This window comes from Streptomyces sp. NPDC028928 (assembly GCF_055564915.1).
Genome location: NZ_JBVHVI010000014.1, coordinates 94,153 through 149,397 on the forward strand (window position 1 = coordinate 94,153; position 55,245 = coordinate 149,397).

Below are 55,245 nucleotides of genomic sequence, written 5' to 3' on the forward strand. Positions count from 1 at the left end.
CTCGTCAGAGGTCTCCGCCTCCGTACTCGCACCGTCCGCCGCCAGCAGACGCGCCAGCTGACGCCCGACGATCCGCTTGAACTTACGCTTCTGCGGACGCGTACGGTCCAGCACCGCCACCTCCAGGCGCTCCGCGGGAATCTCCCGCTCACTGCCGTTGGTGTCCCGCGACAGAGCCTGCACCGCCAGCTTCAGAGCCTCCGCCAACGACATACCGTCCCGGTGGCGCTGATCGAGGAAACCGCTGATCTGCTCGGCGTTACCACCCACCGCGACCGAACCGTGCTCGTCCACGATCGACCCGTCATGCGGCAGCCGATAGATCTGGTCACCCTCCGGGGTCTCCCCCACCTCCGCGACCACCAGCTCCACCTCGTACGGCTTCTCAGCCGCCGAGGAGAAGATCGTGCCCAGCGTCTGCGCGTACACATTGGCCAGGCCCCGGGCCGTCACATCGCCCCGGTCGTAGGTGTAACCCCGCAGGTCGGCGTAGCGCACACCACCGATCCGCAGATTCTCGTACTCGTTGTACTTACCGGCCGCCGCAAAGCCGATCCGGTCATAGATCTCGCTGAACTTGTGCAGCGCACGGGACGGGTTCTCACCGACGAACACAATGCCGTCGGCATACTGCAGCACGACCAGGCTGCGGCCACGGGCGATACCCTTCCGGGCATACTCCGCCCGGTCGGCCATCGCCTGCTGAGGTGAGACATAGAACGGCGTCGACACCGGTTATCCGTCCCTTTCTGTCATGGTCACTGGATCACCTTGAAAAGAACCGGGCCCGCGCTCAGAGCAGCGCGGCCTTCGGACCGTCGGGCTCCTCCAGACGCCTCTGGAGCACCGCACGCGACAGCTCCGACGCCTCCTCCTCCGTGAGCCGGCGGAAACCGTCCTCGGTGATCACCGTGATGATCGGGTAGATCCGGCGGGCGACATCGGGACCACCGGTCGCCGAGTCGTCGTCAGCCGCGTCATACAGAGCCTGCACCACCAACGTGGTCGCCTGCTCCTCGGTCAGGTCGTCACGGAACAGCTTCTTCATCGCACCCCGCGCGAAGATCGAGCCGGAACCCGTCGCCGCGAAGTTGTGCTCCTCCGAACGGCCACCCGTGACGTCGTACGAGAAGATGCGCCCCTTCTCGCGGTCCAGGTCGTACCCCGCGAACAGGGGCACCACGGCCAGGCCCTGCATGGCCATGCCGAGGTTGGAACGGATCATCGTCGACAGCCGGTTCGCCTTGCCCTCCAGCGACAGCTGCGCACCCTCGACCTTCTCGAAGTGCTCCAGCTCCAGCTGGAAGAGCTTCACCATCTCCACGGCGAGGCCGGCCGTACCGGCGATACCCACCGCCGAGTACTCGTCCGCCGGGAACACCTTCTCGATGTCCCGCTGGGCGATCACATTGCCCATGGTCGCCCTGCGGTCACCGGCGAGGACCACGCCCCCCGGGAACGTCACGGCGACGATCGTCGTCCCGTGCGGCGCCTCGATCACACCCTGCGTGGGCGGCAGCTGCCGGTTGCCGGGCAACAGCTCCGGCTGGTGCTCGGCGAGGAAGTCCATGAAGGAGGAGGACCCTGGCGTCAGGAAGGCAGCTGGTAGACGCCCGGTGCCACGAGAGTTGGCTTCCACAAGTTTCCTTCCACGTAAGCAGCAGCCCGCCTTATGACCTCGGGCTGATCCTTGAACTGCCCCAGTGCGGCGTTGCAGCTGAAGCACAGTACGCCACGGACCCTACCCGTCTCGTGGCAGTGATCCACATGTGCCGGCACAGCGCTCAGACATATACAGCAGACGCCCCCTTGGGAGGCGATCAACTCGTCACGCTCGGCCTCGGTGATTCCGTATTGACGCTTCAAGTGGCCCGCCCGCCCCTTGACCGCACGGCACGCCTTGCAACGCGTGAGCTCCGGCAAAGTTTGTGCCCCTCGGGCCGTCTCCACTCGCGGACGGTCGTTCTTGCCCTTGGCCAGTTGCCGGGCCTGGTGGTAAGCGGCCCAGCACTCCCGGCAGTAGGCCTGCAGTCCGTCACGGGCCGCTCTGTTACCGGCGAAGGCCGCTCGCGGCTTGACCTGCTTGCACCGCGAGCAGCGCTTCGCCCCCTCCTCGTTGCTCACTCACACCCCCGAGCCCTCGAACCTTAGATTCGAAGGCAAAAGCGGCCTACTGGCCACCCTTCTGAACGAAGGAGCGCACGAAATCCTCAGCATTCTCCTCGAGGACATCGTCGATCTCGTCCAGCACCGAGTCCACGTCGTCGCTCAGCTTCTCGTGCCGTTCCTTGAGGTCCTCCGAGGCCTGCGCGTCCTGCGCCTGCTCCTCGACCTCCTCGGTGGACCGGGTGGCCTTCTGCTGGCCGCCGCCGGTGTCCTTGGTTGCCATAACCCTCACCCCGCTCAGTTCGCCTGCCGATCGGTGATGATCAGACCCTATAGGCCGGGTCCGACATCGGCCCCGCAGTTTCCACAACGTGCGGGGGCCACCTCGATGATTCCCGGGCGGTGGGGTTTCCACCCTGTCCGCCCGGGGCGGTACGAGTACCCGCTGATCGCGCTCAGCCGCCGGAGAGGACCCTGACCAGGTCTTCTGCGGTGCGGCAGCGGTCCAGCAGTTCCTTGACGTGATTTCGCGTTCCGCGTAGCGGTTCCAGGGTTGGAACGCGCTGCAACGAATCCCGGCCCGGGAGGTCGAAAATCACCGAGTCCCAGCTCGCGGCCGCGACGTCGTCGGCGTACTGCTCGAGGCAGCGGCCGCGGAAGTAGGCACGGGTGTCCTCCGGGGGCTTCGTGCGGGCCTTGTCGACCTCGGACTCGTCCAGGAGGCGCTTCATGCGTCCGCGGGCCACCAGGCGGTTGTAGAGGCCTTTCTCGGCGCGTACGTCGGCGTACTGGAGGTCGACCAGGTGGAGCCGGGCGGCGTCCCAGTCGAGGTCGTCGCGGCGGCGGTAGCCCTCCATGAGTTCTCGTTTGGCGACCCAGTCGAGTTCGCCGGCGAGGCTCATGGGGTCGTTCTCCAGCCGGGTGAGGGTGTCCTCCCAGCGGCTGAGGATGTCCTTGGTCTGGTCGTCGGCGTCGGCGCCGAAGCGTTCCTCGACGTATTTGCGGGACAGCTCGTAGTACTCCATCTGGAGCTGGACCGCCGTCAGGGTCCGGCCGCTGCGGAGTGTGACCAGGCGCTTCAGTGAGGGGTCGTGGGAGACCTGGTGGAGTGTGCGTACGGGCTGGTCGACGGCGAGGTCCACGGCGATGAAGCCGTCTTCGATCATGGAGAGGACCAGGGCGGTCGTGCCGAGCTTGAGGTACGTCGAGATCTCGGAGAGGTTGGCGTCGCCGATGATCACGTGGAGGCGGCGGTATTTCTCCGCGTCGGCGTGGGGTTCGTCGCGGGTGTTGATGATGGGGCGCTTGAGGGTGGTTTCCAGGCCCACCTCGACTTCGAAGTAGTCGGCGCGCTGGCTGATCTGGAAGCCGTGTTCGTGTCCGTCCTGGCCGATGCCGACGCGGCCGGCGCCGGCGAAGACCTGGCGGGAGACGAAGAAGGGCGTGAGGTGGCGCACGATGTCGGAGAAGGGGGTTTCCCGCTTCATGAGGTAGTTCTCGTGCGTGCCGTAGCTGGCGCCCTTGTTGTCGGTGTTGTTCTTGTAGAGGTGGATGGGCTGGGCGCCGGGGAGCTGGGCGGCTCGTTCGGCGGCCTCGGCCATGATGCGTTCGCCGGCCTTGTCCCAGAGGACGGCGTCGCGGGGGTTGGTGACTTCGGGGGCGCTGTATTCGGGGTGGGCGTGGTCGACGTAGAGGCGTGCGCCGTTGGTGAGGATCACGTTGGCGAGGCCGATGTCCTCGTCGGTGAGCTGGCTGGAGTCGGCGGCTTCCCTGGCGAGGTCGAAGCCTCGTGCGTCCCGTAGCGGGTTTTCTTCCTCGAAGTCCCAGCGGGCCCGGCGGGCCCGGTGCATCGCCGCCGCGTAGGCGTTGACGATCTGGGATGAGGTGAGCATGGCATTGGCGTTGGGGTGGCCGGGGACGGAGATCCCGTACTCCGTCTCGATGCCCATTACTCGCCGTACGGTCATGCGGCCCTCCTTGCCCGGCGGCACCCTCGGTCGTGGGCGCCGCTCACGTACCGCTGGCGCTCCGGTGCGTGTGCGGTGCCCGTCCCCGCACTGCGCGACTCGGCGGTAGGAACGAGCCTAGAACGCCTTTGCGCTGGTGGGGAGATCATTTGCGTCATTGGCTGCTCCGGTCGTGCCTGGAAAGCAGTCGGCTGCGGGTACCCGTGGTGGGCACCCGCAGCCGCCCTGCTGTTACAGGTACTGACCGGTGTTCGCCACCGTGTCGATGGAGCGTCCGGTGTCTGCGCCCTGCTTTCCGGTGATGAGGGTGCGGATGTAGACGATCCGCTCGCCCTTCTTTCCGGAGATCCGGGCCCAGTCGTCCGGGTTGGTGGTGTTGGGGAGGTCTTCGTTCTCCTTGAACTCGTCCACGCAGGCCTGGAGGAGGTGGGAGACGCGGAGGCCCTTCTGGTTCTTTTCGAGGAAGTCCTTGATCGCCATTTTCTTGGCGCGGCCGACGATGTTCTCGATCATGGCGCCGGAGTTGAAGTCCTTGAAGTAGAGGACTTCCTTGTCGCCGTTGGCGTAGGTGACTTCCAGGAAGCGGTTCTCCTCGGATTCGGCGTACATGTGCTCGACCGCCGTCTGGATCATGCTCTGGACGGTGGTGGCCTTGTCGCCGCCGTGTTCACTGAGGTCGTCCGCGTGGAGCGGGAGGCGCTCGGTGAGGTACTTGCCGAAGATGTCCTTGGCGGCTTCGGCGTCGGGGCGCTCGATCTTGATCTTCACGTCGAGGCGGCCGGGACGCAGGATGGCCGGGTCGATCATGTCCTCGCGGTTGGAGGCGCCGATGACGACCACGTTCTGCAGGCCTTCGACGCCGTCGATCTCTGCGAGGAGCTGCGGGACGATGGTGTTCTCGACGTCGGAGCTGACGCCGGAGCCGCGGGTGCGGAAGAGGGATTCCATCTCGTCGAAGAAGACGATGACGGGGGTGCCCTCGCTGGCCTTCTCGCGGGCACGCTGGAAGACGAGGCGGATCTGCCGCTCGGTCTCGCCGACGTACTTGTTGAGCAGCTCGGGGCCCTTGATGTTGAGGAAGAAGCTCTTGCCGGCGGCCTGGCCGGTGACCTCGGCGACCTTCTTGGCGAGTGAGTTCGCGACGGCCTTGGCGATGAGGGTCTTGCCGCAGCCGGGGGGGCCGTAGAGCAGGACGCCCTTGGGCGGGCGCAGCTCGTGCTCCTTGAAGAGGTCGGGGTAGAGATAGGGCAGCTCGACGGCGTCGCGGATGGCTTCGATCTGGTTGCCGAGGCCGCCGATCTGGTCGTAGCCGATGTCGGGGACCTCTTCGAGGACCAGTTCCTCGACCTCGCTCTTGGGTACGACCTCGTAGACGTAGCCGGAGCGGGGTTCGAGCAGGAGGGCGTCGCCGGCGCGGATGGTGGTGCCGAGCAGGGGCTCGGCGAGTCGTACGACCCGTTCCTCGTCGGTGTGGCCCAGCACGAGGGCGCGCTCGCCGTCCTCGAGGATCTCCTTGAGGGTGACGATGTCGCCGACGCGCTCGAACTCCATGGCTTCGACCACGTTGAGCGCTTCGTTGAGCATGACTTCCTGGCCGCGCCGCATGTCGTCGAGGTCGACGCTGGGGCTGACGTTCACGCGGAGTTTGCGGCCTCCGGTGAAGATGTCGGCGGTGCCGTCCTCGTTGGCTTGCAGGAAGACACCGAAACCGGCCGGCGGCTGAGCGAGTCGGTCGACCTCCTCTTTGAGGGCCACGATCTGGTCGCGGGCCTCACGGAGGGTGTTGGCCAGTCGTTCGTTCTGGGCGGACACGCCGGCCAGGTTGGTCTGCAGCTCGACGATCCGCTCTTCGAGAATCCTCGTGTGGCGCGGAGAGTCGGCGAGCTTGCGGCGCAGGACGGCGATCTCCTGCTCAAGGTAGGCGATCTGCCCGGCCGGGTCGTCGGACCCTCGTCCCGGGCGGATGCCGCGGTTCATGTCGTCGTCGTGGGCTGCCACGGTCCTCACCTCCTCCAAGGGGAGCTGGACGCTTCCAGACCCTACCTGGGTGGGTGTCGATTGAAACCCCTAGATCACAAAGACTGTCAAGGTGTGTCGTCGGTCACCCGGTGCACACTCCCTCGCACGGAGGGGATACCCACTCAACGTGATGGGAAAGCAGGTTGTTCCATGCATGGCGTGGTCGAATCCCTTCGTGGCTGGCCGGAGTTGTCCGCTGGTGGCCGCCTGGCCGGCGTGCGGGCAGCACTCAGGTCGCTCGTACGATCATCACGCAGAGCGACGGCACCGGCGGGCGGGGTCACCGTCGGTGTGGCCTGAAGTGGTCGGCCCGGCCGCCGGGGGCATCTGTGTCCCGGTCCGGCGCTGGTACCCGAGGGGGCGGGGCCGGAAACCCCGGGTCGGTGCGGCGGGGCTGTTGCGCGGGCGGAGGTAGGGTCGGGGGTGTTCAACAGCCGCTGGAGCGGACCCGGCTGGCCCTCGGGGCGCCGGGAGGGTCCGGCGAACCGAGGGGCAGGAGAGATGACCGTGCAGCAGGAGGCCGCGGGCAGCGAGGCGCTGGAGGTCTGGATCGACCAGGATCTGTGTACCGGCGACGGGATCTGTGCCCAGTACGCCCCTGAGGTGTTCGAGCTGGACATCGACGGGCTGGCCTATGTGAAGGGTGCGGACGAGGAGCTGTTGCAGGCTCCCGGGGCGTCGGTGCCGGTGCCGCTGCCGCTGCTGGCGGACGTGGTGGACTCGGCGAAGGAGTGTCCTGGCGAGTGCATCCATGTACGCCGGGTTTCGGACAGGGTCGAGGTGTACGGGCCCGACGCCGGGTGAGTCCGGTTCAGACGCTGTGGGCCCCGGCCGGGGTGGAGCGGAGGAAGGCGTTGCCGTTCCATCGCCACTTGGCCGGGGTTTTCACGTCGGGGCAGCAACTGGGCACGGTGTCCGAGGAGTAACCGAGCAGGGTGGCGGAGACGGCCTGTGCGCGGAGGGTGAAGTCGGTGACCGTGAGCCGTTCCCCGGGTTCGACGAGGGTGGCGACGACGCGGGGGGTGCCGTCGTCCGTGGCGCGGGTGAGGACGTAGACGCCGTCGGGCGGCGTGCCCATGGGGGCGTCGCAGTGGACGACCGCGACGGTTTCCGGTCTGCCGTCGCCGTCCAGGTCTCCGGTGGCCTTCTTGGCGACGACGGCCTTGACGGGGCCGCAGTCCAGGGGGAACTTCACGCCGGTCGTGCTGGGTGGGGCGGCGGCCGCGGCGGCGGTGCCGCCCGTGGTGCCGGGGGCGGGCTGGGCGGCGGTGGCCGGTCCGGGCTGGACGACGGAGGAGAGGGCTACGACGCCTGCGACGGCTGTGGCGGTGGCGATCCAGTGGAGGGGCCGGGTCTGGGTGTGGGCGAGCTCCGGAACGGCGGATTGCTGCACGAGGAGTGTCTCCTGTGAGGGCTGTGCCGGTGGGATGGCCTGCATCGTGCCACACGTCACAGTGCGGGGGAACGGCGGGGTCCGGGATTCCCGCAGGCGAGGGGCCCGCGCGCGTGGGGGCGCCGATGCTGGTGCCGGCGTGCTGGTGCCGTGTCAACGGAGGGGCGCCGTGACCGAGTTCCCGTGGGTCGGTGGGAACTCGGGCACGGCGCCCTTGCGTTGTACGCGCGTGTGGCCGGTCAGCGGCCGGAGCCGCCGTCGGCGTTGGGGCCGGCGTAGTCCTCGCCGTAGGCGCCCTTGGCGGGGCGGCGGCGGCGCATGGGCGGCTCGACGCCGTCCGCGAGGCGACGGGCGGTGAGCAGGAAGCCGGTGTGGCCGATCATCCGGTGGTCCGGGCGGACGGCGAGGCCCTCGATGTGCCAGTTGCGGATCATGGTCTCCCAGGCGGTCGGCTCGTTGAAGCAGCCGATCTCCCGGATGGATTCCACGGTCCGGGCGAGCTGGGTGGTGGTGGCCACGTAGCAGCACAGGATGCCGCCGGGGACGAGTGCCTTGGAGACGGCCTCCAGGCATTCCCAGGGGGCGAGCATGTCGAGGATGACGCGGTCGACGTCGGTGTCGGACAGGTTGTCCTGGAGGTCGCCGACGGTGAGCTGCCAGGCGGGGTGCGGGCCGCCGAAGTAGCGCTCCACGTTCTGCTTGGCGATCTCGGCGAAGTCCTCGCGGCGCTCGTAGGAGTGCAGCATGCCCTGGTCGCCGATGGCCCGCAGCAGGAAGCTGCTGAGCGAGCCGGAGCCGACGCCGGCCTCCACGACGCGGGCGCCGGGGAAGATGTCGGCGAAGGCGAGGATCTGCCCCGCGTCCTTCGGGTAGACGACGGCTGCCCCGCGGGGCATGGACAGGACGTAGTCGGGGAGCAGGGGGCGCAGCGCGAGGTAGGCGACGTTGCCGGTGGTGCGGACAACGCTGCCCTCGGGAGCGCCGATCAGTTCGTCGTGCGGGAAGGAACCCTTGTGGGTGTGGAAGTTCTTCCCTGCTTCGAGCGTGAACGTGTAGTGGCGGCCCTTGGGGTCGGTCAGCTGTACCTGGTCCCCGACCTTGAAGGGCCCGCGGCGGCGGGCGGCACCGGTCGGTTCGGACATGTGACCAGCCTACCGGCACCTGAGGGGGCCGCCGACCACTAGGAGGGGCGGGCCATCGCCTTCACGAAGGCCCGTTCCACGTCTGCCGCCGACAGGACGCCGTAGATCTCGCCGTTCTCCTCGACCACGAGGTATTCGGTGGCCGGGGTGGCGCGCAGGACGTCCAGCAGTTCTTCTCCGGCCAGCTCGGCGGAGACGCGCATGCCCTCGGTCAGGTCCTGGGCGAGGCCGCTGACGGCCACCCAGGGGCGGCGGTGCTCGGGTACGCCGACGATGGCGGCCTCGCGGACGAGGGAGAGCGGGTTGCCGTCGGCGTCGACGACGACGAGGGCGCGGGCTCCGGCGGCGTTGGCGCGGCGCAGCGCCTCGGAGAGGGGGGTGTCGTTCTCGACCGGTACGGCGCGCCGGGTGAGGGTGCGGGCGCGCAGTTCGGGGAGGTGTTCGCGCAGTCGTGCCATGCGCAGGCTGTTGCCGGCGCCGGTCCAGATGATCGCGGCGAGGATGGCGGCGAGCAGGGCGTCGGTGACGGTGTCCATGCCGCCGACGTCCTCGCTGCTGCCGCCGAGGGCGCCGGACTGGTTGAGCAGGGGCAGGCCGACCAGGACGGCGACGGCGAGGGCGCGGCCGACCCAGGCGGCGGCGACCGTTCCGGTCATCGGTCTGCCGCTGATCTTCCAGACGACGGCGCGGAGCATGCGGCCGCCGTCGAGGGGGAGGCCGGGGAGGAGGTTGAAGATCGCCACGATCAGGTTGGAGACCATCAGGCCGGCCAGCAGGACGCCGGGTACGGTGCCGGGTTCCACGGGCTTCATGGCGAGGTAGAAGAGGCCGGCCAGGACGAGGGAGAGCAGTGGGCCGACGAAGGCCAGCACGAACTCCCGGCCGGGGGTCTCGGCCTCCTTCTCGATCTCGGAGACGCCGCCGAAGAACTGGAGCTGGATGCGGCGGACCGGGAGCTTGAAGCGGATGGCGGCCAGGGTGTGGGCCAGCTCGTGGACCAGGACGGAGGCGTAGAAGGCGACCGCGAAGAAGAGGGAGACCAGGTAGCGGGCGGCGCCCAGCTCGGGCAGTACGCGGTCCAGCTGGCCGCCGAAGACCCAGGTGATCAGGGCGGCGACGAGGAACCAGCTCGGCGCGACGTAGACGGGGACGCCGAAGGGGCGGCCCATGAGGATGCCGCCGCCGGGTTCCCTGGGCCGCGGCTCGGGCGGTTCGCCCTTGGCGATGCCGGAGTGCGCGAGGGTGCGGTGGTCGGGGTCGGGGGTGCGGTCCGTGCCGGTTCCGGTGGGTGTACCGGTGGTGTCGGGGGACGGTTCCGCTGCCGGCGGTCCGGGTTCTTCCCGGTCTTCGGGTGCGGGCTCGGGTTCGGGGCCGGGGTGGTCGGTGGGTCCGGTCGCCGGGGCCGTAGGGTCAGCGGACTGCTCGGCCGGCTCGTCGTTGCCGGACCGCGGCTGCCCGCTCCCGCCGCTCACGTCCACGGTGTCCCCTCGTTCGAAGCGTCTTCCGCACCTGCCGGGCGGAAGGGTCTCTGGTCGATGGTATGCGGCCTGGGTGGCACGTTTCGCCCCGGCACCCCTTGTGTTTGCCCCGAGGTCGCGTGGTCGACGCGGGCGGCGGGCTGGGTCACTGTCAGTGGTGGGCCGTAAGGTCTGTGGACATGGACAGCAGCATCGACGAGGCAGCGGCCCTGCCGGGCGACTCCGACCAGCCGCCCCCGGCCGCCCCACCCCGGCCACCGAGCCCCACGATGCCTGCGGCCCCGGAACCGGCCGGGGAGGCGGAGCCGCCTGCGGCCCCGGCGCCGCCCGCACAGACGACACCGGACACCGAACCGGCCGGCGCGGACACCCCGGCCCCCGGTCCGGCGAACGGCACCGGCGACGGCGACGGCGACGACCGAGGCACTCCCGGCCCGGCAGCCGGCAGCGCCGGCCGGAGCAGCGACCGGACAACCGGCGGTGCCGGCGAGTCGCCCGCCGTCGGGCCCGGGCGAGCCGCTCCCGGTGAGCGGAGTGTCAGCGCGCCGACCTCTCTGTCGCCCTCTCGGGCCAGTGACTTCATGCAGTGTCCGTTGTTGTACCGGTTTCGGGTGATCGACCGGCTGCCGGAGAAGCCGAGTGCGGCGGCGACGCGCGGCACGCTGGTGCACGCCGTGCTGGAGCGGCTGTTCGACGCGCCGGCCGGGGAGCGGACCGCGCCGCGGGCCAAGGCGCTGATCCCGGGGCAGTGGGACCGGCTCAGGGAGAGCAGGCCCGAGGTGACGGAGCTGTTCGCGGACGATCCCGAGGGGGAGCGGCTGGCCGGGTGGCTGGCGGAGGCGGAGCGGCTCGTGGAGCGCTGGTTCACGCTGGAGGATCCGACGCGGCTGGAGCCGGCCGAGCGTGAGCTGTTCGTGGAGGCGGAGCTGGAGTCGGGGCTGCGGCTGCGCGGGATCATCGACCGGGTGGACGTGGCGCCGACCGGCGAGGTGCGGATCGTCGACTACAAGACGGGCAAGGCGCCCCGCCCGGAGTACGCCGAGGGCGCGTTGTTCCAGATGAAGTTCTACGCCCTGGTGGTGTGGCGGCTGAAGCGGGTGATTCCGCGCCGGCTGCAGCTGGTGTACCTGGGCAGCGGGGACGTGCTGACGTACGACCCGGTGCCGGCGGACCTGGAGCGGGTGGAGCGCAAGCTGCACGCGCTGTGGGAGGCGATCAGGCAGGCCACGGAGACGGGGAACTGGCGGCCCCGGCCGACGAAGTTGTGCGGCTGGTGCGATCACCAGGCGCACTGCCCGGAGTTCGGCGGCACTCCCCCGCCGTACCCGCTGCCGGTGAGGGTGGCGGAGTCCGGGACCGGGTGAACCGGGATTCCGGGGCAGGGCAGAATGGGGCCGGACTAGCGAAGGAGTGTCACGTGGCCATCCGCGTCCTACTGGTCGACGACCAGCCGCTGCTGCGTACGGGTTTCCGGATGATCCTGGAGGCCGAGCAGGACATCGCGGTCGTCGGTGAGGCCGGTGACGGCCTGCAGGCCCTCGACCAGGTGCGAGCGTTGCAGCCGGATGTCGTGCTGATGGACATCCGGATGCCGCGGATGGACGGTGTGGAGGCCACCCGGCAGATCACCGGGCCCGGCCGGGACGGTCCGGCCAAGGTGCTGGTGCTGACGACGTTCGACCTGGACGAGTACGTGGTGGAGGCGCTGCGTGCCGGGGCCAGTGGCTTCCTGTTGAAGGACGCTCCGGCCAATGAGCTGGTGCAGGCGATCCGGGTGGTGGCGGCGGGCGAGGCGATGCTGGCGCCGAGCATCACGCGGCGGCTGCTGGACAAGTACGCCACGCATCTGCCCTCGGGTGAGGAGCCGGTGCCGGACACCCTGAACACCCTCACCGACCGTGAGGTGGAGGTGCTGAAGCTGGTGGCGCGCGGGCTGTCCAACGCGGAGATCGCGGCGGATCTGTTCGTCAGCGAGACGACGGTGAAGACGCATGTGGGGCATGTGCTCACCAAGCTGGGGCTGAGGGACCGGGTGCAGGCCGCGGTGTACGCGTACGAGAGTGGTCTGGTGCGTCCCGGCGCGCAGTAGGCGGTACGACGCGCGGTACGGCGTGGACGGCGAAGGGCGCCCCTCCCCCGTGGGAAGGGCGCCCTCTTGTGTGCCCGGGTGTGTCCGGTGTCAGCCCTTGCTGATCTCCCAGAACCGGAACACGGTGGAGGCGTCCAGGCAGTACTCCAGGCCGTAGACGCCGTCGCGGACGACGGCGTACTGCTTGGCCTGCCAGACGGGCAGGACGGGCAGTTCGTCGGCGACGATGTCCTGGAGCCTGCCGAAGTCCTTGTCGGTCGCCGTGCGGTCGCTCTGTGCGGCGGTGCCGGGGATGAGGGACTTGGTGATGGTGTTGTTGCTGTAGTTGTTGTTCAGGACGTTGCCCTTGCCGAAGAAGGGGGCGGTGAAGTTGTCGGCGTCCGGGTAGTCCGGCACCCAGCCCTTCACGTAGACGCCGTACTTGCCGGCGGCGATGTCCTTCTCGTACTGGTCGTAGGCGACGGACTGGACGTCGGCCTCGAACAGGCCGCTGGCGTTGAGCTGGCCGGCGATGGCCTTCAGTTCCTGGTCGGTGGCGGGGCCGTAGCGGGACGGCGTGGACCACAGGGTGAGCTTGACCTTGCCGGTGATGCCGTCGGCGCGGAGTGCGGCGGCGGCCTTGTCCCGGGAGGGCCGGGCGCCGTAGGTGTCGAAGAACGCGGTGTTGTGGCCCGCGACGCCCGCCGGGATGATCGAGTACAGCGGGGTGGCGGTGCCCTGGTAGACGTCCTTCATGAGGGCGTCGCGGTCGATGAGGTAGGCCATGGCCTTGCGGACGCCGAGCTTGCCGGCCACCGGGTCCTTCATGTTGAAGACGAGGTGCTGGACTTCGGCGCTGCTGCCGTCGATGACGTCGACGCCCTTGTCGTCGGCCTGCTGGTCGAGGTCGGCGATGTCGGAGGCGGACAGGCCTCGGTAGGCGATGTCGATGCCGCCGTCGAGGAGGGCCTTGCGCAGGGCGGTCCGGTCGCCGTGGAAGAACTTGAGGGTGACGCCGGAGTTCTTGGGCTCGGCCTCGCCCTGGTAGTTGTCGTTGACCGAGAAGACGGCCTGGTCCTTGTCGAAGGAGTCCAGCTTGTAGGGGCCGGAGCCGACGGCCTGGTGGTCGGTGCGCAGGCCGTTCGCGTCGTACTGGCGGTGGTCCACGATGGAGCCGGCGCCGGAGGCGAGCTTGCTGGGGAAGGTGGCGTCGGGCACCTTCAGGTGGAAGATCGCGGTCTTGGCGTCCGGTGTCTCGACCCTGTCGAGCATCGGGAACATGATCGCGGGGCCGGCGGGGTCGTTGATCTTCAGCATGCGGTCGAAGGAGAACTTCACGTCCGCCGAGGTGAGGTCGTCACCGTTGCTGAACTTCAGGCCGTCCTTCAGTTCGCACTTGTAGACCATGGCCCGGGTGTCGGTGAAGAGGCACTGCCTGGCGAGGTCGGGCTTGGGTTCGGTCGCACCCTTGGGGAAGCTGAGCAGCGATTGGAAGACGTTGTTGAACAACAGCCAGGAGCCGGGGTCGTAGCCGGATGCGGGGTCCGTGGCGAGGACGTCGTCGGACATCCCCATCACCACGGAGGAGCCGGTGCCCCCGGAGTCACCGGTCTCGGAGCCGCAGCCGGTCAGCAGGCCGGAGGCCAGTCCCGCCACGATGGGCAGGACTGGCCACTGGTTGCGCATGTTCACTTGAATGTGTGCCTTGTCGTCGGTTCGTCAGCCCGGGTCCGCCGTCCCTGGCCCCGGGCACCGGGGCCGCTTCGCGGGCGGCCCCGGCTGGGGAGAGCCGTCAGCCGCTCACACCGCGGCCGAGCTCCCACAGCTGAAGCGTCGAGGAGGAGTTGAGGGCGTACGCCACGCCCGTGATGTCGTCCCGTGCGGCGACGTACTGCTTGCCCTGCCACAGCGGCAGGATCGGGACGTCCTCGGCGACGATGTCCTGGATCTCCGTCAGGCTCTTGGCGGCGCCGAGCCGGTCGGCCTCGCGGCGGGACTGCGGGATCAGGGTGCGCTGGATGGTGCCGTTGTTGTACGGCGATCCGAGGAAGTTGTTCTTGTCGAGGAAGGGCGCGAGGAAGTTGTCGGCGTCCGGGAAGTCGGGGAACCAGCCCATGCCGTAGACGTCGTACTCGCCCTTGCGCTCGGCGGGCCGGAAGGTGGCCCAGGGGTGGCCCTCGATGGAGACGTCGAACAGGCCGCTGTCGTTGAGCTGCTTCTGCAGGATCTGGAACTCCTGCTTGGTGGCCGAGCCGTAGTGGTCGGTGGTGTAGTGCAGGGTCAGCTTCACCGGGGTGGTGATGCCGGCCTTGCCGAGCAGGCTCTTGGCCTTGTCGACGCTGGGGTTGCCGTACTTGTTGAAGAACGAGTTGGAGTGGCCGGTGACGGTGGCCGGGACCATCGAGTACAGCGGCTCGGCCTGGGTGCCGTAGACCTTGGAGACCAGTTCGCCGCGGTTGATGACCTGGGCCATGGCCTGGCGTACGGCCTTGGACTTGACGCTGGGGGCGTCGGTGTTGAAGGCGAGGTAGCGGATCTCCAGGCCCGGCATGTCGACCAGGTCGGCGTTCTCGTCGCTGCCGGCGTCCAGCTTCTGGATCTGCGCGGGCGACATGGTGCGGGTCATGACGTCGATGTCGCCCTTGTCGATCGCGGCGCTCATGGCGTCGGCGTCGGTGAAGGAGCGCAGCTCGACCTTGTCGTTGTTCACCTTCATGCTGCCCTTGTAGGAGGGGTTCTTGGTGAAGGTGGCGCTGACGATCGCGTCGTTCTTGACCTCGGCCTTGAAGGTGTAGGGGCCGGAGCCGTCGACCTCGAAGCCGTCGCGGAGCTTGTCCTTCTGGTAGTCCTTGGGGTTGACGATGCCCGCGACCGGGGTGGACAGCTTGTACGGGAAGGTGGCGTCGGCGGTCTTCAGGTGGAAGACGACCTCGCGGTCGCCCTGCGTCTCGATGGTGTCGATGGTGTTCAGCAGGGCGGAGACACCGCTGTCCGAGTTGATGCGCAGCGCACGCTCGATGGAGTACTTGACGTCCTGGGCGGTCACCGGGTCGCCGCCGGCGAACTCCAGGCCCTCGCGCAGCTTGCAGGCGTAGCGCTCGCTGCCGCTGTCGGTGAAGGAGCAGCTCTCGGCGGCCTCGGGGACGGGGTCGCCCTCGCCCTTGGGCTGGGCCATCAGCGTCTGCACGGACTGGCGCAGGATGTTCCAGGTGCCGACGTCGTAGGCGTAGGCCGGGTCGAGGGGCGCGGGGGCGTCCTTGGTGGCCGTGAACTGGTCCGTTGTACCGACGACGATGGCGTCACCGCTCTTGCTCCCGCTGTCGGATCCGCCGCACGCGGCGAGAACCGGGGTGAGCAGGCCGGCCACCGCCGGCAGCACCAAAGTCTTGCGGTTCATGCGGGAGTTTCTCCAGAGCTGTTCGGGTCCGTGTATCCGGCACGCAGGGGTGGGTGCGGCGGATCACAGGGGTTCTCGGCGATGTTCTCGCGATGAGATTAGTCCGCGCCCGCGGCCCGCCTCACAGCCGCGTGAGCTGACCCTCCATCACGCAGGGGAACCGGCTGTGGACACACCGAAAACCCGACAGCGGCATGATTAGTGCAGCATCCCACCAATCGGGACACAACGTGCCGCCGTTTCCGCCCGGCCGGGGGCGTTCAGCACACTCGGCCAACGTTGTCGAGCCGCTCCGGCGTGGGGAACGTCACACCGCCAACTGTGCGGCCGGTCAGCAGAATTCGGCCGGGCGGTCCCCCGCGAATTCCACTCGGGGGTACTTCCCCGGAAATACGTCCGGGGCGGTCATTGGACTTCGCACTCTGGGTGAACGGCTAGCGCAGTTCCGTCATCAGGCCCCGGAGAAATGCCAGGTCGACCTCTTCCAGAGAGGTGACGACGGTACGTCCGGCGGCGGGGCCGATGGGGGCGACGGAGGGTACGGCGACGACCCGGCAGCCGGCGGCCTCGGCGGCGGCGACGCCGGTCGCGGTGTCCTCGACGACGGCGCATCTGGCCGGATCCGCACCGAGGCCCGCGGCGGCGAGCAGGTACGGGTCGGGGAAGGGCTTGGTGCGGGAGACCTCGTCGCCGGCGATGGAGAGGGCGAAGTGGTGCGGGCCCAGCACGGACAGCACCCGGTCGATGATGCGCCGGTGGGAGGCGGAGACCAGGGCGGTCGGGATCTCGGACTCGTACAGCTCGGCGAGGAGCCGGGAGGCGCCCGGCATCAGCGGCAGGGCCCGGCCGATCCGGTCCTCGAAGCCCTCGTTGAGGAGGACGGTGAGTTCGGCGAGGGTGATGTCGGCGCCGGTCGCCTCGATGAGGAAACCGGCGCTGCGGGTCATGGGGCCGCCGACCACGACGTGCCGCCAGGTGTCGTCCAGGGTGTGCCCGAGGGAGGCGAAGACCTCCACCTCGACGTCCCACCAGAACCCCTCGGTGTCCACGAGGGTGCCGTCCATGTCGAGGAGCACCGCCTGCAGGGCGGAGCCTTCGGCCGTTCTGGTTCCGAGCGCGGGGACCGTGCTGGTCATCCGGGCGCACCTCCTTGAGGGACGACCAGGCCGGTTCCCCGGCGGGGAACCGGCCTGCAGTGGACCGACCAGTGTACGACTTATCCGATCAGGGTGCTGGGTGGGACACGCCTCACCGTGCGTTGAAGTACTTGGCCTCGGGGTGGTGGATCACGATGGCGTCCGTGGACTGCTCGGGGTGCAGCTGGAACTCCTCGGACAGGTGGACGCCGATCCGCTCGGGCTTGAGCAGCTCGGCGATCTTGGCGCGGTCCTCCAGGTCGGGGCAGGCGCCGTAGCCGAGGGAGAAGCGGGCGCCGCGGTACTTCAGGTCGAACATGTCCTGGATGTCGGCGGGGTCCTCGCCGGCGAAGCCGAGTTCGGCGCGCACGCGCGCGTGCCAGTACTCGGCCAGGGCCTCGGCCAACTGGACGGACAGGCCGTGCAGTTCGAGGTAGTCCCGGTAGGCGTTGGCCTCGAAGAGCTTGGCGGTCTCCTCGCCGATGCGGGAGCCGACGGTGACGACCTGGAGGCCGACGACGTCGGTCTCGCCGGATTCCTCCGGGCGGAAGAAGTCGGCCAGGCACAGGCGCCGGCCGCGGCGCTGGCGCGGGAAGGTGAAGCGGGTGCGCTCGTTGCCCTGCTCGTCCAGGATGATCAGGTCATCGTCCTTGGAGACGCAGGGGAAGTAGCCGTAGACGACGGCCGCTTCGAGGAGGTTGTCGGTCTGGAGCCGGTCGAGCAGGCCGCGCAGCCGGGGCCGGCCCTCGGTCTCGACCAGTTCCTCGTAGGTCGGTCCCTCGCCGGTGCGGGCCTGCTTCAGTCCCCACTGGCCCTTGAACAGGGCGCCCTCGTCGAGCCAGCTCGCGTACTCCTTGAGCTGGATGCCCTTGATGACGCGGGTGTCCCAGAACGGCGGGGTGGGCACGGGGTTGTCGGTGGCGACGTCGGAGCGGACATGGCCTTCCTCGGGCCGCTCCTCGACCTGGACGGCGGCGGTCGTACGGACCCGGCGCTGCCGCAGCTCGGGCAGCTTCGCCCCGGGCACGCCCCGCTTGACGCCGATCAGGGCGTCCATGAGGTGCAGGCCCTCGAAGGCGTCGCGGGCGTAGCGGACCTCGCCCTGGTAGATCTCGTGCAGGTCCTGCTCGACGTAGGCGCGGGTGAGGGCGGCGCCGCCGAGGATGACCGGGAAGCGGGCGGCGAGGCCGCGCTGGTTCAGCTCCTCCAGATTCTCCTTCATGATCACCGTGGACTTCACCAGCAGTCCGGACATGCCGATCACGTCGGCCCGGTGCTCCTCGGCGGCCTCCAGGATGGCGGAGACCGGCTGCTTGATGCCCAGGTTGACGACGTTGTAGCCGTTGTTGGACAGGATGATGTCGACGAGGTTCTTGCCGATGTCGTGGACGTCGCCGCGCACGGTCGCCAGCACGATCGTGCCCTTGCCCTCGGCGTCCGACTTCTCCATGTGCGGTTCGAGGTAGGCGACGGCGGCCTTCATGACCTCGGCGGACTGCAGCACGAACGGCAGCTGCATCTGGCCGGAGCCGAACAGCTCGCCGACGACCTTCATGCCGTCGAGCAGGGTCTCGTTGACGATGTCCAGGGCCGGCCGCTCGGCCAGCGCGAGGTCCAGGTCGGCTTCCAGGCCGTTGCGCTCGCCGTCGATGATCCGGCGCTTGAGCCGCTCCTCCAGGGGCAGCGCGGCCAGTTCCTCGGCCTTGCCGGCCTTGAGGGACTTGGCGGTGGCGCCCTCGAAGAGCTGCATGAGCTTCTGGAGGGGGTCGTAGCCGTCGCTGCGGCGGTCGTAGATCAGGTCGAGGGCGGTCTGGACCTCTTCCTCGCTGAACCGGGCGATCGGCAGGATCTTGGAGGCGTGGACGATCGCGGAGTCCAGGCCCGCCTTGACGCACTCGTCCAGGAAGACGGAGTTCAGCAGGATGCGGGCGGCCGGGTTGAGGCCGAAGGAGATGTTCGACAGGCCCAGCGTGGTCTGCACCGCCGGGTGCCGCTTCTTCAGCTCGCGGATGGCCTCGATGGTGGCGATGCCGTCCTTGCGGGACTCCTCCTGACCGGTGCAGATGGTGAAGGTCAGGGTGTCGATGAGGATGTCCTCCTCGCGGATGCCCCAGTTCCCGGTCAGGTCGGCGATCAGCCGTTCGGCGATCTCGACCTTCTTCTCCGGGGTGCGGGCCTGGCCCTCCTCGTCGATGGTCAGCGCGATCAGCGCGGCGCCGTGCTCGCGGGCCAGCTGGGTGACCTTCGCGAACCGGGAGTCGGGGCCGTCGCCGTCCTCGTAGTTCACGGAGTTGATCACCGCGCGGCCGCCGAGCTTCTCCAGGCCGGCCTGGATGACGTCGACCTCGGTGGAGTCCAGCACGATCGGCAGGGTGGAGGCCGTGGCGAAGCGGCCGGCCAGTTCCTCCATGTCCGCGACGCCGTCCCGGCCGACGTAGTCCACGCACAGGTCGAGCATGTGCGCGCCCTCGCGGATCTGCTCGCGGGCCATCTCCACGCAGTCGTCCCAGCGGCCGTCCAGCATGGCCTCGCGGAACTTCTTGGAGCCGTTGGCGTTGGTGCGCTCGCCGATGGCCAGGTAGGAGGTGTCCTGCCGGAACGGGACCGACTGGTAGAGGGAGGCGGCGCCCGGCTCGGGGCGCGGGGAGCGCTCGGCGGGGGTGAGGCCGTGGACGCGCTCCACGACCTGGCGCAGGTGCTCGGGGGTGGTGCCGCAGCAGCCGCCGATGAGGGAGAGGCCGTAGTCCCGTACGAAGTTCTCCTGGGCGTCGGCCAGGCCCTCGGGGCCGAGGGGGAAGTGCGCGCCGTCCTTGGTGAGGACGGGCAGGCCGGCGTTGGGCATGCACAGCAGCGGGATGCGGGAGTGCCGGGTGAGGTAGCGCAGGTGCTCGCTCATCTCGGCGGGGCCGGTGGAGCAGTTCAGGCCGATCATGTCGACGCCGAGCGGCTCCAGCGCGGTGAGCGCGGCGCCGATCTCGGAGCCGAGCAGCATCGTGCCGGTGGTCTCGAAGGCCATCGACACCAGCAGCGGGACCTCGGTGCCCAGGCGTTCCATGGCGCGCCGGGCGCCGAGGATGGATGCCTTGGTCTGCAGCAGGTCCTGGGTGGTCTCCACGATCAGGGCGTCGGCGCCACCGGTGAGCAGGCCCTCGGCGTTGGCCTGGAAGCCGTCGCGGAGGGTGGTGAACCCGATGTGGCCGAGGGTGGGCAGCTTGGTGCCGGGGCCGATGGAGCCGAGGACCCAGCGGGTACGGCCGTCACGCGCGGAGAAGGCGTCGGCCGTCTCGCGGGCGATGCGGGCGCCGGCCTCGGACAGCTCGTGGACGCGGTCGGCGATGTCGTACTCCGCCATGGCCGCGTGGTTGGCCCCGAAGGTGTTGGTCTCGACGCAGTCGACGCCCACGGAGAAGTACGCCTCGTGGACGGAGCGGACGATGTCGGGGCGGGTGAGGTTGAGGATCTCGTTGCACCCTTCGAGGTTCTCGAAGTCCTCGAGGGTGGGCTCCTGGGCCTGGAGCATCGTGCCCATCGCTCCGTCGGCGACCACCACACGGGTGGCGAGCGCTTCTCGGAGCGCGGACACACGGGTCCGGCTGTCGGCGGAAGGGGACGTCGGCGACGAGGCCATGTAGGGGCTCCCTGTGGTGCGACGGCTGTCGGCTATGCGGCTTCCCCGGCAGGCCGGCGCTGCCGCACGGCGCCAGAGTAACCGGGAGTCGGCTTGGATGGGCACAGGCGTCCACGAGGCGGACGCGGGTGACCCTGATGCCACGCTCGGGTCACCTGTGATGTAACAGGTGCCGTCCGACCATTAGCGGGAGGTCGGCATGGACCGGTAGTGTTCGACATTGCCGAACGGTGGTTTTCCGCACCGGGGCAGGTCGAAGGGGACGGAGGCAGAACGGCGATGGCACGGAACATCCAGTCGCTCGAACGGGCGGCGGCGATGCTGCGGCTGCTCGCGGGTGGCGAGCGGCGGCTCGGCCTCTCGGACATCGCCTCTTCACTGGGCCTCGCCAAGGGCACCGCCCACGGCATCCTGCGCACCCTCCAGCAGGAGGGCTTCGTGGAGCAGGACGACGCCTCCGGCCGCTACCAGCTGGGCGCGGAGCTGCTGCGGCTCGGCACCACCTATCTCGACGTGCACGAACTGCGCGCGCGGGCCCTGGTGTGGGCCGACGACCTGGCCCGGTCCAGCGGGGAGAGCGTGTACCTGGGCGTCCTGCACCAGCAGGGCGTGCTGATCGTGCACCACGTCTTCCGGCCCGACGACAGCCGGCAGGTGCTGGAGATCGGGGCCATGCAGCCGCTGCACTCGACGGCCCTGGGCAAGGTGCTCTCGGCGTACGACCCGGTGGCACACAGCGAGGCGCTGGACTCCGAGCGGAAGGCCTTCACGGAGCGCACGGTGTGCGACTCCGGCGACTTCGAGCACCTGCTCGACATCACGCGCGCGCGTGGGTACGCGGCGGACGTGGAGGAGACCTGGGAGGGCGTGGCGTCGATCGCGGCGCCCATCCACGACCGGCGGCGGATGCCCGTGGGCGCGGTGGGGATCACCGGGGCGGTGGAGCGGCTGTGCCGTGACGGCGAGCTGCGCCCGGAGCTGATCGCGGCGGTGCGGGACTGCGCCCGCGCGGTCTCCAGGGACCTGGGCGCCGGCCGGTTCTGACCGTCGGCCGCACCACGAGACGACCGCACCACGAAACGACCGGACCGGAACACGGAACGACCGGGACGCCAGGCGGCGTTCCGGTCCTCGCCCTACCCTGAAAGCGACAAAAAGGGCTAGATCGTACGTCCGTGCACGAAGGTCGATAACCCGCAGCGATCAATAACGATCCTGTTTTCGATAACAGAACTCTTGACGCACGCGTAACGCCGAACAAGACTCCCGTCCATCGGTCGGCATTGTCGAACACCTACCGGCAATACGCGCTAGAGTGTGACAACGCCAAGGGCCGGCATCGCTCTCACCCCCGAGGGCGCCAGAACCCCCGGCGGGACCCGGGGTTCGGTTACCCCTGGACGAAGGACAAAGGAGTCGCGGGTGTCCAGCTCCGACATCTTCATCGGCGAGACCATCGGTACCGCCATACTCATCCTGCTCGGCGGCGGCGTCTGTGCCGCCGTCACGCTGAAGGCCTCCAAGGCCCGTAACGCCGGCTGGCTCGCCATCGCCTTCGGGTGGGGCTTCGCCGTGATGACGGCCGTGTACATCTCCGGACCGCTGTCCGGTGCCCACCTCAACCCGGCCGTCACCGTCGCCCTGGCCATCAAGGACAGCGACTGGAGCAACGTTCCGACCTATTTCGCCGGGCAGCTGCTCGGCGCGATGATCGGCGCGGCCCTGGTCTGGGTCACCTACTACGGCCAGTTCCAGGCGCACCTGACCGACCACGAGATCGTGGGCGGCCCCGGCGCGCAGGCCACCTCGGCCAAGGCGGTGGAGGCCCAGGAGAAGGGGGCCGGTCCGGTCCTCGGCGTCTTCTCCACCGGTCCGGAGATCCGGAACGTGGCGCAGAACCTCGCCACGGAGATCATCGGCACCGTCGTGCTGATCCTCGCGGTCCTCACCCAGGGCCTGAACGACAAGGGCAACGGCCTCGGCATCCTCGGCGGTCTGATCACCGCGTTCGTGGTGGTGTCGATCGGTCTCTCGCTCGGCGGCCCGACGGGCTACGCGATCAACCCGGCCCGTGACCTGGGCCCGCGCATCGTGCACGCCCTGCTGCCGCTGCCCAACAAGGGTGGTTCCGACTGGAGCTACGCCTGGATCCCGGTGGTCGGTCCGCTGGTCGGCGCCGCCATCGCGGCAGGCATCTACAACGTCGCCTTCGCCTAGAAAGCTCGCGGACAGCACCGAGTCTTCGAGCACGCGCCGTACGTACAGCCCCATCACCACGGATCTTTCAGGAGCACACAGTGACCGACGCCCACACCGCAGGCCCCTTCATCGCGGCGATCGACCAGGGCACGACCTCCTCGCGCTGCATCGTCTTCGACCGGGACGGCCGTATCGTCTCCGTCGACCAGAAGGAGCACGAGCAGATCTTCCCGAAGCCGGGCTGGGTCGAGCACAACGCCAACGAGATCTGGACCAACGTCCAGGAAGTCGTCGCCGGAGCCATCGAGAAGGCCGGCATCACCCGTGACGACATCAAGGCCATCGGCATCACCAACCAGCGCGAGACCACCGTGCTGTGGGACAAGAACACCGGTGAGCCCGTCCACAACGCCATCGTCTGGCAGGACACCCGCACCGACGCGCTCTGCAGGGAGCTGGGCCGCAACGTCGGCCAGGACCGCTTCCGCCGGGAGACCGGTCTGCCGCTCGCGTCCTACTTCGCCGGGCCCAAGGCCCGCTGGCTGCTCGACAACGTCGAGGGCCTGAAGGAGCGCGCCGAGGCCGGCGACATCCTCTTCGGCACCATGGACACCTGGGTCATCTGGAACCTGACCGGCGGTGTCAACGGCGGCAAGCACGTCACCGACGTCACCAACGCCTCCCGCACCCTCCTCATGAACCTGCACACGATGCAGTGGGACGAGAAGATCGCCGAATCCATCGGCGTGCCGCTGCAGATCCTGCCCGAGATCCGGTCCTCCGCCGAGGTCTACGGCGAGGTCACCGGCGGCAAGCTGGGCGACCTGCTCGGCGGCATCCCGGTCGCCTCCGCGCTCGGCGACCAGCAGGCGGCCCTGTTCGGCCAGACCTGCTTCTCCGAGGGCGAGACCAAGTCGACCTACGGCACCGGCACCTTCATGGTGATGAACACCGGCTCCAAGATCATCAACTCCTACGCCGGTCTGCTCACCACCGTCGGCTACAAGATCGGCGACCAGCCGACCGTGTACGCCCTGGAGGGCTCCATCGCCGTCACCGGCTCGCTGGTGCAGTGGATGCGCGACCAGATGGGCCTGATCTCCACCGCCGCCGAGATCGAGACGCTCGCGCTCTCGGTCGAGGACAACGGCGGAGCCTACTTCGTGCCGGCCTTCTCCGGTCTGTTCGCCCCGCACTGGCGCTCCGACGCCCGCGGTGTGATCGCCGGTCTGACCCGGTACGTCACCAAGGCGCACCTCGCGCGCGCCGTCCTTGAGGCCACCGCCTGGCAGACGCGGGAGATCGCCGACGCCATGGTCAAGGACTCCGGCGACGAGCTGGTGACCCTCAAGGTCGACGGCGGCATGACCGCCAACAACCTGCTGATGCAGACCCTCGCCGACGTCCTGGACGCACCCGTGGTGCGCCCGATGGTCGCCGAGACCACCTGCCTCGGCGCCGCCTACGCCGCCGGTCTCGCCGTCGGCTTCTGGTCCAGCACCGACGACCTGCGCGCCAACTGGCGCCGGGCCGCCGAGTGGACCCCCCGCATGGACGCGGAGACCCGCGACCGTGAGTACAAGAACTGGCTCAAGGCCGTCGACCGGACCATGGGCTGGATCGAGGACGAGAGCTGAGCGGCTCCCCCGGCTCGGCCATCTCTGACGAGGAGTAAGTACCCGACATGAGCAGTCAGTCCACCCTGCAGTCCGTACCTGCCCTGGGGACGCACCCGGCCTCCGGCTCCAACCCGAGCCGCGCCGAGACCAGGGAGCAGCTCTCCAAGGCGTCGTACGACCTTCTGGTGATCGGCGGCGGCATCCTGGGCATCTCCACCGCCTGGCACGCCGCGCAGTCCGGGCTCAGGGTGGCGCTGGTCGACGCCGGCGACTTCGCCGGCGCCACCTCCTCCGCCTCCTCCAAGCTGCTCCACGGCGGTCTGCGCTACCTGCAGACCGGCGCGGTGAAGCTGGTGGCGGAGAACCACTTCGAGCGCCGTGCGGTCTCCCGCCAGGTGGCCCCCCACCTGGCGAACCCGCTCACCTTCTACCTCCCCGTGTACAAGGGCGGGCCGCACGGCGCGGCGAAGCTCGGCGCGGGCGTCTTCGCCTACTCCGCGCTCTCCGCGTTCGGCGACGGCGTCGGCCACCTGCTCTCGCCGGCCAAGGCGGCGCAGGACGTGCCCGAGCTGCGCACCGAGAACCTCAAGGCCGTGGCCGTGTACGGCGACGACCAGATGAACGACGCGCGCATGGCGCTGATGACGGTCCGTGCGGCCGTCGAGGCGGGCGCGGTCGTCCTCAACCACGCCGAGGTGACGGGCCTGCGCTTCACCAAGGGCCGGGTCACCGGCGCCGACCTCAAGGACCGGCTGTCCGGCGAGGAGTTCGGCGTCAACGCCCGCCTGGTGCTGAACGCGACCGGCCCCTGGGTCGACCACCTGCGCCGGATGGAGGACCCGAACGCGGCGCCGTCCATCCGCCTCTCCAAGGGCGCGCACCTGGTGCTGAAGCGGACCTCGCCGTGGAAGGCCGCGCTGGCGACGCCCATCGACAAGTACCGCATCACCTTCGCCCTCCCGTGGGAGGACATGCTGCTGCTCGGCACCACCGACGAGGAGTACGAGGGCGACCCGGCGGACGTGTCCGTCAACGACAAGGACATAGCCCAGATCCTGGACGAGGCCGCGTTCTCCGTCCGGGACCAGCAGCTCGAGCGCGACCTCATCACCTACGCGTTCGCCGGTCTGCGGGTGCTGCCGGGCGGCCCCGGCGACACCGCGAAGGCCAAGCGCGAGACCGTGGTGACCGAGGGCAGGGGCGGCATGCTGTCCGTCGCGGGCGGCAAGTGGACGACGTTCCGCCACATCGGCCGGACGATCATGCAGAAGCTGGAGGCGCTGCCGGGCCACCCGCTCGGCGACGACTTCGAGCCGATCTCCTCGCTGCCGAAGAAGCTGCCGCTGCCGGGTGTCGCCAACCCGCGCGCGGTCGCCCACCGGCTGCTGGTCGACGGTCCGGCCCCGGGCCCGCGCATGGCCGCCGACACCGCCAAGCACCTGGCCACCCACTACGGCTCCCTGGCCTTCGACATCGCCCGCCTGGCGAACGACAACCCGGAGCTGGCCGAGCGTGTCCACCCCGACGCCCCGGAGATCTGGGCGCAGGTCGTGTGGGCCCGTGACCACGAGTGGGCCGAGACGCCGGACGACGTGCTGCGCCGCCGCACCACCCTGACGATCCGCGGCCTGGCCACGGACGAGGTCAAGGCCAAGGTCCAGGACCTGCTGGACAAGAAGTAGACCCGAGCGGCGGCCGGTCCTCCCCCGACCTGAGCCCGACCGCCGCCGGCACTCCGGACCCCGCCGCACCGGGTCCGGAACACCGAGAGGGGCGGCTCCGCGCCGACGGAGCCGCCCCTTTCGCCTGCCCGGGTCCCTTTCGCCGCGATGCCCTCTTCGCCGCGATGCCCTCTTCCCTCCCCCGCCCGTCCAGTGCTTGTGTCGGTGTCCGGAGTTCCCTCCCTTTTCCTGGAGTTGACGCCATGACCCTGCTGACGAGCTGGCCCGAGTCCGGACCCGGGACGGTGGTCCGGCGTACCGCCGACCCCGTCGAGATCGCCGCGGTGCTGGCACCCCTCGGCGTGCGGTACGAGCAGTGGCCGGTCCGTGAGGACGTGCCGGACGACGCCGGCAGCGAGACGGTGTTCGCCGCGTACGGCCCGGAGATCGACCGGATCAACGCCGAGGAGGGCTTCACCACCGTCGACGTCCTGGGCCTGCACCCGGGCGACGGCCCCGAGTACCCGGTGAGGGCGAAGGCCGCGCGGGAGAAGTTCCTGCAGGAGCACACGCACGACGACGATGACGAGGTCCGCTTCTTCGTCTCCGGCTCCGGCGTCTTCTACCTGCACGTCAACGGCGAGGTGCACGCGGTCTACTGCGAGAAGGGTGACCTGCTGGGCGTGCCGCGCGGCACCGCGCACTGGTTCGACATGGGCACCCGGCCGTCGTTCACCGCGATCCGCTTCTTCCACGAGGAGGACGGCTGGGTCGCCGCCTTCACCGGTTCCGCCATCGCCTCCCGCTTCCCGGACCACGACACCATCGCCGCCGGGTACGCACGGGACAGGGACGCCGCGTGAGGCTGCGGATCGAGGCGGACGCCGTGGTGCTCGACATCGAGGGCACCACGAGCGCCACGGGATTCGTGGTGGACGTGCTGTACCCGTACTCCCGTGCCCGCTTCGCCGCGCTGCTCACCGAGCGGGCCGGCGAACCGGCGGTGGCCCGCGCGATGGCGCAGGTGCGGGAGCTGACGGGCGAGCCGGACGCGGACGCCGTGCGCATCGAGAAGACGCTGAACGCCTGGCTGGACGAGGACCGCAAGGCCACCCCGCTGAAGACCCTGCAGGGCATCGTCTGGTCCGAGGGGTTCGCCCGCGGCGACCTCGTCTCCCACTTCTACGACGACGTCGTCCCCGCCCTGCGCACCTGGCACGCGGCGGGCGTACGGCTGTACGTGTACTCGTCCGGGTCGGTGGCGGCACAGCGGGCGTGGTTCTCCTCCACCCCCGAGGGAGACCTGCTGCCCCTGGTCTCGGCGCTGTACGACACCGAGAACGCGGGACCGAAGCAGGAGCCGGCGTCGTACCGCCGGATCGCCTCGGCGGCCGGCGTGGCGGCCGACCGGCTGCTGTTCCTCTCCGACCGGCCCGGCGAGCTGGACGCGGCCCGGGAGGCGGGCTGGCGGACCGTCGGGATCCGGCGGCCCGGGGAGCCGTACTACGAGCAGGGGGTCGGCGGCCACGCCCAGGCGGGCACGTTCGACGAGATCACCGTCGCGAGGAGGATCGCATGACCGCCGACATCAGCGCGCTCGACCTGGAGGAGGCGGGGGCGGTGCTCGCCGCCGAGTCCGCCCGGTTCGCCTCGTTCGGCTGGATGCGGGGCACCTCCGGCAACCTGTCGGTGGTGCTGTCCCGCGATCCGCTGCGGCTGGCGGTGACCGCGAGCGGCCGCGACAAGGGCGAACTGACGGCCTCCGACGTGGTGTTGGTGGACGGTCGGGGCGCGGCCGTGCGGGGCGGCAGGCCGTCGGCGGAGGCCGAGCTGCACGCGCGCGTGGCCGCGCTGACGGGTGCGGGCGCGGTGGTGCACGTGCACACCGTGGCGTCGGTGGCCATGGGACGCCGGGCGCCCGGCGGGATCGTGTTCCGGGACCTGGAGATCCTCAAGGGGGTCGGCCAGCCCGCCCACGACGTCGACGTGCTGCTGCCGGTCATCGCCAACAGCCAGGACATGACGGAGCTGGGCGACCGGCTGGAGGCCGCGCGCAACCCGCGGATGCCGGCGGTGGTCGTCGCCGGGCACGGCTTGTACGTGTGGGGTGCGGATCCGCGGCGGGCCCGGCACCACACGGAGGTGGTGGAGTGGCTGCTGGAGCTGGAGCTGACGGGGCCCTAGGGCCGCCTCCTTGTCGTTGATCCGGGTCCTCGACGTACGGCAGGGCGACGGCACTTACGTCACCACGGTGCCGGAGTCGTCGGTGGGGCAACTGGTCGCGGCCGGCCCGGAGTTCCACGGGGGCAATCGTGCGGAGCGCCGGGAACTCGGTGCTGTGCCCGTCGGGCCGCCGTGAGTCCGGCCGGGGACGCCGGGTCTCGCCGCTGACCGGGGGTGTTCGGGGCCCGGGAACGGGGCAGTGATCCGTTCACTCCCCCGTGCAAGGGGGCTGCGGGCGCCCCCGCCGGACGCCGTAAGGTTGGTGAGTCAAGCGAGGGCACGTCGGAAGGAGGCACTGGGTGATCGAGCTGGAGGGGGTTCCCGAGCTGATCGACCCAGTCATGGTGGCCGCGTTCGAGGGCTGGAACGATGCCGGCGACGCCGCCTCCACGGCGGTCGCGCATCTGGAACGCGAGTGGAAGGGCGAGGTGTTCGCGGCGCTGGACGCCGAGGACTACTACGACTTCCAGGTGAACCGCCCCACGGTGTTCATGGACGGCGGTGTGCGCAAGATCACGTGGCCGACGACAAGGTTGTCCGTGGTCCGCGTCGGCGGTGAGAAGCCGCGCGATCTGGTGCTGGTCCGCGGAATCGAGCCGTCCATGCGCTGGCGTTCGTTCTGCAACGAGCTGCTCGGCTTCGCGCACGAGCTGGGCGTGGAGCTGGTGGTCATCCTGGGCGCCCTGCTCGGAGACACCCCGCACACGCGTCCGGTGCCGGTCAGCGGGGTCACGTCCGACCCGGACCTGGCCCGCCGGATGGACCTGGAGGAGACCAAGTACGAGGGCCCGACGGGCATCGTCGGCGTCCTGCAGGAGGCGTGCACGCACGCGGGCGTCCCGGCGGTGTCGCTGTGGGCGGCCGTACCGCACTACGTCTCCCAGCCGCCCAACCCGAAGGCCACGCTGGCGCTGCTCAACCGGCTGGAGGACCTGCTGGACCTGCGCATCCCGCAGGGTGAGCTGCCCGAGGACGCGCGGGCCTGGCAGGTGGGCGTGGACCAGCTGGCCGCGGAGGACAGCGAGGTCGCCGAGTACGTCCAGACGCTGGAGGAGGCCCGGGACACCGCAGAGCTGCCGGAGGCGTCGGGTGAGGCGATCGCGCGGGAGTTCGAGCGGTACCTGCGGCGGCGGGACGTGGGCCCTCCGGGCGGGAAGCCGCGTCCTTCCTCCGGCGGTTCCAAGGACGACGAGGAAGGCTCCGAGGACTGAGGGTACGGCGAAGGGGCGCTTCCCGGACGGGAAGCGCCCCTTCGCCGTGTGCCGGACGCGCTGGGTGCGACGTCAGAGGGCCACGCCCAGCAGCGCGTCCACGGCGCGCGTGACCACGCCCGGTGCGCCCGTGTCCGTGCCGCCCTGCTCCTCCTGCCGGGCCGCCCAGCGGTCCACCGCCGCGAGGGCGGCGGGGGCGTCGAGGTCGTTCGACAGGGCCTCGCGGATCTCCTCCACGAGGGCGTCGGCCGACGGTCCGTCGGGGCGGGAGACGGCCGCGCGCCAGCGGGCGAGGCGGGCTTCGGCGTCCTGGAGGACCTGGTCGGTCCACTCCCAGTCGGCGCGGTAGTGGTGGGCCAGCAGGGCGAGGCGGATGGCGGCGGGGTCGACGCCGTCGCGGCGCAGCGCGGAGACGAAGACGAGGTTGCCCTTGGACTTGGACATCTTCTCGCCGTGCAGGGCGACCATGCCGGCGTGCACGTACGCCTTGGCCATGGGGAACTCGCCGGTGAGCACCTGGGCGTGCGAGGCGCCCATCTCGTGGTGCGGGAAGGCGAGGTCGGAGCCGCCGCCCTGGACGTCGAAGCCCATGCCGAAGTGGTCGAGGGCGATGGCCACGCACTCGATGTGCCAGCCGGGCCGGCCCTGGCCGAGGGTGCCGCCGTCCCAGCTGGGCTCGCCGGGCCGGGCCGCCATCCACAGCATCGGGTCGAGCGGGTTCTTCTTGCCCGGGCGGTCCGGGTCGCCGCCGCGCTCGGCGGACAGCAGCCGCATCGCGGCGGCGTCCAGGCGGGAGACCTTGCCGAAGTTCGGGTCGGCCTCGACGGAGAAGTAGATGTCGCCCTCCAGCTCGTAGGCCGCGCCGAGTTCACGCAGCCGCTCCACGAGCGGGACGATGCCGGGTATCGCCTCGACGGCGCCTATGTAGTGCTTCGGGGGGAGCATCCGCAGGGCGGTCATGTCCTCGCGGAAGAGGGCCGTCTCCTTCTCGGCGAGGGCGACCCAGTCGACGCCGTCCCGGTCCGCCCGCTGTAGCAGGGGATCGTCGACGTCGGTGACGTTCTGGACGTAGTGGACCTGCCGCTTGGTGTCGAGCCACACGCGCTGAACGAGGTCGAACGCGTTGTAGGTCGCCGCGTGACCCAGGTGGGTCGCGTCGTACGGCGTGATGCCGCAGACGTAGATGCGGGCGACGGGGCCGGGGTCGAGGGTGACCAGACCGCCGGTCGCGGTGTCGTGGATCCTCAGGTCGCGGCCCTGACCAGGCAGGGCGGGGACCTCGGAAGCGGGCCAGGCATGCATGTACATGAGCCTAACCGGCGCCGAGCTGCGGATACGAACGGGATCGGGCCGGATGGCCGGTTTCGCGTTCTTGTACCTCGGCGCCGGATGTGCTTACACGGGCGGCCAGGGGATGGCGGGCCACTCCCCGCTCGGCTCCGGATGCAGGCCCGAGGTGAGCAGCGCGTCGACACGCGCGCGCGTAGCGTCGATCTCGGCCGCCGTGATCAGTGCGGCCAGACGCCTGCCCAGCTCCCCCTCCAGGCCGTCCCGCAGCCCCTTGAGGACGTTGACGGCGTCCGCGGTCAGCGGCTCCCCGGCCCAGCCCCACAGCAGCGTGCGCAGCTTGTTGTCGACGTTGAAGGTGACGCCGTGGTCGATGCCGTAGAGCCGGCCGTCGGCGGTGGGCAGCAGATGGCCGCCCTTGCGGTCGGCGTTGTTGATCACCGCGTCCAGGACGGCGAGCCGGCGCAGCCGCTCGTCGTCGGCGTGCACCAGCAGCGCGGTGCGGCCCTCGCCGACCTCGGCGAACCCGATCGCCTTCCAGCCGGGCTCCGGTTCCTCGCCGTCGACCAGGGCGAGCAGCTCCGCCTCGGCGTGGACGTCGATCCACAGCTGGCACATGCCCTCGCCGTACGGCCCGTCGCGCAGCACGGTGGGCGGCACGAGCCCCCAGCCGGTGGCCTCGGAGACCTCGTAGGCGGCCACCTCACGGCCGGCGAGGGTGCCGTCGGGGAAGTCCCACAGGGGGCGCTCGCCGGCCACCGGCTTGTAGACGCAGGAGGCTTCCCGGCCGTCCAGGGCGACCGTGCAGAACAGGGCCGCGTTGGACGCCTCGCGAATCCGGCCGCGCACGGTCAGCTCACCCCGCGCGAGCAGCTCGGCGGGGTGCGGGCCGGCGCCCGCGGGGGCGGCCGTCAGGCTCCGCGGCGGTATCCGTTCTGGCGCGGACATACGTGTCCTTCCGGATCGAGCGGGAGGCTGCACAGCGGGCACGGTGGCCGCCCGGCGTTGACGACGTCCAGGGCGCGCTTGGCGAAGGCCCGGGCCTGCGCGCCGGTCAGCCGGACCCGCAGCATCGGGGGTCCGTTCTCCTCGTCCTGGAGCAGCCGCTCCTCGGCCTCCGCGAGGTCCTCCTCGGTGTCGGCGTCCAGCTCCACCAGGGCCTGGGCCTCGACGATCATGCGCTGTTCCTCGCCGTCCCAGGCCAGGGCCATGGTGCCGACGCGGAACTCCTCCTCGATGGGGGTTTGAAGCGGCGCGGTGTCGGCGATCTCCGAGGGGGCCACGGCGGGCACCGCGGCGCTGCCGCCACTACGGCGTACGACCTCGTCCAGCAGTTCGTCCATGCGCTCGGCGAGCGCGGCGACCTGGGTCTTCTCCAGGACCACACTGGTCACCCGGGGGCCTGCGGTGGCCTGGAGGAAGAACGTACGGCGCCCGGGCAGTCCGACCGTGCCGGCCACGAAGCGGTCCGGCTGGTCGTAGAGGAACACCTGACGGGACACGTCCTGTCTCCATTGATTTCGTGGTTTCGAGCGGTTCAGCGGTGCGGGCCGTGCGGATGCGCGACGGGGTGGGTCGCTTCACCCTACTGCGGCCGACGATCACGGTGCGCCCGCACCGCCCCCGACCGGTGCGTCGCCGTCCCCGGGTTCCTCACGCGGGACGAGCGAAGCGAAGTCCCCGGTGTCGCCGAGGCGGACGAGGAACGGCCGCAGGCGGGTGTAGCGGATGACGGTGACGGAACAGGGCTCCACGGAGATCCGCTGGAAGAGGTCGAGGTGGAGGCCGAGGGCGTCGGCGACGAGCGCCTTGATGATGTCGCCGTGGGAGCACATGAGGTAGACGGCGTCGGCGCCGTGCTCCCGCTCCACGCGCGCGTTCCACTCGCGTACGGCCTCGGCGGCGCGGGTCTGCATGGCCCGCATGGACTCCCCGCCGGGGAAGGCGGCGGCGGACGGGTGGGCCTGGACGACCTCCATCAGCGGCTCGTCCTTCAGCTCGGCGAGCTTGCGGCCGGACCAGTCGCCGTAGTCGCACTCCCCGATCCGCTCCTCGGTGTGGGAGCGCAGGCCGGGGCGGGCCTCCAGCAGCGGCCGTACGGTCTCCTGGCAGCGCTGGAGGGGGCTGGTGACGACCTCGGAGATCGGCAGGGCGGCGAGCCGCGCGGGCAGTGCGGCGGCCTGCTGGGCACCGCGCTCGTCCAGGGCGACGCCGGGCGTCCGCCCGGCGAGCACGCCCGAGGTGTTGGCGGTGGAGCGTCCGTGCCTGACGAGGATCAACGTGGGCATGCGGACCAGAGTAGGCGCATCACCTGGTGCGCCGGCGGTCGGGCGAAGGGAGAATGCGCAGCGTGATCGTGGACTGCGCCGTCTACCGGCACGGACACCGCGCCGAGGGACCGGATGACCTGTCGGACGCGCTCGCCGAGGCACGGGCGGCGGGCGGGTTCGTGTGGATCGGGCTGTACGAGCCGTCGGAGCGGGAGTTCGACCTGGTCACCGACGAGTTCGGGCTGCATCCGCTGGCCGTCGAGGACGCCCTCAAGGCTCATCAGCGGCCGAAGCTGGAGGTGTACGACGACTCACTGTTCATGGTGCTGAAACCGGTCGTGTACGAGCCCGACAGCGACACCGTCTCGGCCGGCGAGGTGATGGTCTTCGTCGGTGACTCCTTCGTGGTGACCGTCCGGCACGGCGAGGGTTCGCCGCTGGCGGCGGTGCGGCGCCGGCTGGAGGAGGAGCCGGAGATGCTCGACAAGGGGCCCACCGCCGTGCTGTACGCGATCGCCGACGCCACCGTGGACCACTATCTGGAGGTGGCGACGGAGCTGCAGACCGACCTGGACGAGCTGGAGGTGCAGGTGTTCCGGCCGGAGACCGGCAGTTCCCGCAACACCGCGTCCCGGATCTACACCTTCAAGCGGCAGGTCCTGGAGTTCCGCCGGGCCACCGGGCCGCTGACGGTGCCGCTGACCCGGCTGGCCGGGAACGGCCCGCTCGGCGGCGCGGTGCCCTTCGTGCGCGACGAGGCGCGGCCCTTCTTCCGGGACGTGGGCGACCACCTCACGCGCGTGAACGAGTCCGTGGAGGCCCTGGACCGGCTGGTGTCGGACATCCTGTCGGCCCACCTGGCGCAGATGAGCGTGCGGCAGAACGACGACATGCGGAAGATCTCGGCGTGGGCGGCGATGGCCGCGGTGCCCACGATGATCGCGGGGATCTACGGCATGAACTTCGACCACATGCCCGAGCTGCACTGGGTGGTGTCGTACCCGGCGGTGATCGCGCTGATGGCGGTGCTGGAGGTGCTGCTGTACCGGCTGTTCAAGCGGCGGGGATGGCTGTGAGGTCTCCGGTGGCGGACTCGGGGCGCTACACGAACTCGGGGACCGGGTCCGCCGGTCCGCCGAGGGCGTCGCGGTGCTCGGGCATCCGCAGGCCGATCATGCGGTGCCAGCCGGCGAGGCGTTCGTAGGCGTAGACGGCGTGGATGCCGGCCGCGAGCAGCGCCGTCTTGGCTCTCGGCCAGCCGAGGATGCGGCCCATGTGGGCCATGACGGCGAGGCTGACGTCCCGGTAGACGCGGATCTCCGCGAGCGCGCACGCGCGCAGGGTGCGCTGGATCAGCCGCCCGTGCCCGGCGGCGGCGAGGCGCAGCAGTTCCTCGTGGGTGTAGGCGAGGTGGTTGTCCTCGTCGTGGGAGATCATGCGGACGGCCCTGCCGATGTCGGGGTGGTCGGCGAAGTGCCTGAGCAGCAGCTCCATCTGCTCGGAGGCGCGCTGTTCGGTGACCCGGCTGTGCGCGAGGTAGACGACGATGTCCCGCTCGGTGAGCGGCTCGTCCCGCCTGAGCTTGTCGTGGGCGAGACCGATGCCGTTGCGCTCCAGGAGCATGGTGTAGTCGGTCTCGGGCGGTACGGGTACGGGGGTGAGCCCGCGTTTCTTCAGCAGGGCGGTGAAGATGCGGCCGTGCTTGTCCTCGTCGGCGCCGTGGCGGGCGATCTTCGGGGCCAGCGCGCGCTGGCTCCGCGGGACCAGTGCGGCGATCCGCCCGTTCTCCCAGCCGCCCTGGGCCTCTCCGCCGGCGGCGATGGAGCAGAAGAGCCGGAAGGACTCGTCGTGGGCGAGGATCTCCTGGAACAGACTCTTGGCCGAAAACATGGGCGCCACCTTCCGCAGCATTCCGCGGTGTCCGCAAAGAACGAGTCAAATGCGGACAGAAGGAAGCTGCAACAGGGGTGCGGGCCCGCTCGGCCGAAAGAAGGACCGCGGGGGGTCGTAACCGCGCGGCTCCGGGCGCGTTGTTCCCGGTGACGGCCGTGGCGGGGAAGACCCCCGAGCCCCCACCACGGCCGCGGAAACCCCCTTACGCGAGCCCGGCGCGCTCCAGGGCCTCGACGCCGGCCCGCAGGGAGGCGATCCGCTCCTCCAGCGTGAAGCCGGCCGGCGACAGGCTGAGGGTGGTGACCCCGGCGGCGGCGTAGGCCTTCATCCGGTCGGCGATCCGGTCGACGGAGCCCAGCAGGGTCGTCCGGTCGATGAGGTCCTGCGGGATCGCGGCGGCGGCTCCCTGCTTGTCCCCGGACAGGTACTTCCGCTGGATGTCGGCGGCCTCCTTCTCGTACCCCATGCGCTGTGCGAGCTGGTTGTAGAAATTCTGCTTGGCGCTGCCCATGCCGCCGACGTACAGCGCGGTGTACGGGCGGAAGGTGTCGGCGAGCCGGGAGACGTCCTTGTCGTCGCCGAGGGCGATCGGCAGGGTCGGGCACACGTCGAAGCCGTCCAGGGTCAGCCCGGCCTTTTCCCGGCCCGCGCGCAGGTGCTTGATCGTCGTCTCCTCCAGGTGCTCGGCGGAGGGGAAGATGAGCAGCGCGCCATCGGCGATCTCGCCGGTCTGCTCCAGGTTCTTCGGGCCGATCGCGGCGATGTAGAGCGGGATGTGCTCGCGCTGCGGGTGCACGGTGAGCTTGATCGGCTTGCCCGGACCGCCGGGCAGCGGCAGGGTCCAGTGCTCGCCCTCGTACGTCAGCCGCTCCCGGGTCATCGCCCGGCGGACGATCTCCACGTACTCGCGGGTGCGGGCCAGCGGCTTGTCGAACTTGACGCCGTACCAGCCCTCGGAGACCTGCGGGCCGGAGACGCCGAGGCCGAGCCGGAAGCGGCCGCCGGAGAGCGAGTCGAGCGTGGCCGCGGTCATGGCGGTCATCGCGGGCTGGCGGGCCGGGATCTGGAAGATGGCCGAGCCGACGTCGATGCGCTCGGTCTGGGCGGCGACCCAGCTGAGCACCGTGGCCGCGTCGGAGCCGTAGGCCTCGGCGGCCCAGCACACCGCGTAGCCCAGCCGGTCGGCCTCCTGCGCCACGGCCAGGTTGTCGCCGTCCATTCCGGCACCCCAGTAGCCGAGGTTGATCCCGAGCTGCATGGCCGATTCCCCTTACTCATGAGTAACGTGCCTGTGGGGCAGACCTTAGCGCGGGGGCGGGCGCGGGGGCACCCACCCGGCGTGGCCGGTGGCACCCCGCCCGCGCACCAGCCGATCCGGTTGTCCACAGGCAACCCACCGCACCGGTTCTGGCCAGTAATCTCGCGGGCATGGAGCAGAGGCATCTCGGCCGGACCGGCCTGCGCGTGTCCCGGATCGGACTCGGCACCCTCACCTGGGGGCGGGACACCGACGAGCACGACGCCGCGGACATGCTGAAGGCGTTCTGGGAAGCCGGCGGCACCCTGGTCGACACCGCGGACGTGTACGGCCACGGGGAGGCGGAGTATCTGCTCGGACAGCTGATGGACGGCCTGGTCCCGCGCCGGGACCTGGTGATCTCCACCAAGGCGGGCAGCATCCCCGACCCGGACCGCCGCTTCGACGGCTCCCGCGGCCATCTGCTCGCCGCGCTCGACGCCTCTCTGGCCCGCCTGGGCACGGACTACGTCGACGTGTGGCACATCCACGCCTACGACCCCGACACCCCGCTGGAGGAGACGCTCCACGCCCTCGACCTCGCGGTCAGCAGCGGCCGGGCGCGGTACGCGGGCGTCTCCAACTTCTGCGGCTGGCAGCTGGCCAAGGCGGCCACCTGGCAGCTCGCCGCGCCGGGCGCCCGCACCCGGCTGGCCAGCACACAGATGGAGTACTCGCTGCTGCAGCGGGGCGTGGAGCGGGAGGTGCTGCCGGCCGCGCTCGACCTCGGCGTGGGCCTGCTGCCCTCCTCCCCGCTCGGCCGGGGCGTGCTGACCGGCAAGTACCGGCACGCCACTCCCCCGGACTCGCGCGGTGCCTCCGAGCACCTCGCGCCGTTCGTGGAGCCGTACCTGGACGACACGGCGACCCGGATCGTGGACGCGGTGACGACGGCCGCCGACGGGCTCGCCGTGACCCCGCTCCAGGTGGCCCTCGCCTGGGTCCGGGACCGGCCCGGGGTGGCCGCGCCGATCGTCGGCGCGCGCAACGCGCAGCAGCTCACGGCGGCGTTGTCAGTGGAGGCCCTTAGTCTTCCTGACGAGATCTGCCGGGCGCTGGACGATGTGTCGGCGCCCGTGCACCGCTATCCCGATCACGACTGGAGCACGCTGTGAGCACGGAGCCGGAGACCACGGAGGAAGCCGGGCCGGGGACGCCGGACACCCATGAGCCCCAGGAGACCCCGGACAGGGGGCCCGACGGGGACGCCACGGCGGAGGACACGGAGACGACCACCGGCGCGGAGACGACCACCGGCGCGGAGGCCGCCGGCGGCGCGGAGGCGACCACAGGTGCGGAGCACACCGGCGGGGCGGAGCACCCGGGCGGTGCGGGGAAGCCCGAGGGGGCGGAGCACACTGGCGGTGTGGAGGCCGTCGACGGTGCGGACGACGCCCAGGGCACGGCGGCGGCCGACGAGGCGGAGAACCCTGGCAGCGCGGAGGCCGCCGAGGGCGCGGAGGGGACCGACGGAGCCGAGGACGCCGAGGGCTCGGAGAGTGCCGGTGGCGTGGAGCACCCGGGCGGTGCGGAGGCTGCCGGTGGTGCGGGCGAGGCCGAGGGCGTGGAGGGGGGCGGCTCTGAGGGGGGTGCTGGTGCGGGCGAGTTGTCCGAGGTGGAGGCCGAGCTGGCCGCGCAGCGGATCGAGCGGGAGCGGATCGAGCGGCGCAAGGCCGAGAAAAGGGGCCCGATCGCCAGCGGCGCCAAGCTGAGCGGCAAGGCCGCCGACCTGCTCGCGGCGGTCCGGGCCGTGGAGAGCGGCGAGAAGCCGGTGGCCGCGGTGTTCGCGGAGCCCGCACCGGCACCGCGTCGCCCCGCGCCCGAGCCGGTGCGCATGCCCCGGCCCGCCCCCGCGCCGGCCGTGCCCAGCGGCCCCGCGCCGGAGACCGTCGACGCCGTACGGCGTGTGCTGGCCGAGGGCGGCGCGCCGGAGGCCCTGGCCCCGCAGGTCGCCGCAGTCCTCGGCGAGGGCGCCGGCACCGCGCTCCGGGAGGACCCCTGGCAGCTGCTCCGGGTCGGCGGCGTACGGCCGGAGCAGGCCGACGGCTTCGCCCGGGCACTGCTCGGCGCCGGCTGCGGACCGGACGACGAGCGGCGGGGCCGCGCGGTCACCGTGTGGCTGCTGGAGCAGGCGGCCGTGGCCGGGCACACCGCCCTGGACCTGCCCACGCTGACCGCGGCGCTCGGCAAGCAGGGCGTGCCGGACCCGGACGCTGCGGTGCAGGCCACCCTCGCCGAGGGCGAGGCACTGGTGTTCCAGGACGCCCTGGAGGAGCCCGGTGCCCCTGCGGCGCAGGACACCGACGAGGAGGAACAGGAGCGGCCGGTCCGGGTCCTCGTCGGCCTGGAGCGGTACGCGCTGGCCGAGGAGAGCCTCGCCGACGGCCTGGCCCGGCTGGTCAACTCCCTGGCCAAGGAGGCCGGGCAGGCCTGGGAGGCGACCGCCGCCGGGCTGTCCGGCGGTGCGGCCGAGCTGGCTCGCGCGGTCGCCGGGCACGGCCTGGTGCTGCACACCGGAGGGGAGGCGGCCCGCGCCGAACCGGCCGCGCTGCTCGGCGCCGCCCGCGCCGCGGGCCTGCGGGCCTTCGCCGCCTGCCACACGCCGGACGGGCGCCGGCGCCTGGCCGAGCGGCTGGGCGGGGAGCCGGCGGAGCAGGGCGTGGGCACGGTCGCCGGGCTGCTGTCCGGCGCCGAGGGTCCGGGCCGGGACGCGGACGGCGCCCTGGAACTCGACCTGCTGATCGTGCTGGACGCGCCCCAGCTGGACGTGGAGAGCGCCGCGATGCTGGTGGAGTCGCTGCCCGACGGGGCCCGGCTGGTGCTCAGCGGCGACCCCGGGGTGCTGTGGTCGGCCGGTCCGGGCCGGGTCTTCGCCGACCTGCTCGCGGCCCGGGTCTGCCCGCAGACCGCCTCCCGTGTCCCGGATCCCGGGCCCCTCGGCGAGCTGGTCTCCGGCATCGGCGTCGGCGAGCTGAACCAGGTCGACGCCCCCGGCAAGGAGATCGTGATCGTGCCGGTCCGGGACGCGGCCGAGGCCGTGCACCGCACGGTGCAGCTGGTCGCGGACTCGGTGCCGCGGGCGCTCGGCGTCCCGGCCGACCAGACCGTGGTGATCACCCCGGGCCACGGCGGAGCCGCGGGCACCCGCGCCCTCAACTCCGCCCTGAAGGAGCGCCTCAACCCCGGCCCCGGCCGGTTCGGCGGCTTCGACCCCGGCGACCGGATCGCCTACTCCCCCGCGCCGGGGCGCACGGTGCCGGGCGTGGTGGTGAAGGCCGACGCCGACGGGCTGCACCTGTCGTGCGCCGGCGCCCCCGTCGTCGTACCCCGGGAGCGGGTGGAGGGCAGTGTCCGGCACGGCTGGGCGCTGACCGCGCACCAGGCGGTGGGCGCCCGCTGGCCGGCGGCGGTCGTGGTGCTGCCCGGCGACGCGGTGCAGGTCCTCAGCCGTCCCTGGGTGTACACGGCGTTCGGCCGGGCGGAGCGGCACCTGTCCGTGGTCCACGGCGTGGAGCAGGCCCTGCCGAAGGCGGTCGCGGAGATCCCGGCCAAGCCCCGCACGACCCGCTTGCAGACGCTTCTGCGCCCGCAGGAAGCCTGACGCTTCCCGCCGCCCCCGCGTCCGGCGGTGCCGTACCGGCCCCAGGCCCCTACGGCACCGCCGCCACCCCTCACTTCTCGGCGTCGAGCGGCTCCAGCCCCTCGGCCTCCCCGTCCTCGGCCTCTACCTCTTCCTCGTCCTCTTCCTCGTCCTCTTCCTCGTCTTCGATGAACTCGAGATCCTCGTCGTCCCCGTCGTCCGGGTCCTCGCCGTCGGAGACGTCGTCGTCGAAGACCGCGCTCACATCGAACCGGCACACCACCTGCTGCGGATCGATGTGCTCGAACGGCGCCTCCAGCCACTCCCCGGCCTCGGGCGGCTCCTCCGTCGCGGTGACCCAGAGCGTGGAGTCGCCCTCGTCCAGGCCGAACTCCTTGTGCCGGGAGGCGATCTCGTCCGGTTCGAACTCGCCGAAGAGGATGCCCAGCGCCCTGGGGACGGTCCCGGCGGCATCGTCCTCGTCCGGGCCGTCGTCGTACTCCGCCGCCTCGACCCGCTGGGCCTGCGCCAGCAGCCGCTGGGGTTCCGTGACGGTGTAGTCGCGGCGGATCAGCACGCTGATCGCATGGGGTTCCTCCGGGCCCGCGTACGGCGGCAGCGTGTCCTCCGCACCGGGGATCTCGAAGGGGGTGACCTCGTCGTAACGGTCGTAGAGCAGCTCGTCGTACGCCTCGGCGGCAGCGGCCAGCTGGTTGAACGCCTCGGAGACGGCCGGGTCGTCCTCCCCCGACCTGCGTTCGACCGCGGCCAGATGACGGTCGAGCGCGGTCTTGACGGCCTCGGCGGCGGCGCGTACCTCGGCAGCGGTGGGCTGCGCAGCATCAGACATAGTGCAGACGCTATCCGTACCGGGCACCAGCCCGCACAATAGATGCGATGCCGGAATACGAATTTGTCGACGTGTACGTACCTCGCGGGGTCTCGCGCAAGGAGGCGACACGTCTGCTGACGGACCATGCCGAGTACGGACACTGGGAGTTGGACCGACTGAGCCTGTTGCGCGACGGCAGCCGCAAGGTGCGGTTGCGCCGGCGGATCATCCGCCAGGTGCGTGCCACGTGGTGAGTCCGGACCTGTGACCGGACATGAACGGAGCGGGCCCCGCCGGCATGGCAGGGCCCGCTCCGTTTCCGGTCAGGCCGCGGCCCGTGCCTTGCGGTAGATCACCGCGCCCGCGAGCAGCGCGCCCGCGCCGGCCGGCAGCGCCAGGCCGAGCGGCACCTCACTGCCCGTGTGGGCGAGCTGGGCGGTGGCCAGGGGTTCGGCGGAGCGGCCCGTCTGCGCCGTGACCTGGGACGTGCTGTGGCCCGTGGAGCCGCCCGTGCCGGGGTGGGCCGGCTTGCCGGAGTCGCCCGGGTGACCGGGGTTGCCCGGCTTGCCCGGGTGGCCCGGAGTCCCGGGGGTGCCCGGCTTGCCCGGCTGACCGGGGTGGCCCGGCTGACCCGGATGCCCGGGATGCCCCGGGTGACCGGGGTGGCCAGGGTGACCGGGGTGGCCAGGGTGTCCGGGGTGACCCGGCTTCCCGGGCGGGTTGCCGTATCCGCCCTCGTTGGCGCAGTCGTTCCCCGTCGTGGCGTTGCCCGCGCCGACGACGTCGACGCTGTTGCCGCACACGTTCACCGGGACGTCGATCGGCACCTGGACGGTGTTGCCGGAGCCGACGCCCGGCGAGCCGCCGGTGTGGCCGCCCGCGTGCGCGCCGCCGGAGCCGCTGTGCTGACCCCCCGAAGCGCCTCCCGAGGCGCTCCCCGAAGTGCCGCCGTGGTTGGCGCATTTGTTGCCCACCGACGGGTTGAGCAGCCCGACGACGTTCACGGTGTTGCCGCAGATGTTCACCGGTGCGTGCACCGGCGCCTGCACCGTGTTGCCGGACAGTACGCCGGGCGAACCCCCGGCGCTGCCCGCCGCGCCCGAGTCGGCGTGTGCGTAGCCGCCCGCGGCGGCGATCACGCCGGTCGCGGCGGCCATGGTCATCAGGCCCTTGCGCGTGCCCTGTCGCATGCTGAATTCCCCCCTGCCTTCCATCTCTTCGCTCGTGAAAGACCGGTCGGCCCCGGAACGCGTGGCGCGCGCTCCGAGGCCGACGGCTCGTAAGAAGACGCCCCTCAGGGAGCCGGCGTCACTTGTTGACGCAGGCGTTGCCGAAGGCGGGGTTCAGGAGCCCGATCACGTTGATCGTGTTGCCGCACACGTTCACCGGGACGTGCACGGGCACCTGGATGACGTTGCCGGACACCACGCCCGGGGAGTGCACGGCGGCACCCTGGGCACCGGAGTCGGCGACGGCGAGGCCCGCACCCGCGAGAACCAGCCCACCGGTGGCAGCCGCAGCAGCGACGACCTTCTTGATCATTCTTCCTCCTTGTTGGCAATGCGATCCCAAGGCGCGGGATCACATCAGCTGTAACGAGGAGGGACTGATGAAGCTACGAACCGATCGTCGCATTCACCCTTCTCAGTCGGTCTCGTACGACTGCCCGAATACCTGAGGGCAGAGCGTCACGACGCGTCGATGAACCGGTCGAGCACCCGCACGCCGAACTGCAGCCCGTCCACCGGGACCCGCTCGTCCACGCCGTGGAACATGCCGGCGAAGTCCAGCTCCGGCGGCAGCTTCAGCGGGGCGAAGCCGAAACCGCGGATGCCGAGGTCGTCGAAGGACTTGGCGTCGGTGCCGCCGGAGAGCATGTACGGGATCGCCTTGGCGGTCGGGTCCTCGGCGAGCAGCGCGGACTGCATGGCCTCGACCAGGGCGCCGTCGAAGCTGGTCTCCAGCGCCTTGTCGGAGTGCACGTCCTCGCGCCGGACGTTCGGCCCGAGGAGCCGGTCGAGGTCGGCGAGGAACTCCTCCTCGTGGCCGGGCAGGAACCGGCCGTCGATGTGGGCGGTGGCCTCGCCCGGGATGACGTTGACCTTGTAGCCGGCGTTCAGCTGGGTGGGGTTGGCGGTGTTGCTCAGGGTCGCGCCGATCAGCTTGGCGATACCGCCGAGCTTGGCGAGGGTGGACTCCATGTCCTCCGGGTCCAGCTCGGTGCCGAGCGCGTCGCCCAGTTCGTCGAGGAAGGCGCGGGTGGTCTTGGTGACCCGTACCGGGAACGTGTGGCGGCCGACCCGGGCGACGGCCTCGGACAGCTCGGTGATGGCGTTGTCGCGGTGGATCATCGAGCCGTGCCCGGCGGTGCCGGCCACGGTCAGCTTCATCCAGTGCATGCCCTTCTCGGCCGTCTGGATCAGGTAGAGCCGGCGCTGCTCGTTCACGGTGAAGGAGAAGCCGCCGACCTCGCTGATCGCCTCGGTGACGCCCTCGAACAGCTCGGGGTGGTGGTCGACCAGGTAGCGGGCGCCGTAGGTGCCGCCGGCCTCCTCGTCGGCGAGGAAGGCGACCACGATGTCCCGCGGGGGCCGGCGCCCGCTGCGCAGCCGGTCGCGGACGACCGCCAGCGTCATGGCGTCCATGTCCTTCATGTCGACGGCCCCGCGGCCCCACACGCAGCCGTCGGCGATCTCCCCGGAGAAGGGGTCGTGGGTCCAGTCGACCGCGTTGGCCGGTACGACGTCCAGGTGGCCGTGGATGAGCAGCGCGGGCCGGGACGGGTCCTCGCCCTCGATGCGGGCCACCGTGGAGGCGCGGCCGGGGTGCGACTCGTAGATCTTCGGCTCCAGCCCGACCTCGGCGAGCTTCTCGGCGACCCACTCGGCGGCCTTGCGCTCGCCCGGGCCGGAGTGGTCGCCGTAGTTGCTGGTGTCGAACCGGATCAGCTCGCGGCAGAGGTCCACGACCTCGTCCTCGCCGGTGACGCTCCTGGCCGTGTCCGTCTCGCTCACGTGCTTCCTCCCGCTGTCACTGCTGATGGTCCTGCCACTGCTGGTGGTCCTTCCTCCTCATCCTCTCTCCGGCCCCGCCCCGCGCCCAAGACCGGGCCCGGCCTGTGACACGCCGTTCACGCGCGGCCCGCTCCGGGACCGGGGGTGATCAGCCACCCCCGAAAGCCTGGTAATGTTTCCTTCGTCGCCGCGAGGGAAACCCCGCCGAAAGGGAAACCCCGCACGACAGACACCTTGTCCGGGTGGCGGAATGGCAGACGCGCTAGCTTGAGGTGCTAGTGCCCTTTATCGGGCGTGGGGGTTCAAGTCCCCCCTCGGACACCAGCAAGGCCCCTGCTTCGGCAGGGGCCTTTCGCGTGGCTGGGGCCGGCTTCCTAGACTTGAGGGGTGGCCCGGGCCAACGACGAGGTCGAGGCGATCCTGCGGGAGTACGCCGATCTCATCGCGATCACCGGAGGCGATGCCTTCAAGGCACGCGCCTACGAGAAGGCGGCGCGGGCGATCGGCGGGTATCCGGCGGACGTCTCGAAGCTGGACGCCGAGGGGCTGCGGGAGATCCCGAACGTGGGCCGGTCGATCGCCGACAAGGTGGCCGAGTACCTGCGCACCGGGAGGATGGCGGTCGTCGAGGAGCGCCGGGCGAAGATCCCCGCCGGGGTGCGCGAACTGATCACGATCCCGACCCTGGGCCCGAAGAAGGCGCTGCGGCTCTACGAGGACCTGCACATCTCGTCGGTGAGCGAGCTGGCCGCGGCCGTCGAGGCGGACGCGCTGGCCGATCTGAAGGGCTTCGGCGAGAAGACGCAGGAGAACATCCGGCACGGCATCGAGTTGCTCCAGCGGGCGGGCGCGCGGGTGCCGCTGTCGCTGGCGCTGGACACCGCCGAGGAGATCGTCGCGGAGCTGTCCGGCGTGGCGGGCTGCGCGCGCTGTGCGTACGCCGGTTCGCTGCGCCGGATGCGCGAGACCGTCGGCGACCTGGACGTGCTGGTCGCGGCGGAGCGGTCGGCGCCGTTCATGGACGCGCTGTGCGAGCTGCCGGTCACCGCGGAGGTGATCGCGCGGGGCACGAAGAAGACGTCGGTGCGGACCGGCAAGGGCCTCCAGGTGGATCTGCGGGTGGTGCCGCCGGAGTCGTGGGGCGCCGCGATGCAGTACTTCACCGGGTCCAAGGCGCACAACATCCGCACCCGGACCATCGCCGTGCACCAGGGGCTGAAGCTGTCCGAGTACGGCGTGTTCGACACCGGGAGCGGGGAGTCGGTCGCCTCCCGCAGCGAGGAGGAGGTGTACGCGCGGCTCGGGCTGCCGTGGATCCCGCCGACGCTGCGCGAGGACCGCGGGGAGATCGAGGCGGCGCTGGGGGACGGCCTGCCGGAGGTGGTCGGCGAGCGGGACATCCGGGGCGACCTGCACACGCACACCGATCTCACGGACGGTCTGGCATCGCTGGAGGCGATGGTGGAGGCGGCGGCCGGGCGCGGTTACGCGTACTACGCGGTCACCGACCACGCGCCCGACCTGTACATGCAGCGCATGACGGACGAGAAGATCCTCGCCCAGCGGGAGCGGCTGCGGGAGCTGGACGGCACCCGGCGCCGGATGCGGCTGCTGCACGGCACGGAGCTGAACATCGGTCCGGACGGGGAGGTGGACTGGCCGCAGGAGTTCCTGGCCGGGTTCGATCTGTGCGTGGCCTCGCTGCACTCGCACTTCGACCTGGGCCGCGAGGCGATGACGCGGCGGCTGGTGCGGGCCTGCGAGAACCCGTACGTCAACATCCTCGGGCATCCCACGACCCGGCTGATCGGCAAGCGGCCGGGGGTCGACGCGGACTGGGACGAGGTGTTCGCGGCGTGCGCGCGCACCGGTACCGCGCTGGAGGTCAACGCCCAGCCGGACCGGCTGGACCTGTGCGACGAGGACATCCTGAGGGCCCGGGAGCACGGGGTGAGGTTCGCGGTGAACACCGACGCGCACTCCGTGCCGCACCTCGCGCAGCTGCGCTACGGCGTGGGCACCGCGCAGCGCGGCTGGCTCACCGGGGAGGACGTGATCAACACCTGGCCGCTGACCCGACTGCGCCGGTTCCTGCGGAAGGGCGGACGGGCCTGAGGGTCCGGGCTCAGGCCGCGGGCCGTGCCGTGAGCGTGCCGTCGTCGGCGTGTACGACCCGGGTGCCGAGGGGGCGGGCGTAGGCGTCGAGGACGGTGCGCAGCCAGGCGGTGTCCTCGGCCGGGGCGTGTTCCAGGCGCAGCCGGCGTGCCTGGAGCGGCACCATGCGCAGACCGGTCAGCCGGCCGGTGCCGGGCTCGACCGACACGAGGTACAGCAGGCGCAGGTCGTCGCGGAAGCGCTCGTAGCCGCCGATGCCCTCGTAGTCGTCCACGAGATCGCCGCAGCCGTACAGGACGAGCCGGTCCCGGTAGATCTCCGGCGGGCGCGGATGGTGCGAGGAGTGCCCGTGGACGAGGTCGGCGCCCGCGTCGATCAGCGCGTGGGCGAAGCGGACCTCGGCGCGGGAGGGGGCATAGCCCCAGTTGGGGCCCCAGTGGACGGAGGCGACGACGAGGTCGCCGGGCTGCCGCTCGGTCTGCCGCAGGTGGTCGGCGAAGTCGGTGGCGGCGGCCGTGGTGGGCGCGGTGACGAGGGCGACGCCGGGCCGTTCGGCGGTGGCGGCCCAGCCGTGCGGGATGCCGCTGGAGGGCATCCCGAAGGCGAGGACGAGGACGCGTCCGTCCGGCCGCAGCGGGACGGTGGCCGGGCGCCACGCCTCCTGTGCGTCCCGGCCCGCGCCGGCGCTGCGCAGCCCGGCCGCGGCGAGGGAGTCCAGCGTCTCCTCGAGGCCGGCGGGGCCGAAGTCGAGCACGTGGTTGTTGGCGAGGACGCAGACGTCCGGGCGGGCCGCGGCGAGGCAGGGCAGGTTGTCGGGGTGCATCCGGTAGTGGACGCCCTTGCCGGGGGCGAAGGTGCCGTCCCGGGTGACGGCGGTCTCCAGGTTGATCACCCGTACGTCCGGTGCGGCCCGCTCCAGGACGGGCAGTGCCTCGCCCCAGGGCCAGGCGGGGTCCACGGGCCGGGGTACGGGTCCGTTCGCGGCCTCGGCCAGGGCGACGTACTCCCGGGCGTCGCGGACGTAGTCCTCCCGCAGGACCGGATCGCCGGGGTGCGGGAGGATCTGGTCGACGCCCCGGCCGAGCATGACGTCACCGGCGAGGCAGAGGGTGACGGCCTTCTCGCGCATGGCCGCGGGACTATACGTGCGCGGGTGCCATGTGGTCCGTGAACCAGTCACGTGCCAGTTCGGTCACCCGTTCCAGCGTGCCGGGCTCCTCGAAGAGGTGGGTGGCGCGGGGGACGATCTCCAGCCGGTTCTCGCACTGGAGTTGGGCCTGTGCCTCCCGGTTGAGTTCGAGGACCAGCGGGTCCGCGCCGCCGACGACGAACAGGGTGGGTGCCGTCACCTCGCCGAGCCGGGGTCCGGCGAGGTCGGGCCGGCCGCCGCGGGAGACGACCGCGGCGGGCCGCGCGTCGGGTTCGGCGGCGGCCCAGAGCGCGGCGGCCGCGCCGGTGCTGGCCCCGAAGTAGCCGATGGGGAGCCCTTCGGCGTCGGGTTCCTCGCGCAGCCAGCGGGTGGCGGCGTGCAGGCGGCCGGCCAGCAGCGCGATGTCGAAGACGTTGCCCCGGTCGGCCTCCTCGGCGTCGGTGAGCAGGTCGAACAGCAGGGTGCCGAGCCCGGCCCGGTGCAGCCCCTCGGCGACGAACCGGTTGCGTGGGCTGTGCCGGCTGCTGCCGCTGCCGTGCGCGAAGGCGACGACTCCGGTGGCGCCGTCGGGCAGGGTGAGCCGCCCGCCCAGCCGGGTGCCGCCGGCGGTCACGGTCACCTCGCGGTCGGTGGAGCGGGCGCCGGCGGTGTGCCGGTGGCGGCTCGCGGCCCGGCGCAGGCAGGTGGTGACCTCCTCGTCCTCGACCTGGGCGAAGTCGCCGTAGAACTGGCCGACGGCGGCGAAGTCCCACGGGTTCTCCAGGCAGACCATGTCGTCGGCGTCCCCGTGCAGGCGCCGGGCGAAGTCGCGCGGGGCCACGGGGACGGCCAGGACGATGCGGGCCGCGCCGCGGGCGCGGGCGATCCGGCAGGCGGCGCGTGCGGTGGAGCCGGTGGCGACGCCGTCGTCCACGACCACGGCGGTCCGCCCGGCGACGGGGACCGGGGGTGTCGCGCCCCGGTAGCGCGCCGCCCGGTCGTGCAGCACCTCGCGCTCGCGTTCCTCGACCAGGCGGAGGTCGTCCGGCGAGACGCCGGTCCCGCGCAGCACCTCCTGGTTGATGACGCGGACGCCGTCCTCGCCGATCGCGCCCATGCCCAGCTCGGGCTGGTAGGGCACGCCCAGTTTCCGTACCAGGCAGACGTCCAGCGGGGCGTCGAGCGCCTCGGCGACCTCGGCGGCGACCGGCACGCCTCCCCGGGGCAGCCCGAGCACCACCACGTCCTGGCCCCTGAGGTACTCCAGGCGTTCGCCCAGCCGCCGTCCCGCTTCGAGGCGGTTCCTGAACACGGTGGCCTCCTTCACTCCCGGGGCAGCCAGAGCGGCGCCGGGCCGTCCGTGTCGGCGGCTCCCGTCGCTTTCATGTCGCCGTCGGCGGCGCGCAGCAGCATGCGGCCCATGGCGATGAGGGCGCGTCCGGCGGCGAGTTCGTCGCCGATCTCCGGGATCGCCCGGTCGTAGGGGTTGCGGCGGGCCTCCGCGTGGCTCTCCAGGACGTTGTCCCCGGTGTCGAGGATGATCCGGGCGGTGGTGTCCGGATCGTGCTCGGACAGGTACAGGTTCAGCCGCCACTCCTTGACGGCGGGAGGACGGCTGCTCGCGGGTCCGGTCATCGTCCGGCTCACCTCCCGGGCTGCGCTGCGCTGCTCTTCCACTGTGCACCCGGCCCGGGGCGGACGCCTCCCCTGCTCCGGGCAGAATGTGGACCATGACCTCGCGCACCTGCCCTTGCGGACTCCCCCGGAGCTACGACGCCTGCTGCGGCCGTTTCCACGCGGGGGCCGCCGCCGCGCCGACCGCGGAGCTGCTGATGCGGTCGCGGTACAGCGCGTTCGTGAAGGGGGACGCGGGGTATCTGCTGCGCACCTGGCATCCGCGGACCCGGCCGGAGCGGCTGGACCTCGACCCGCGGATGCGGTGGACGGGCCTGGAGATCCTGGACACCACCGACGGGTCCGCCTTCCACAGCACGGGCACGGTGACGTTCCGCGCCTCCTACCGGGGCGGCTCGCTGCACGAGCGGAGCCGGTTCGAGCGGGTGGAGGGGGCGTGGGTGTACGTGGACGGGGAGTTCCTGGACGAGTAGCCCGCGGGCAGGGCGCCTAGGGCGCCAGGATGTCCAGTTCCTGGAGGGCGCCCACGGTGATCTGCCGGGTGAGTTCCTCGGCGCGGACCGCGTCGCCCTCGCGGACCGCCTCGGCCACCCGTACGTGCAGGGTGACGGCGGCCGGGTCGGGGTCCTCGAACATGACCTCGTGGTGGGTGCGGCCGGCCAGTACCTCGGCGACGACGTCGCCGAGCCGGGCGAACATCTCGTTGCCCGAGGCGGTGAGGATGACCCGGTGGAAGGCGATGTCGTGGACCAGGTACTCCTCCAGCTTGTGGCCGCGTGAGTTGGCGACCATGCCGAGCGCGCACTCGGTGAGTTGGGCGCACTGCGCGGCCGTGGCGTGCTGCGCGGCGAGGCCGGCCGCGACGGGTTCGACGGCGGAGCGCAGCACGGTGAGCGAGCGCAGCTGGTGCGGGCGGTCGGCGCCGGCCAGGCGCCAGCGGATGACCTGCGGGTCGTAGACGTTCCACTCGGCCTTGGGGCGCACGGTGACGCCCACGCGGCGGCGGGACTCGACCAGGTGCATGGATTCCAGGACGCGGACCGCCTCGCGCATCACGGAGCGGGACACCTCGAAGCGCTGTGCCAGCTCGTCGGTACGCAGGACGCTGCCCGGCGGGTACTCGCCCGCTGTGATCGCGGGGCCGAGGGTGTCCAGTACATGGCCGTGCAGCCCCCGGCCCGGTGTGCTCATGCACTCAGCGTACGGCGTGGATCACAGAGCCAAAAAGTCAGACTTATATGTCACAGACTCTTGAATTCGTCGTACCTAATGGGTTTCAGTGTGGCGACGCCGCAGTGGCGTCGATGTCGAGGAAGACAGCGAGGCAGTGATGCGAACCCCCCAGGTCGTCGTCGTGATGGGCGTCGCGGGGACGGGCAAGACCACGATCGGTCCTCTGCTCGCCGCGCGGCTGGGCGTCCCGTACGCCGAGGGCGACGACTTCCACCCGCAGGCCAACATCGACAAGATGTCGGCCGGGATCCCGCTCGACGACGCCGACCGGTGGCCGTGGCTCGATGCCATCGGGCACTGGGCGCACGGCCGGGCCGGACTGGGCGGGGTGGTCAGCAGCTCGGCGCTGAAGCGGTCGTACCGCGACCGGCTTCGGGCCGTGGCCCCCGGAATCGTGTTCCTGCACCTGACGGGCGACCGGCAGCTGATCGAGGAACGGATGCGGCAGCGGCAGGATCACTTCATGCCGACCGCTCTGCTGGACTCCCAGTTCGCCACGCTCCAGCCGCTCCAGCCGGACGAGGCGGGAGTCGCCGTGGACGTCAGCGGCAGCCCCCAGCAGATCGCCGAGCGCGCCGTTCAGGCCCTCGCCCTGCTTCCCGACACCGCGGGCAGCGCTCAGTAGCGCCCGTCAGTACACCCCCGTCACCGCAAGGGAACCCCCGTGACCAGACTCAGCGTCGAGATGCTGGCAGCGGACGCGCCTGCGCCGATCACCTCCGCCGGACACGCCCAGCTGGGCATCGCCGTGCTGGTGGGCATCGCCGTGATCGTCCTGCTCATCACCAAGTTCAAGCTCCATGCCTTCCTGGCCCTGACCATCGGCTCGCTGACCCTCGGGGCGGTCGCCGGGGCACCGCTCGACAAGGCCATCACCAGCTTCACCACCGGGCTCGGCTCCACCGTGGCCGGCGTCGGCGTCCTGATCGCGCTCGGGGCGGTCCTGGGCAAGCTGCTCGCCGACTCCGGCGGCGCCGACCAGATCGTGGACACGATCCTCGCCAAGGCCGGTGGCCGGGCGATGCCCTGGGCGATGGTGCTGATCGCCTCCGTGATCGGCCTGCCGCTGTTCTTCGAGGTCGGCATCGTGCTGCTGATCCCGGTCGTGCTGATGGTCGCCAAGCGCGGCAACTACTCGCTGATGCGCATCGGCATCCCGGCCCTCGCCGGCCTGTCCGTGATGCACGGCCTGATCCCGCCGCACCCCGGCCCGCTGGTCGCCATCGACGCGGTCAAGGCCAACCTGGGCGTGACCCTGGCGCTCGGCATCCTGGTCGCCATCCCGACGGTGATCATCGCCGGTCCGCTGTTCTCGAAGGTCGCGGCCCGCTGGGTCGACGTGCCGGCGCCCGACCGGATGCTGCCGCAGCGCGCCTCGGAGGAGCTTCAGCGCCGTCCGGGCTTCGGCGCGACGCTCGCCACCGTGCTGCTGCCGGTGGTGCTGATGCTGGCCAAGGCGCTGGTGGACATCGTCGTCGACGACCCCGCCGACACCACCCAGCGCGTCTTCGACGTCGTCGGCTCCCCGCTGGTCGCGCTGCTCGCCGCCGTGATCGTCGGCTTCTTCACGCTGGGCCGGCCCGCCGGCTTCACCAAGGACCGGCTCCAGCAGACCGTCGAGAAGGGCCTGATGCCCATCGCCGGCATCCTGCTGATCGTGGGCGCTGGCGGCGGCTTCAAGCAGACGCTGATCGACTCCGGTGTGGGCCAGATGATCCTGGACGTCTCCAAGGACTGGTCGATCCCGGCGCTGCTGCTGGCCTGGCTGATCGCGGTGGCGATCCGGCTGGCGACCGGCTCGGCGACGGTGGCGACGGTCTCGGCGGCCGGTCTCGTCGCGCCGCTCGCGGCCGACATGTCGACCACCCACGCGGCGCTCCTCGTCCTGGCCATCGGCGCGGGCTCCCTCTTCTTCAGCCACGTCAACGACGCCGGTTTCTGGCTGGTGAAGGAGTACTTCGGGCTGAGCGTCGGGCAGACCGTGAAGACCTGGTCGGTGATGGAGACGATCATCTCGGTGGTCGCCGGCGGCCTGGTCCTGCTCCTCTCCCTGATCATCTAGGGATACGGCGACGAGGGCTCACCCCTTCTTCGCGGCCGGGGGCGGTCGCGAAGAAGGGGTGCCGGCGTCCTGAGCCGCGGCTGAGGACGCCACAGCGGGTGCTCCCGCGCCGCCCACTCCTCGCTCACCGCCCCCGTCCGCAGCCCCCGTCTCGCCTCCGGGTCCCCCAGGGCCATGCCGATGTGGCCCGCCAGGACCACGCCGATCGTCAGGGCCAGCCAGTCGTGGACGAAGGTCGCCGAGGTGCGCCACATCAGCGGGGTGAGGTGGGTGAACCACATCATCAGGCCGGTGCCGAGCATGACCAGGGTCGCGCCGGCGATCCAGGCGGCGTAGATCTTCTGGCCGGCGTTGAACTTTCCGGCGGGCCGGGACCCGTGGCGTCGGTCGCGGCGCAGGGCGGCGCGCAGCCAGACCCGGTCGTGCGGGCCGAAGCGGTTGAGGAAGCGCAGGTCGGTGCGGAAGGCGCGAGAGGCCAGGCCCAGCAGGACCGGCACCGGCAGGGTGAGGCCCGCGTACTGGTGGATCCGGACGACCAGTTCGCGGCGGCCGACCAGGACCGCCAGCTGCGGGACGTAGAGGACGGCCGCGGTCAGCACGCACACGCCCATCAGCGCGGCCGTGCCGCGGTGCACCCAGCGTTCGGCCCGGCTGAAGCGGTGGACGCGCGCGCTCGGCGGGGCCGGGGTCTCAGCTCGTAGGGTCATCGGTCCGTCCGTTCGAGCGGCCGACCCAGGCGTCGACGTCGTAGCCGAGGTTCTCCCAGTAGCCGGGCCGTACCCGGTCGGTGACGGTGATGCCGGAGAGCCACTTGGCGGACTTGTAGAAGTACATGGGGGCGACGTAGAGGCGGGCCGGGCCGCCGTGGTCGTGGCCGATGTCCTTGTCCTGCATGCGCAGGGCGACCAGGACGTCCGGGCGGCGGGCCTGGTCGAGGGTGAGGCTCTCGGTGTAGGTGCCGTCGAAGCAGGTGAAGCGGAGGGCCTTGGCGGAGGGGCGGACGCCCGCCGCGTCCAGCAGGTGGGAGAGCCGTACGCCTTCGAAGGGGGTGCCGGGGACGCGCCAGCCGGTGACGCACTGGACGTCCCTGACCAGCCGGGTCTGCGGCAGGGCGCGGAGTTCGGCGAGGGTGTAGCGGCGCGGGCGGTCGACGAGGCCGTCGATGGTGAGGCGGTAGTCCGCGGCGGTCCGGTGCGGGACGGAGGCGGCGACGGAGTAGTAGCGGAAGCCGCCGCCGTTGGGCAGCAGACCGGTCAGGCCGGTGGGGTCCCGGTCGGCGACGCCGCCGAGGAAGCCTTCGAGGCCGCGTTGCAGCGCGGGCGCCGCGATCACGCCGAGGGCACCCAGGCCGAGGGTGCCGAGGAAGACACGGCGGCCGACGGGCCGGCCGTCCTGCTCGTTCTGCGGTTCCTCGGATTGTTCAGGGTTCACGTATTCATTCGAGCACTCGGGGCCGCGCGGGGCCAGATGATCGGGCCACTGGTCAGACTTCCGTCATCATTTCCTGCCCGGCGCGCGGGTGCGGGCCGCGTGGAAGGCGGCCAGCGGGTCCGGGTACGCGTACGCCCAGGGCGCCGGGGTGGCGTGGTCGCCGATGCGCTGGAACAGGGCCGCCGCCTCGGCCGGGCGGCCGGCGCAGGTGAGGGCGAAGGCGAGGTGGTTGAGGTCGATGTGGCGGCGGGGGTGTTCGTCGTGCTCCCACTCCAGCCACCAGTCGAAGCAGGCGCGCAGGATCCGCCGGGCACGCGGGCCGGACCAGTGGCCGGAGGCGGCGGGGTCGGCCGGGGCCAGGCCGGTGGCGGCGAGGACCCGGTAGCGCTCGGCGTAGGCGACGACCGGCAGGACGGCCAGCGGGGAGTCGGCGGGGGCCTCGGCGGCGGCCAGCTCGGCGAGGTCGTACACCTCGTGGGCCTCGGACCGGCCGCCCGCGGGCCGTTCGGCGAGGCGGGCGATCAGCAGGTGGTGGGCGTGGTGGTGCTCGGGGTGGCGGCGGCGCAGCTCGGTGAAGGCGGTGAGCACCTCCTGTTCGGGGCCGAGGGCGCGGGCGAGCAGCAGCCGGCCGAGCCAGGGGGTGGGGTCGGCGGGGGCGAGCGCGGCGGCCGTGTCGCAGGTCTCGCGGGCCCGGTCGGGTTCCTCCTTGCCGCGCAGGGCGCGGTGCACCAGGGCGAGGGCGAGGAGCGCGGTGGCGTCGGCGGAGCCGGGCTCGGCGGCCAGCCAGTCGGACGCCCAGGCGGCGGCGTAGGGGTCCTGGGCGAGCACGGTGAGGCGGTGGCCGCGGCGGTCCCAGTCGTCGCCGGTGTGCACCAGCAGGGAGCGGGCGGCCTGCCGTCGGCCCTGGGCCAACGCGGCACGGGCGGTGCGGAGTTCGGCGTCGTCGAGGGCCGCGTCGAAGGTCTCGGAGTCGAGCAGGGGCGGGAGAGGGGGCACCGCGGGGCTTCCTGTTTCTCGGGCTGCCATCGACCGATCACGCACAGCAAACCCTCAGCCAAGGGTCGCGTCAAGCGGAACAGCACTGTTGCGAGCTTCAACTTCCCTGGCCACAGGGGTACTTGAGCATTCCGGTGCAGGTGGGACGCGTCCTGAACGGGCCAGGCCGTGGAATTTTCCTGTGGCCTATGCCATCGCGTTCCGGGGCGTGCGCCCCGGCTTGTTGTGGCGTACGCCATGGCGCCGCGCCGCCCGGCCCCGGACCATGGCGAGTCAACCGCCCGGTTCCGGGTTCTTCCGGGGCCCCGCCGTCCCGGGGCGCTACAGTCGGCCACTGCACGCCCGTGGTCCGGCCGGATGATCGAGGTACACAGCGTGTCCGTACTGGTTCTCCTGTTCGCCGTGAGCGCGGCCTGCTGTCTGGGCTTCGGCTTCGTCCTCCAGCAGAACGCGGCGCAGCGGGCACCGCTCGGCGACTTCCTCTCCTTCCGGCTGCTGATCGACCTGATGCGGGTGCCGCGCTGGCTGGGCGGGCTCGGGCTGATGGTGGCCGGCATGGTGCTCGGCGCGGTCGCCCTCGGCAAGGGCGAGATCTCCCTGGTCGAGCCGCTGCTCGCGACCAACCTGCTGTTCGCCCTCGCGCTGTCGCGGCACCAGACCAAGCAGGCCCTGGGCCGCCAGGGCTGGGCCGGTCTGCTGCTGCTCGCGGGCGGGGTGAGCGCGTTCATCATGGCGGGCGAGCCGCGCGGCGGCTCGGCCGTCGCCGATCCGCTGCGGCACTGGCTGATCATCGGGGCGGTGGTGGGCGCGGCCCTGCTCCTCACGGCGTACGCCAAGCGCTCCCGGCTGAGCTGGGGCCCGGTACTGCTGGCCCTGGCGGCCGGACTGCTGTACGGCATCCAGGACGCGCTGACCCGGGTGAGCGGCACCCGCTTCTCCGACGGCGGCCTCACCGAGCTGTTCACCGGCTGGCAGCCGTACGGCGTGGTGGCGTGCGGGGTCACCGGTCTCGTCCTGGTGCAGAGCGCGTTCGAGACGGCCCCGCTGCGCATGTCGCTGCCCGCGCTCACGGCGGCCGAGCCGCTCGCCGGGATCCTGTGCGGGGTGGGCTTCATGGGCGACCGGCTGCGCACCGACACCGGGGCGCTGGCCTGGGAGTCGGCCGGGCTCGCGGCCGTGGTGGCGGGCATCGTGCTGCTCGGGCTGCATCCGGCGATGCCGTGC

General features: G+C 71.3%; 51 protein-coding genes and 1 tRNA gene (2 of these 52 cut by a window edge). 22 read left to right on the top strand and 30 right to left on the bottom strand.

Annotated elements, in window-relative coordinates:
* From prcA to arc, 6 genes are all read right to left on the bottom strand, one after another.
* Positions 1–732, bottom strand: partial view of a proteasome subunit alpha gene (prcA, locus tag ACZ4U1_RS30645; protein WP_467907407.1) — the 5' portion only. The gene continues 21 nt to the left of window position 1, outside the view; the window shows 732 of its 753 coding nt (coding positions 1–732); the start codon lies at positions 730–732; the stop codon falls past the left edge of the window.
* A gap of 61 nt (positions 733–793) precedes the next feature.
* Positions 794–1,639: a proteasome subunit beta gene (gene prcB, locus ACZ4U1_RS30650; protein ID WP_467907408.1), complete on the bottom strand. Its 846-nt coding sequence runs from the start codon at positions 1,637–1,639 to the stop codon at positions 794–796.
* Positions 1,591–2,124, bottom strand: a complete 534-nt coding sequence (locus ACZ4U1_RS30655) for an endonuclease VII domain-containing protein (protein WP_467907409.1) — start codon at positions 2,122–2,124, stop codon at positions 1,591–1,593. The genes prcB and ACZ4U1_RS30655 overlap by 49 nt, the downstream gene beginning before the upstream one ends.
* 46 nt (positions 2,125–2,170) lie before the next feature.
* Positions 2,171–2,389, bottom strand: a complete 219-nt coding sequence (locus tag ACZ4U1_RS30660) for a ubiquitin-like protein Pup (RefSeq protein WP_030608326.1) — start codon at positions 2,387–2,389, stop codon at positions 2,171–2,173.
* A 172-nt stretch (positions 2,390–2,561) separates the two neighbouring features.
* Positions 2,562–4,073: a depupylase/deamidase Dop gene (dop, locus tag ACZ4U1_RS30665; protein ID WP_467907410.1), complete on the bottom strand. Its 1,512-nt coding sequence runs from the start codon at positions 4,071–4,073 to the stop codon at positions 2,562–2,564.
* A 231-nt stretch (positions 4,074–4,304) separates the two neighbouring features.
* Positions 4,305–6,071, bottom strand: a complete 1,767-nt coding sequence (gene arc, locus ACZ4U1_RS30670) for a proteasome ATPase (protein ID WP_467907411.1) — start codon at positions 6,069–6,071, stop codon at positions 4,305–4,307.
* A 522-nt stretch (positions 6,072–6,593) separates the two neighbouring features.
* Here arc and ACZ4U1_RS30675 point away from each other — a divergent pair.
* Positions 6,594–6,896 (top strand): ferredoxin, encoded by a 303-nt coding sequence (locus ACZ4U1_RS30675; RefSeq protein WP_467907412.1) that lies wholly within the window; start codon positions 6,594–6,596, stop codon positions 6,894–6,896.
* A 7-nt stretch (positions 6,897–6,903) separates the two neighbouring features.
* On the opposite strand, the gene ACZ4U1_RS30680 is transcribed toward ACZ4U1_RS30675, so the two are convergent.
* The 3 genes from ACZ4U1_RS30680 to ACZ4U1_RS30690 form a co-directional block, all read right to left on the bottom strand.
* A complete protein-coding gene (locus ACZ4U1_RS30680; protein WP_467907413.1) occupies positions 6,904–7,485 on the bottom strand; it encodes a hypothetical protein in 582 nt (193 codons plus the stop codon).
* 239 nt (positions 7,486–7,724) lie between these two features.
* A complete protein-coding gene (locus tag ACZ4U1_RS30685; RefSeq protein ID WP_467907414.1) occupies positions 7,725–8,627 on the bottom strand; it encodes a tRNA (adenine-N1)-methyltransferase in 903 nt (300 codons plus the stop codon).
* A gap of 38 nt (positions 8,628–8,665) precedes the next feature.
* Positions 8,666–10,105, bottom strand: coding sequence for a site-2 protease family protein (locus tag ACZ4U1_RS30690; RefSeq protein ID WP_467907415.1), 1,440 nt, complete (start codon positions 10,103–10,105; stop codon positions 8,666–8,668).
* Positions 10,106–10,284: 179 nt separating this feature from the next.
* Here ACZ4U1_RS30690 and ACZ4U1_RS30695 point away from each other — a divergent pair, with 179 nt between their 5' ends.
* Both ACZ4U1_RS30695 and ACZ4U1_RS30700 read left to right on the top strand, forming a co-directional pair.
* Complete coding sequence (locus ACZ4U1_RS30695; protein ID WP_467907416.1) at positions 10,285–11,469, top strand: RecB family exonuclease; 1,185 nt, start codon at positions 10,285–10,287, stop codon at positions 11,467–11,469.
* Between the two features lie 53 nt (positions 11,470–11,522).
* Positions 11,523–12,194, top strand: coding sequence for a response regulator (locus ACZ4U1_RS30700; RefSeq protein WP_449202223.1), 672 nt, complete (start codon positions 11,523–11,525; stop codon positions 12,192–12,194).
* Between the two features lie 90 nt (positions 12,195–12,284).
* Here the strand turns inward: ACZ4U1_RS30700 and ACZ4U1_RS30705 are convergent, their stop codons facing one another.
* The 4 genes from ACZ4U1_RS30705 to metH form a co-directional block, all read right to left on the bottom strand.
* Positions 12,285–13,865 carry an ABC transporter substrate-binding protein gene (locus ACZ4U1_RS30705; RefSeq protein ID WP_467907417.1) on the bottom strand — a complete coding sequence of 527 codons (1,581 nt, stop codon included), beginning with the start codon at positions 13,863–13,865 and terminating at the stop codon, positions 12,285–12,287.
* 100 nt (positions 13,866–13,965) lie between these two features.
* A complete protein-coding gene (locus ACZ4U1_RS30710; RefSeq protein ID WP_467907418.1) occupies positions 13,966–15,570 on the bottom strand; it encodes an ABC transporter substrate-binding protein in 1,605 nt (534 codons plus the stop codon).
* 434 nt (positions 15,571–16,004) lie between these two features.
* A complete protein-coding gene (locus tag ACZ4U1_RS30715; protein ID WP_467907419.1) occupies positions 16,005–16,706 on the bottom strand; it encodes an HAD family hydrolase in 702 nt (233 codons plus the stop codon).
* 112 nt (positions 16,707–16,818) lie between these two features.
* A complete protein-coding gene (gene metH / locus ACZ4U1_RS30720; RefSeq protein ID WP_467907420.1) occupies positions 16,819–20,334 on the bottom strand; it encodes a methionine synthase in 3,516 nt (1,171 codons plus the stop codon).
* Positions 20,335–20,613: 279 nt separating this feature from the next.
* Here metH and ACZ4U1_RS30725 point away from each other — a divergent pair, with 279 nt between their 5' ends.
* The 9 genes from ACZ4U1_RS30725 (at position 20,614) to ACZ4U1_RS30765 (ending at position 29,247) form a co-directional block, all read left to right on the top strand.
* Complete coding sequence (locus ACZ4U1_RS30725; protein ID WP_467907421.1) at positions 20,614–21,378, top strand: IclR family transcriptional regulator; 765 nt, start codon at positions 20,614–20,616, stop codon at positions 21,376–21,378.
* Between the two features lie 378 nt (positions 21,379–21,756).
* Positions 21,757–22,551, top strand: a complete 795-nt coding sequence (locus ACZ4U1_RS30730; protein WP_467907422.1) for an MIP/aquaporin family protein — start codon at positions 21,757–21,759, stop codon at positions 22,549–22,551.
* Positions 22,552–22,631: 80 nt separating this feature from the next.
* Positions 22,632–24,170 carry a glycerol kinase GlpK gene (gene glpK, locus ACZ4U1_RS30735; protein ID WP_059248393.1) on the top strand — a complete coding sequence of 513 codons (1,539 nt, stop codon included), beginning with the start codon at positions 22,632–22,634 and terminating at the stop codon, positions 24,168–24,170.
* 47 nt (positions 24,171–24,217) lie between these two features.
* Positions 24,218–25,834, top strand: coding sequence for a glycerol-3-phosphate dehydrogenase/oxidase (locus ACZ4U1_RS30740; RefSeq protein ID WP_467907423.1), 1,617 nt, complete (start codon positions 24,218–24,220; stop codon positions 25,832–25,834).
* 242 nt (positions 25,835–26,076) lie between these two features.
* Complete coding sequence (locus ACZ4U1_RS30745; protein WP_467907424.1) at positions 26,077–26,676, top strand: 1,2-dihydroxy-3-keto-5-methylthiopentene dioxygenase; 600 nt, start codon at positions 26,077–26,079, stop codon at positions 26,674–26,676.
* Complete coding sequence (gene mtnC / locus ACZ4U1_RS30750) at positions 26,673–27,392, top strand: acireductone synthase (RefSeq protein ID WP_467907425.1); 720 nt, start codon at positions 26,673–26,675, stop codon at positions 27,390–27,392. Before ACZ4U1_RS30745 ends, mtnC begins: the two co-directional genes overlap by 4 nt.
* On the top strand, positions 27,389–27,997 hold the full coding sequence (gene mtnB / locus ACZ4U1_RS30755) for a methylthioribulose 1-phosphate dehydratase (protein WP_467907426.1): 609 nt from the start codon (positions 27,389–27,391) through the stop codon (positions 27,995–27,997). Before mtnC ends, mtnB begins: the two co-directional genes overlap by 4 nt.
* A 10-nt stretch (positions 27,998–28,007) precedes the next feature.
* The gene (locus ACZ4U1_RS30760; RefSeq protein ID WP_467907427.1) at positions 28,008–28,172 is read left to right on the top strand and encodes a hypothetical protein; all 165 of its coding nucleotides are present in this window, start codon (positions 28,008–28,010) and stop codon (positions 28,170–28,172) included.
* Between the two features lie 163 nt (positions 28,173–28,335).
* Positions 28,336–29,247 carry a PAC2 family protein gene (locus ACZ4U1_RS30765; RefSeq protein WP_467907428.1) on the top strand — a complete coding sequence of 304 codons (912 nt, stop codon included), beginning with the start codon at positions 28,336–28,338 and terminating at the stop codon, positions 29,245–29,247.
* 72 nt (positions 29,248–29,319) lie between these two features.
* Here the strand turns inward: ACZ4U1_RS30765 and mshC are convergent, their stop codons facing one another.
* The 4 genes from mshC to ACZ4U1_RS30785 form a co-directional block, all read right to left on the bottom strand.
* On the bottom strand, positions 29,320–30,549 hold the full coding sequence (gene mshC, locus ACZ4U1_RS30770) for a cysteine--1-D-myo-inosityl 2-amino-2-deoxy-alpha-D-glucopyranoside ligase (protein ID WP_467907429.1): 1,230 nt from the start codon (positions 30,547–30,549) through the stop codon (positions 29,320–29,322).
* A gap of 93 nt (positions 30,550–30,642) precedes the next feature.
* On the bottom strand, positions 30,643–31,482 hold the full coding sequence (locus ACZ4U1_RS30775) for an SCO1664 family protein (protein ID WP_467907430.1): 840 nt from the start codon (positions 31,480–31,482) through the stop codon (positions 30,643–30,645).
* On the bottom strand, positions 31,446–32,036 hold the full coding sequence (locus ACZ4U1_RS30780) for a DUF3090 domain-containing protein (protein WP_467907431.1): 591 nt from the start codon (positions 32,034–32,036) through the stop codon (positions 31,446–31,448). Before ACZ4U1_RS30780 ends, ACZ4U1_RS30775 begins: the two co-directional genes overlap by 37 nt.
* 99 nt (positions 32,037–32,135) lie before the next feature.
* Positions 32,136–32,822: a histidine phosphatase family protein gene (locus ACZ4U1_RS30785; protein ID WP_467907432.1), complete on the bottom strand. Its 687-nt coding sequence runs from the start codon at positions 32,820–32,822 to the stop codon at positions 32,136–32,138.
* A gap of 62 nt (positions 32,823–32,884) precedes the next feature.
* Between ACZ4U1_RS30785 and corA the strand changes: the two genes are divergently transcribed.
* Positions 32,885–33,880 carry a magnesium/cobalt transporter CorA gene (gene corA, locus ACZ4U1_RS30790; RefSeq protein WP_467907557.1) on the top strand — a complete coding sequence of 332 codons (996 nt, stop codon included), beginning with the start codon at positions 32,885–32,887 and terminating at the stop codon, positions 33,878–33,880.
* 25 nt (positions 33,881–33,905) lie between these two features.
* Here corA and ACZ4U1_RS30795 read toward each other — a convergent pair whose 3' ends face one another.
* Complete coding sequence (locus ACZ4U1_RS30795) at positions 33,906–34,694, bottom strand: ferritin-like domain-containing protein (protein ID WP_467907433.1); 789 nt, start codon at positions 34,692–34,694, stop codon at positions 33,906–33,908.
* A gap of 205 nt (positions 34,695–34,899) precedes the next feature.
* Positions 34,900–35,955 carry an LLM class F420-dependent oxidoreductase gene (locus ACZ4U1_RS30800; protein WP_467907434.1) on the bottom strand — a complete coding sequence of 352 codons (1,056 nt, stop codon included), beginning with the start codon at positions 35,953–35,955 and terminating at the stop codon, positions 34,900–34,902.
* Positions 35,956–36,125: 170 nt separating this feature from the next.
* On the opposite strand from ACZ4U1_RS30800, the gene ACZ4U1_RS30805 reads away from it, so the two are divergent.
* Entirely contained in the window at positions 36,126–37,109 is a 984-nt protein-coding gene (locus tag ACZ4U1_RS30805; protein WP_467907435.1) for an aldo/keto reductase, read from the top strand.
* Positions 37,106–39,595: a helix-hairpin-helix domain-containing protein gene (locus ACZ4U1_RS30810; protein WP_467907436.1), complete on the top strand. Its 2,490-nt coding sequence runs from the start codon at positions 37,106–37,108 to the stop codon at positions 39,593–39,595. Before ACZ4U1_RS30805 ends, ACZ4U1_RS30810 begins: the two co-directional genes overlap by 4 nt.
* 70 nt (positions 39,596–39,665) lie before the next feature.
* Here the strand turns inward: ACZ4U1_RS30810 and ACZ4U1_RS30815 are convergent, their stop codons facing one another.
* Positions 39,666–40,424: a hypothetical protein gene (locus tag ACZ4U1_RS30815; protein WP_467907437.1), complete on the bottom strand. Its 759-nt coding sequence runs from the start codon at positions 40,422–40,424 to the stop codon at positions 39,666–39,668.
* Between the two features lie 47 nt (positions 40,425–40,471).
* On the opposite strand from ACZ4U1_RS30815, the gene ACZ4U1_RS30820 reads away from it, so the two are divergent.
* Positions 40,472–40,660, top strand: a complete 189-nt coding sequence (locus tag ACZ4U1_RS30820; protein WP_043407302.1) for a DUF5703 family protein — start codon at positions 40,472–40,474, stop codon at positions 40,658–40,660.
* A gap of 69 nt (positions 40,661–40,729) precedes the next feature.
* Here the strand turns inward: ACZ4U1_RS30820 and ACZ4U1_RS30825 are convergent, their stop codons facing one another.
* The 3 genes from ACZ4U1_RS30825 to ACZ4U1_RS30835 form a co-directional block, all read right to left on the bottom strand.
* Positions 40,730–41,596, bottom strand: a complete 867-nt coding sequence (locus ACZ4U1_RS30825) for a chaplin (protein WP_467907438.1) — start codon at positions 41,594–41,596, stop codon at positions 40,730–40,732.
* A 118-nt stretch (positions 41,597–41,714) separates the two neighbouring features.
* Complete coding sequence (gene chpH / locus ACZ4U1_RS30830) at positions 41,715–41,948, bottom strand: chaplin ChpH (RefSeq protein WP_014671723.1); 234 nt, start codon at positions 41,946–41,948, stop codon at positions 41,715–41,717.
* Positions 41,949–42,094: 146 nt separating this feature from the next.
* On the bottom strand, positions 42,095–43,420 hold the full coding sequence (locus tag ACZ4U1_RS30835; protein WP_467907439.1) for a M20/M25/M40 family metallo-hydrolase: 1,326 nt from the start codon (positions 43,418–43,420) through the stop codon (positions 42,095–42,097).
* A gap of 236 nt (positions 43,421–43,656) precedes the next feature.
* Between ACZ4U1_RS30835 and ACZ4U1_RS30840 the strand changes: the two genes are divergently transcribed.
* Positions 43,657–43,744, top strand: a tRNA-Leu gene (locus ACZ4U1_RS30840).
* A gap of 63 nt (positions 43,745–43,807) precedes the next feature.
* Complete coding sequence (gene polX / locus ACZ4U1_RS30845) at positions 43,808–45,535, top strand: DNA polymerase/3'-5' exonuclease PolX (RefSeq protein WP_467907440.1); 1,728 nt, start codon at positions 43,808–43,810, stop codon at positions 45,533–45,535.
* A 10-nt stretch (positions 45,536–45,545) separates the two neighbouring features.
* On the opposite strand, the gene ACZ4U1_RS30850 is transcribed toward polX, so the two are convergent.
* From ACZ4U1_RS30850 to ACZ4U1_RS30860, 3 genes are read right to left on the bottom strand one after another with little or no spacing between them, the layout of a single operon-like run.
* Positions 45,546–46,664, bottom strand: a complete 1,119-nt coding sequence (locus ACZ4U1_RS30850; RefSeq protein WP_467907441.1) for a CapA family protein — start codon at positions 46,662–46,664, stop codon at positions 45,546–45,548.
* Between the two features lie 10 nt (positions 46,665–46,674).
* Positions 46,675–47,976, bottom strand: coding sequence for a phosphoribosyltransferase family protein (locus ACZ4U1_RS30855; protein ID WP_467907442.1), 1,302 nt, complete (start codon positions 47,974–47,976; stop codon positions 46,675–46,677).
* Positions 47,977–47,987: 11 nt separating this feature from the next.
* Positions 47,988–48,299, bottom strand: a complete 312-nt coding sequence (locus ACZ4U1_RS30860) for a dsRBD fold-containing protein (RefSeq protein WP_467907443.1) — start codon at positions 48,297–48,299, stop codon at positions 47,988–47,990.
* 95 nt (positions 48,300–48,394) lie between these two features.
* Here ACZ4U1_RS30860 and ACZ4U1_RS30865 point away from each other — a divergent pair, with 95 nt between their 5' ends.
* Positions 48,395–48,772, top strand: a complete 378-nt coding sequence (locus ACZ4U1_RS30865) for a YchJ family protein (protein ID WP_467907444.1) — start codon at positions 48,395–48,397, stop codon at positions 48,770–48,772.
* Positions 48,773–48,788: 16 nt separating this feature from the next.
* Here the strand turns inward: ACZ4U1_RS30865 and ACZ4U1_RS30870 are convergent, their stop codons facing one another.
* Positions 48,789–49,490, bottom strand: coding sequence for a FadR/GntR family transcriptional regulator (locus ACZ4U1_RS30870; RefSeq protein ID WP_467907445.1), 702 nt, complete (start codon positions 49,488–49,490; stop codon positions 48,789–48,791).
* 139 nt (positions 49,491–49,629) lie between these two features.
* Between ACZ4U1_RS30870 and ACZ4U1_RS30875 the strand changes: the two genes are divergently transcribed.
* A complete protein-coding gene (locus ACZ4U1_RS30875; protein WP_467907446.1) occupies positions 49,630–50,157 on the top strand; it encodes a gluconokinase in 528 nt (175 codons plus the stop codon).
* Positions 50,158–50,196: 39 nt separating this feature from the next.
* The gene (locus ACZ4U1_RS30880) at positions 50,197–51,594 is read left to right on the top strand and encodes a GntP family permease (protein ID WP_467907447.1); all 1,398 of its coding nucleotides are present in this window, start codon (positions 50,197–50,199) and stop codon (positions 51,592–51,594) included.
* Here ACZ4U1_RS30880 and ACZ4U1_RS30885 read toward each other — a convergent pair.
* From ACZ4U1_RS30885 to ACZ4U1_RS30895, 3 genes are all read right to left on the bottom strand, one after another.
* On the bottom strand, positions 51,591–52,301 hold the full coding sequence (locus ACZ4U1_RS30885) for a cytochrome b/b6 domain-containing protein (protein ID WP_467907448.1): 711 nt from the start codon (positions 52,299–52,301) through the stop codon (positions 51,591–51,593). The two genes, ACZ4U1_RS30880 and ACZ4U1_RS30885, sit on opposite strands and share 4 nt — an antisense overlap.
* Positions 52,285–53,025 (bottom strand): molybdopterin-dependent oxidoreductase, encoded by a 741-nt coding sequence (locus ACZ4U1_RS30890; protein ID WP_467907449.1) that lies wholly within the window; start codon positions 53,023–53,025, stop codon positions 52,285–52,287. Before ACZ4U1_RS30890 ends, ACZ4U1_RS30885 begins: the two co-directional genes overlap by 17 nt.
* Before the next feature lie 66 nt (positions 53,026–53,091).
* The gene (locus tag ACZ4U1_RS30895) at positions 53,092–54,021 is read right to left on the bottom strand and encodes a hypothetical protein (RefSeq protein ID WP_467907450.1); all 930 of its coding nucleotides are present in this window, start codon (positions 54,019–54,021) and stop codon (positions 53,092–53,094) included.
* 357 nt (positions 54,022–54,378) lie between these two features.
* On the opposite strand from ACZ4U1_RS30895, the gene ACZ4U1_RS30900 reads away from it, so the two are divergent.
* On the top strand, positions 54,379–55,245 hold the 5' portion of the coding sequence (locus tag ACZ4U1_RS30900; protein ID WP_467907451.1) for a DMT family transporter. The gene runs 48 nt beyond the window's last position; 867 of the gene's 915 nt are visible here — the first part of the coding sequence; it begins with the start codon at positions 54,379–54,381; its stop codon lies beyond the right edge, outside the window.

Coding starts and splice junctions, on each gene's coding strand:
- ACZ4U1_RS30805 (WP_467907435.1), top strand. CDS start 36,126: ATGGAGCAGAGGCATCTCGGCCGGACCGGCCTGCGCGTGTCCCGGATC.
- ACZ4U1_RS30875 (WP_467907446.1), top strand. CDS start 49,630: ATGCGAACCCCCCAGGTCGTCGTCGTGATGGGCGTCGCGGGGACGGGC.
- ACZ4U1_RS30710 (WP_467907418.1), bottom strand. CDS start 15,570: ATGAACCGCAAGACTTTGGTGCTGCCGGCGGTGGCCGGCCTGCTCACC.
- ACZ4U1_RS30870 (WP_467907445.1), bottom strand. CDS start 49,490: ATGAGCACACCGGGCCGGGGGCTGCACGGCCATGTACTGGACACCCTC.
- ACZ4U1_RS30725 (WP_467907421.1), top strand. CDS start 20,614: ATGGCACGGAACATCCAGTCGCTCGAACGGGCGGCGGCGATGCTGCGG.
- dop (WP_467907410.1), bottom strand. CDS start 4,073: ATGACCGTACGGCGAGTAATGGGCATCGAGACGGAGTACGGGATCTCC.
- ACZ4U1_RS30695 (WP_467907416.1), top strand. CDS start 10,285: ATGGACAGCAGCATCGACGAGGCAGCGGCCCTGCCGGGCGACTCCGAC.
- ACZ4U1_RS30820 (WP_043407302.1), top strand. CDS start 40,472: ATGCCGGAATACGAATTTGTCGACGTGTACGTACCTCGCGGGGTCTCG.
- ACZ4U1_RS30795 (WP_467907433.1), bottom strand. CDS start 34,694: ATGTTTTCGGCCAAGAGTCTGTTCCAGGAGATCCTCGCCCACGACGAG.
- ACZ4U1_RS30865 (WP_467907444.1), top strand. CDS start 48,395: ATGACCTCGCGCACCTGCCCTTGCGGACTCCCCCGGAGCTACGACGCC.
- mshC (WP_467907429.1), bottom strand. CDS start 30,549: ATGCATGCCTGGCCCGCTTCCGAGGTCCCCGCCCTGCCTGGTCAGGGC.
- ACZ4U1_RS30745 (WP_467907424.1), top strand. CDS start 26,077: ATGACCCTGCTGACGAGCTGGCCCGAGTCCGGACCCGGGACGGTGGTC.
- ACZ4U1_RS30885 (WP_467907448.1), bottom strand. CDS start 52,301: ATGACCCTACGAGCTGAGACCCCGGCCCCGCCGAGCGCGCGCGTCCAC.
- ACZ4U1_RS30850 (WP_467907441.1), bottom strand. CDS start 46,664: ATGCGCGAGAAGGCCGTCACCCTCTGCCTCGCCGGTGACGTCATGCTC.
- ACZ4U1_RS30685 (WP_467907414.1), bottom strand. CDS start 8,627: ATGTCCGAACCGACCGGTGCCGCCCGCCGCCGCGGGCCCTTCAAGGTC.
- ACZ4U1_RS30675 (WP_467907412.1), top strand. CDS start 6,594: ATGACCGTGCAGCAGGAGGCCGCGGGCAGCGAGGCGCTGGAGGTCTGG.
- chpH (WP_014671723.1), bottom strand. CDS start 41,948: ATGATCAAGAAGGTCGTCGCTGCTGCGGCTGCCACCGGTGGGCTGGTT.
- ACZ4U1_RS30860 (WP_467907443.1), bottom strand. CDS start 48,299: ATGACCGGACCCGCGAGCAGCCGTCCTCCCGCCGTCAAGGAGTGGCGG.
- mtnB (WP_467907426.1), top strand. CDS start 27,389: ATGACCGCCGACATCAGCGCGCTCGACCTGGAGGAGGCGGGGGCGGTG.
- ACZ4U1_RS30825 (WP_467907438.1), bottom strand. CDS start 41,596: ATGCGACAGGGCACGCGCAAGGGCCTGATGACCATGGCCGCCGCGACC.
- metH (WP_467907420.1), bottom strand. CDS start 20,334: ATGGCCTCGTCGCCGACGTCCCCTTCCGCCGACAGCCGGACCCGTGTG.
- ACZ4U1_RS30815 (WP_467907437.1), bottom strand. CDS start 40,424: ATGTCTGATGCTGCGCAGCCCACCGCTGCCGAGGTACGCGCCGCCGCC.
- ACZ4U1_RS30785 (WP_467907432.1), bottom strand. CDS start 32,822: ATGCCCACGTTGATCCTCGTCAGGCACGGACGCTCCACCGCCAACACC.
- ACZ4U1_RS30715 (WP_467907419.1), bottom strand. CDS start 16,706: ATGACCAGCACGGTCCCCGCGCTCGGAACCAGAACGGCCGAAGGCTCC.
- ACZ4U1_RS30800 (WP_467907434.1), bottom strand. CDS start 35,955: ATGCAGCTCGGGATCAACCTCGGCTACTGGGGTGCCGGAATGGACGGC.
- ACZ4U1_RS30775 (WP_467907430.1), bottom strand. CDS start 31,482: ATGTCCGCGCCAGAACGGATACCGCCGCGGAGCCTGACGGCCGCCCCC.
- ACZ4U1_RS30660 (WP_030608326.1), bottom strand. CDS start 2,389: ATGGCAACCAAGGACACCGGCGGCGGCCAGCAGAAGGCCACCCGGTCC.
- ACZ4U1_RS30740 (WP_467907423.1), top strand. CDS start 24,218: ATGAGCAGTCAGTCCACCCTGCAGTCCGTACCTGCCCTGGGGACGCAC.